Annotated in this window: 61 protein-coding genes and 1 tRNA gene (2 of these 62 cut by a window edge); 32 read left to right on the top strand and 30 right to left on the bottom strand. The window is 65.8% G+C overall.

Going from position 1 to position 54,574, the window contains the following annotated elements; all coding sequences use genetic code 11:
• The 5 genes in view from HNS34_RS12195 to HNS34_RS12175 are tightly spaced (at most 27 nt apart) and all read right to left on the bottom strand, a layout consistent with a single transcriptional unit that may run on beyond the window.
• Positions 1–202, bottom strand: the 5' end (the start) of a protein-coding gene (locus tag HNS34_RS12195) for a hypothetical protein (RefSeq protein WP_172320348.1). The gene continues 1,838 nt to the left of window position 1, outside the view; 202 of the gene's 2,040 nt are visible here — the first part of the coding sequence; its start codon is at positions 200–202; the stop codon falls past the left edge of the window.
• Positions 199–1,068 carry a flagellar motor stator protein MotA gene (gene motA, locus HNS34_RS12190; RefSeq protein ID WP_172320347.1) on the bottom strand — a complete coding sequence of 290 codons (870 nt, stop codon included), beginning with the start codon at positions 1,066–1,068 and terminating at the stop codon, positions 199–201. The genes HNS34_RS12195 and motA overlap by 4 nt, the downstream gene beginning before the upstream one ends.
• A gap of 27 nt (positions 1,069–1,095) precedes the next feature.
• Positions 1,096–1,698 carry a MotE family protein gene (locus HNS34_RS12185; protein ID WP_172320346.1) on the bottom strand — a complete coding sequence of 201 codons (603 nt, stop codon included), beginning with the start codon at positions 1,696–1,698 and terminating at the stop codon, positions 1,096–1,098.
• 3 nt (positions 1,699–1,701) lie between these two features.
• Positions 1,702–2,175 carry a DUF6468 domain-containing protein gene (locus HNS34_RS12180; protein ID WP_172320345.1) on the bottom strand — a complete coding sequence of 158 codons (474 nt, stop codon included), beginning with the start codon at positions 2,173–2,175 and terminating at the stop codon, positions 1,702–1,704.
• A complete protein-coding gene (locus HNS34_RS12175) occupies positions 2,176–2,694 on the bottom strand; it encodes a flagellar basal body-associated FliL family protein (RefSeq protein ID WP_172320344.1) in 519 nt (172 codons plus the stop codon).
• A 124-nt stretch (positions 2,695–2,818) separates the two neighbouring features.
• On the opposite strand from HNS34_RS12175, the gene fliF reads away from it, so the two are divergent.
• The 5 genes from fliF to HNS34_RS12150 are packed head-to-tail and all read left to right on the top strand — an operon-like array spanning position 2,819 to position 6,543.
• A complete protein-coding gene (gene fliF / locus HNS34_RS12170) occupies positions 2,819–4,468 on the top strand; it encodes a flagellar basal-body MS-ring/collar protein FliF (protein WP_172320343.1) in 1,650 nt (549 codons plus the stop codon).
• The gene (locus tag HNS34_RS12165) at positions 4,465–5,064 is read left to right on the top strand and encodes a hypothetical protein (RefSeq protein ID WP_172320342.1); all 600 of its coding nucleotides are present in this window, start codon (positions 4,465–4,467) and stop codon (positions 5,062–5,064) included. Before fliF ends, HNS34_RS12165 begins: the two co-directional genes overlap by 4 nt.
• Complete coding sequence (locus HNS34_RS12160) at positions 5,057–5,338, top strand: FliM/FliN family flagellar motor switch protein (RefSeq protein ID WP_172320341.1); 282 nt, start codon at positions 5,057–5,059, stop codon at positions 5,336–5,338. Before HNS34_RS12165 ends, HNS34_RS12160 begins: the two co-directional genes overlap by 8 nt.
• A gap of 41 nt (positions 5,339–5,379) precedes the next feature.
• The gene (fliP, locus tag HNS34_RS12155) at positions 5,380–6,060 is read left to right on the top strand and encodes a flagellar type III secretion system pore protein FliP (RefSeq protein ID WP_172320389.1); all 681 of its coding nucleotides are present in this window, start codon (positions 5,380–5,382) and stop codon (positions 6,058–6,060) included.
• Positions 6,061–6,072: 12 nt separating this feature from the next.
• A complete protein-coding gene (locus HNS34_RS12150; RefSeq protein ID WP_172320340.1) occupies positions 6,073–6,543 on the top strand; it encodes a hypothetical protein in 471 nt (156 codons plus the stop codon).
• A gap of 74 nt (positions 6,544–6,617) precedes the next feature.
• Here the strand turns inward: HNS34_RS12150 and HNS34_RS12145 are convergent, their stop codons facing one another.
• From HNS34_RS12145 to HNS34_RS12115, 7 genes are all read right to left on the bottom strand, one after another.
• Positions 6,618–7,718 carry a flagellar basal body P-ring protein FlgI gene (locus tag HNS34_RS12145; RefSeq protein WP_172320339.1) on the bottom strand — a complete coding sequence of 367 codons (1,101 nt, stop codon included), beginning with the start codon at positions 7,716–7,718 and terminating at the stop codon, positions 6,618–6,620.
• On the bottom strand, positions 7,715–8,725 hold the full coding sequence (locus tag HNS34_RS12140; RefSeq protein WP_172320338.1) for a flagellin family protein: 1,011 nt from the start codon (positions 8,723–8,725) through the stop codon (positions 7,715–7,717). Before HNS34_RS12140 ends, HNS34_RS12145 begins: the two co-directional genes overlap by 4 nt.
• Positions 8,726–8,728: 3 nt before the next feature.
• Positions 8,729–10,183 carry a flagellar hook-associated protein FlgK gene (gene flgK, locus HNS34_RS12135; RefSeq protein ID WP_172320337.1) on the bottom strand — a complete coding sequence of 485 codons (1,455 nt, stop codon included), beginning with the start codon at positions 10,181–10,183 and terminating at the stop codon, positions 8,729–8,731.
• Between the two features lie 25 nt (positions 10,184–10,208).
• A complete protein-coding gene (locus HNS34_RS12130; protein WP_172320336.1) occupies positions 10,209–11,507 on the bottom strand; it encodes a flagellar hook protein FlgE in 1,299 nt (432 codons plus the stop codon).
• A 99-nt stretch (positions 11,508–11,606) separates the two neighbouring features.
• Entirely contained in the window at positions 11,607–12,437 is an 831-nt protein-coding gene (locus tag HNS34_RS12125) for a flagellar motor protein MotB (protein WP_172320335.1), read from the bottom strand.
• Between the two features lie 60 nt (positions 12,438–12,497).
• Entirely contained in the window at positions 12,498–13,589 is a 1,092-nt protein-coding gene (locus HNS34_RS12120; protein WP_172320334.1) for a Gfo/Idh/MocA family protein, read from the bottom strand.
• Between the two features lie 5 nt (positions 13,590–13,594).
• Complete coding sequence (locus HNS34_RS12115; RefSeq protein WP_172320333.1) at positions 13,595–14,305, bottom strand: GntR family transcriptional regulator; 711 nt, start codon at positions 14,303–14,305, stop codon at positions 13,595–13,597.
• A gap of 97 nt (positions 14,306–14,402) precedes the next feature.
• Between HNS34_RS12115 and HNS34_RS12110 the strand changes: the two genes are divergently transcribed.
• From HNS34_RS12110 to HNS34_RS12095, 4 genes are read left to right on the top strand one after another with little or no spacing between them, the layout of a single operon-like run.
• Positions 14,403–15,557, top strand: a complete 1,155-nt coding sequence (locus HNS34_RS12110; RefSeq protein ID WP_172320332.1) for an LLM class flavin-dependent oxidoreductase — start codon at positions 14,403–14,405, stop codon at positions 15,555–15,557.
• Positions 15,554–16,450, top strand: coding sequence for an aldo/keto reductase (locus HNS34_RS12105; RefSeq protein WP_172320331.1), 897 nt, complete (start codon positions 15,554–15,556; stop codon positions 16,448–16,450). The genes HNS34_RS12110 and HNS34_RS12105 overlap by 4 nt, the downstream gene beginning before the upstream one ends.
• Entirely contained in the window at positions 16,447–16,959 is a 513-nt protein-coding gene (locus tag HNS34_RS12100) for a flavin reductase family protein (protein WP_172320330.1), read from the top strand. The genes HNS34_RS12105 and HNS34_RS12100 overlap by 4 nt, the downstream gene beginning before the upstream one ends.
• Before the next feature lie 3 nt (positions 16,960–16,962).
• Positions 16,963–17,859 carry an alpha/beta hydrolase family protein gene (locus HNS34_RS12095; protein ID WP_172320329.1) on the top strand — a complete coding sequence of 299 codons (897 nt, stop codon included), beginning with the start codon at positions 16,963–16,965 and terminating at the stop codon, positions 17,857–17,859.
• Here HNS34_RS12095 and HNS34_RS12090 read toward each other — a convergent pair.
• Genes HNS34_RS12090 through HNS34_RS12080 form a run of 3 tightly spaced genes read right to left on the bottom strand, consistent with a single transcriptional unit; the run spans position 17,841 to position 21,265 of the window.
• On the bottom strand, positions 17,841–19,148 hold the full coding sequence (locus tag HNS34_RS12090) for a mannitol dehydrogenase family protein (protein ID WP_172320328.1): 1,308 nt from the start codon (positions 19,146–19,148) through the stop codon (positions 17,841–17,843). The genes HNS34_RS12095 and HNS34_RS12090 overlap by 19 nt on opposite strands.
• Position 19,149: 1 nt before the next feature.
• Positions 19,150–20,526 carry a glucuronate isomerase gene (gene uxaC / locus HNS34_RS12085; RefSeq protein ID WP_172320327.1) on the bottom strand — a complete coding sequence of 459 codons (1,377 nt, stop codon included), beginning with the start codon at positions 20,524–20,526 and terminating at the stop codon, positions 19,150–19,152.
• Positions 20,527–20,545: 19 nt separating this feature from the next.
• Complete coding sequence (locus tag HNS34_RS12080) at positions 20,546–21,265, bottom strand: GntR family transcriptional regulator (protein ID WP_214647473.1); 720 nt, start codon at positions 21,263–21,265, stop codon at positions 20,546–20,548.
• 141 nt (positions 21,266–21,406) lie between these two features.
• Between HNS34_RS12080 and HNS34_RS12075 the strand changes: the two genes are divergently transcribed.
• From HNS34_RS12075 to HNS34_RS12030, 10 genes are all read left to right on the top strand, one after another.
• A complete protein-coding gene (locus HNS34_RS12075) occupies positions 21,407–22,414 on the top strand; it encodes a Gfo/Idh/MocA family protein (RefSeq protein ID WP_172320326.1) in 1,008 nt (335 codons plus the stop codon).
• Positions 22,411–23,427, top strand: coding sequence for a Gfo/Idh/MocA family protein (locus tag HNS34_RS12070; protein ID WP_172320325.1), 1,017 nt, complete (start codon positions 22,411–22,413; stop codon positions 23,425–23,427). The genes HNS34_RS12075 and HNS34_RS12070 overlap by 4 nt, the downstream gene beginning before the upstream one ends.
• Positions 23,424–24,491, top strand: a complete 1,068-nt coding sequence (locus HNS34_RS12065; RefSeq protein ID WP_172320324.1) for a Gfo/Idh/MocA family protein — start codon at positions 23,424–23,426, stop codon at positions 24,489–24,491. The genes HNS34_RS12070 and HNS34_RS12065 overlap by 4 nt, the downstream gene beginning before the upstream one ends.
• A gap of 40 nt (positions 24,492–24,531) precedes the next feature.
• Positions 24,532–25,794: an ABC transporter substrate-binding protein gene (locus HNS34_RS12060; protein WP_172320323.1), complete on the top strand. Its 1,263-nt coding sequence runs from the start codon at positions 24,532–24,534 to the stop codon at positions 25,792–25,794.
• 62 nt (positions 25,795–25,856) lie between these two features.
• Positions 25,857–26,825 (top strand): carbohydrate ABC transporter permease, encoded by a 969-nt coding sequence (locus HNS34_RS12055; RefSeq protein WP_172320322.1) that lies wholly within the window; start codon positions 25,857–25,859, stop codon positions 26,823–26,825.
• A gap of 111 nt (positions 26,826–26,936) precedes the next feature.
• Positions 26,937–27,989: a carbohydrate ABC transporter permease gene (locus tag HNS34_RS12050; RefSeq protein ID WP_172320321.1), complete on the top strand. Its 1,053-nt coding sequence runs from the start codon at positions 26,937–26,939 to the stop codon at positions 27,987–27,989.
• A gap of 27 nt (positions 27,990–28,016) precedes the next feature.
• Complete coding sequence (locus HNS34_RS12045; protein ID WP_172320320.1) at positions 28,017–29,096, top strand: ABC transporter ATP-binding protein; 1,080 nt, start codon at positions 28,017–28,019, stop codon at positions 29,094–29,096.
• A 17-nt stretch (positions 29,097–29,113) separates the two neighbouring features.
• Positions 29,114–30,295: a mannonate dehydratase gene (gene uxuA, locus HNS34_RS12040; protein ID WP_172320319.1), complete on the top strand. Its 1,182-nt coding sequence runs from the start codon at positions 29,114–29,116 to the stop codon at positions 30,293–30,295.
• A 300-nt stretch (positions 30,296–30,595) separates the two neighbouring features.
• Entirely contained in the window at positions 30,596–30,937 is a 342-nt protein-coding gene (locus tag HNS34_RS12035) for a DUF2853 family protein (protein ID WP_172320318.1), read from the top strand.
• A gap of 90 nt (positions 30,938–31,027) precedes the next feature.
• A complete protein-coding gene (locus HNS34_RS12030) occupies positions 31,028–32,191 on the top strand; it encodes a M20 aminoacylase family protein (protein ID WP_172320317.1) in 1,164 nt (387 codons plus the stop codon).
• 306 nt (positions 32,192–32,497) lie between these two features.
• On the opposite strand, the gene HNS34_RS12025 is transcribed toward HNS34_RS12030, so the two are convergent.
• From HNS34_RS12025 to tsaD, 4 genes are read right to left on the bottom strand one after another with little or no spacing between them, the layout of a single operon-like run.
• Positions 32,498–32,917 (bottom strand): EVE domain-containing protein, encoded by a 420-nt coding sequence (locus HNS34_RS12025; protein WP_172320316.1) that lies wholly within the window; start codon positions 32,915–32,917, stop codon positions 32,498–32,500.
• A 2-nt stretch (positions 32,918–32,919) separates the two neighbouring features.
• A complete protein-coding gene (locus HNS34_RS12020) occupies positions 32,920–33,186 on the bottom strand; it encodes a YciI family protein (RefSeq protein ID WP_172320315.1) in 267 nt (88 codons plus the stop codon).
• A gap of 6 nt (positions 33,187–33,192) precedes the next feature.
• The gene (locus HNS34_RS12015; protein WP_172320314.1) at positions 33,193–34,131 is read right to left on the bottom strand and encodes an NAD(P)H-dependent glycerol-3-phosphate dehydrogenase; all 939 of its coding nucleotides are present in this window, start codon (positions 34,129–34,131) and stop codon (positions 33,193–33,195) included.
• Positions 34,128–35,201 carry a tRNA (adenosine(37)-N6)-threonylcarbamoyltransferase complex transferase subunit TsaD gene (tsaD, locus tag HNS34_RS12010; RefSeq protein WP_172320313.1) on the bottom strand — a complete coding sequence of 358 codons (1,074 nt, stop codon included), beginning with the start codon at positions 35,199–35,201 and terminating at the stop codon, positions 34,128–34,130. Before tsaD ends, HNS34_RS12015 begins: the two co-directional genes overlap by 4 nt.
• A gap of 48 nt (positions 35,202–35,249) precedes the next feature.
• On the opposite strand from tsaD, the gene HNS34_RS12005 reads away from it, so the two are divergent.
• From HNS34_RS12005 to HNS34_RS11990, 4 genes are all read left to right on the top strand, one after another.
• Positions 35,250–35,960, top strand: coding sequence for a uroporphyrinogen-III synthase (locus HNS34_RS12005; protein ID WP_214647472.1), 711 nt, complete (start codon positions 35,250–35,252; stop codon positions 35,958–35,960).
• Positions 35,961–36,060: 100 nt separating this feature from the next.
• Complete coding sequence (locus HNS34_RS21015) at positions 36,061–37,335, top strand: COG4223 family protein (RefSeq protein WP_172320312.1); 1,275 nt, start codon at positions 36,061–36,063, stop codon at positions 37,333–37,335.
• 15 nt (positions 37,336–37,350) lie between these two features.
• Entirely contained in the window at positions 37,351–38,877 is a 1,527-nt protein-coding gene (locus HNS34_RS11995) for a heme biosynthesis protein HemY (protein ID WP_172320386.1), read from the top strand.
• A 53-nt stretch (positions 38,878–38,930) separates the two neighbouring features.
• A tRNA-Thr gene (locus tag HNS34_RS11990) sits at positions 38,931–39,006 on the top strand.
• A 101-nt stretch (positions 39,007–39,107) separates the two neighbouring features.
• On the opposite strand, the gene HNS34_RS11985 is transcribed toward HNS34_RS11990, so the two are convergent.
• From HNS34_RS11985 to HNS34_RS11960, 6 genes are all read right to left on the bottom strand, one after another.
• On the bottom strand, positions 39,108–40,676 hold the full coding sequence (locus tag HNS34_RS11985; protein WP_172320311.1) for a hypothetical protein: 1,569 nt from the start codon (positions 40,674–40,676) through the stop codon (positions 39,108–39,110).
• Positions 40,673–41,677 carry a glycosyltransferase family 2 protein gene (locus tag HNS34_RS11980; protein ID WP_172320310.1) on the bottom strand — a complete coding sequence of 335 codons (1,005 nt, stop codon included), beginning with the start codon at positions 41,675–41,677 and terminating at the stop codon, positions 40,673–40,675. The genes HNS34_RS11985 and HNS34_RS11980 overlap by 4 nt, the downstream gene beginning before the upstream one ends.
• A gap of 22 nt (positions 41,678–41,699) precedes the next feature.
• The gene (locus HNS34_RS11975) at positions 41,700–42,101 is read right to left on the bottom strand and encodes a GtrA family protein (RefSeq protein ID WP_172320309.1); all 402 of its coding nucleotides are present in this window, start codon (positions 42,099–42,101) and stop codon (positions 41,700–41,702) included.
• 9 nt (positions 42,102–42,110) lie between these two features.
• Entirely contained in the window at positions 42,111–42,776 is a 666-nt protein-coding gene (locus HNS34_RS11970; RefSeq protein WP_172320308.1) for a class I SAM-dependent methyltransferase, read from the bottom strand.
• Between the two features lie 31 nt (positions 42,777–42,807).
• Complete coding sequence (locus HNS34_RS11965; RefSeq protein WP_172320307.1) at positions 42,808–44,355, bottom strand: acetolactate synthase large subunit; 1,548 nt, start codon at positions 44,353–44,355, stop codon at positions 42,808–42,810.
• 99 nt (positions 44,356–44,454) lie between these two features.
• Positions 44,455–45,507, bottom strand: a complete 1,053-nt coding sequence (locus HNS34_RS11960) for a PLP-dependent cysteine synthase family protein (RefSeq protein ID WP_172320306.1) — start codon at positions 45,505–45,507, stop codon at positions 44,455–44,457.
• Between the two features lie 153 nt (positions 45,508–45,660).
• Here HNS34_RS11960 and HNS34_RS11955 point away from each other — a divergent pair, with 153 nt between their 5' ends.
• The 4 genes from HNS34_RS11955 (at position 45,661) to HNS34_RS11940 (ending at position 47,946) form a co-directional block, all read left to right on the top strand.
• Positions 45,661–45,900, top strand: a complete 240-nt coding sequence (locus tag HNS34_RS11955; RefSeq protein WP_172320305.1) for a hypothetical protein — start codon at positions 45,661–45,663, stop codon at positions 45,898–45,900.
• Positions 45,901–46,036: 136 nt separating this feature from the next.
• A complete protein-coding gene (locus HNS34_RS11950) occupies positions 46,037–46,450 on the top strand; it encodes a BrnA antitoxin family protein (protein WP_172320304.1) in 414 nt (137 codons plus the stop codon).
• Between the two features lie 373 nt (positions 46,451–46,823).
• The gene (locus tag HNS34_RS11945) at positions 46,824–47,348 is read left to right on the top strand and encodes a helix-turn-helix domain-containing protein (protein ID WP_172320303.1); all 525 of its coding nucleotides are present in this window, start codon (positions 46,824–46,826) and stop codon (positions 47,346–47,348) included.
• Positions 47,332–47,946: a DUF3800 domain-containing protein gene (locus HNS34_RS11940; protein ID WP_172320302.1), complete on the top strand. Its 615-nt coding sequence runs from the start codon at positions 47,332–47,334 to the stop codon at positions 47,944–47,946. The genes HNS34_RS11945 and HNS34_RS11940 overlap by 17 nt, the downstream gene beginning before the upstream one ends.
• 215 nt (positions 47,947–48,161) lie before the next feature.
• On the opposite strand, the gene ahcY is transcribed toward HNS34_RS11940, so the two are convergent.
• Positions 48,162–49,544: an adenosylhomocysteinase gene (ahcY, locus tag HNS34_RS11935; RefSeq protein ID WP_172320301.1), complete on the bottom strand. Its 1,383-nt coding sequence runs from the start codon at positions 49,542–49,544 to the stop codon at positions 48,162–48,164.
• 126 nt (positions 49,545–49,670) lie between these two features.
• Positions 49,671–49,820: a hypothetical protein gene (locus HNS34_RS11930; RefSeq protein ID WP_172320300.1), complete on the bottom strand. Its 150-nt coding sequence runs from the start codon at positions 49,818–49,820 to the stop codon at positions 49,671–49,673.
• A 149-nt stretch (positions 49,821–49,969) separates the two neighbouring features.
• Here HNS34_RS11930 and HNS34_RS11925 point away from each other — a divergent pair, with 149 nt between their 5' ends.
• The 3 genes from HNS34_RS11925 (at position 49,970) to HNS34_RS11915 (ending at position 51,594) form a co-directional block, all read left to right on the top strand.
• Positions 49,970–50,218, top strand: coding sequence for a hypothetical protein (locus HNS34_RS11925; protein ID WP_172320299.1), 249 nt, complete (start codon positions 49,970–49,972; stop codon positions 50,216–50,218).
• Positions 50,219–50,293: 75 nt separating this feature from the next.
• Positions 50,294–50,899 carry an HD domain-containing protein gene (locus HNS34_RS11920; RefSeq protein ID WP_172320298.1) on the top strand — a complete coding sequence of 202 codons (606 nt, stop codon included), beginning with the start codon at positions 50,294–50,296 and terminating at the stop codon, positions 50,897–50,899.
• Between the two features lie 26 nt (positions 50,900–50,925).
• Positions 50,926–51,594, top strand: coding sequence for a ferredoxin reductase domain-containing protein (locus HNS34_RS11915; RefSeq protein WP_172320297.1), 669 nt, complete (start codon positions 50,926–50,928; stop codon positions 51,592–51,594).
• Between the two features lie 91 nt (positions 51,595–51,685).
• Here HNS34_RS11915 and HNS34_RS11910 read toward each other — a convergent pair whose 3' ends face one another.
• Positions 51,686–51,853, bottom strand: coding sequence for a hypothetical protein (locus HNS34_RS11910; protein ID WP_172320296.1), 168 nt, complete (start codon positions 51,851–51,853; stop codon positions 51,686–51,688).
• Positions 51,854–51,978: 125 nt separating this feature from the next.
• Here HNS34_RS11910 and HNS34_RS11905 point away from each other — a divergent pair, with 125 nt between their 5' ends.
• Both HNS34_RS11905 and HNS34_RS11900 read left to right on the top strand, forming a co-directional pair.
• Positions 51,979–52,851 carry a LysR family transcriptional regulator gene (locus HNS34_RS11905; RefSeq protein WP_172320295.1) on the top strand — a complete coding sequence of 291 codons (873 nt, stop codon included), beginning with the start codon at positions 51,979–51,981 and terminating at the stop codon, positions 52,849–52,851.
• 93 nt (positions 52,852–52,944) lie between these two features.
• Positions 52,945–54,000, top strand: coding sequence for a PAS domain-containing sensor histidine kinase (locus tag HNS34_RS11900; protein WP_172320294.1), 1,056 nt, complete (start codon positions 52,945–52,947; stop codon positions 53,998–54,000).
• 4 nt (positions 54,001–54,004) lie between these two features.
• Here HNS34_RS11900 and HNS34_RS11895 read toward each other — a convergent pair whose 3' ends face one another.
• Both HNS34_RS11895 and HNS34_RS11890 read right to left on the bottom strand, forming a co-directional pair.
• Entirely contained in the window at positions 54,005–54,484 is a 480-nt protein-coding gene (locus HNS34_RS11895; RefSeq protein WP_172320293.1) for a hypothetical protein, read from the bottom strand.
• On the bottom strand, positions 54,481–54,574 hold the final stretch of the coding sequence (locus HNS34_RS11890) for an ActR/PrrA/RegA family redox response regulator transcription factor (RefSeq protein WP_172320292.1). The gene runs 464 nt beyond the window's last position; 94 of the gene's 558 nt are visible here — the last part of the coding sequence; its start codon lies off the right edge, out of view — the gene reads right to left on this strand; its stop codon occupies positions 54,481–54,483. Before HNS34_RS11890 ends, HNS34_RS11895 begins: the two co-directional genes overlap by 4 nt.

Genomic DNA, 54,574 nt, shown 5'->3' with positions numbered 1-54,574 from the left:
ACCCCGGCGCATCGGGTGTGAACCGGATCAGAACGCTGTCGCCCGTTCGCGTCATCTGCCAGTCCCGATCCGCGCCGACCCGCGCCACCAATCGGGTGAAGCCCGCATGATCGCCCGAGCGTATTGAAATGGCCTGCGCCATGGTCTGCTGTCCGGCCAGGAGCAGGCAGAGGGCGCAGAAACAACCGATCAGCGCCCTCATGCCGCGGCCTGCCGCAGACCTTTGAGCGCGTCCTCGAGATCGTTGAAGGAGGGGCGAATATGGCCCGGCGTGTTCTGGCGCCCGACCTCGATACAGATATTGGTCGCGTGATGGTGCAGATTGGCCACCAGAACCTCGCGAATCAACCCGTAGAAATGATGCTCCTCCTCGATCACGGTCTTGACCTTGGCGGCGAAGGGGCCGACCAGGCCATAGGCCAGGAACACGCCCAGAAAAGTGCCGACAAGCGCGCCACCGATGAGTTTGCCAAGAATTTCCGGAGGTTGGTCGATAGATCCCATGGTCTTGATCACCCCCAGAACCGCCGCGACAATGCCAAGCGCGGGCAGCCCGTCGGCGATGGTCTGCAGCGCGTGCGAAGAGTGCATGGCGTGATGCAGATTGGCCTCCATCCGCTTTTCGATCACATCCTCCACCTGATGCGGATCGTCGTAATTCAGCGAGGCCGAGCGCAGCGTGTCGCAGATCAGATCGACGGCCTCACGGTCGGCGAGAATCCGGGGATAGGTGCTGAAGATTGAGGATTCCGCGGGGTTCTCGGTATGTTCTTCCAGCGCCACGGCGTTTTCGCGCCCCAGGCGGATCAGTTCATAGAGAAGGCAAAGCAGGTCGCGGTAATCCTCGTGCTTCCATTTCGGCCCCTTGAAGACCTTGAACACGTCCTTGACCGTATGCTTCACGCCCGAGAAATCGTTCGACAGGAGGAACGCCCCGACCGCCGCACCACCGATCATGGTCATCTCGTAGGGCAGCGAATAGAGGATGATGTCGAGATTCCCGCCCGAGGCGAGGTAGCCGCCGAAGACCATCCCGAAGATGACCAGGATACCGATAATTCCTATCATGCTGAACCTTCTGTTCCTGCTGATCCGTCAGGGTTGCGTTGCGGGCGGCGTGGCGTTGCGGGTCGCCAGCAGGACCGAGATCGAATAGGCGACGGCGGGGTCCAGCTCGGCCAGCACACCGGCCGCGGCATCGGACTGCATCCGGCCCAGGAAACCGGCGGCAAAGCTCGGGTCCATCTGGGTGAAGAGGGCGGCGGCGTCGCCCGCATCCATCGTCTCATACATCTCGGTCAGGCGTTCCAGGTCCGATTCGGCGGCCGTATCGGACAGCGACAAAAGCGCCTCCAGGCGAGCCTCGGTCTCCTCCAGCGCGGCGAGCTGGCCGGTGACCATGGCCTCGGCCTCGGCCACGGCCTGCGCGCGGGCGTCAATCGCGGCTTCGCGCGTGTCCAGCCGTTCGGCCCGGCCCTCGACGCGCGAGAGCGCCAGTTCCAGCGGTTCGATCGCGGCGCATTGGCCTGGATCGGATGAATTGGCGGCGGTCTCGCGCTCGGGGTCGCCCGCCGATGCAAAGGCGATGTCGAGCGTGCCGATGCGCAGCGCACCTGAGGCCATGAAGAGCGCGAAGAATGTCACCAGCCCGATGCGTTGCCAGAGCCTGCGACGCGGTTTTCCTGTCGATTTGCCCATGGCTCAGCCGATCTCCGCAAGACGGGATTTCTTTTGCAGAAAGAGAGGGATGGCGTTGTCCTTCTCATCCTCGGGCGGATGGCGGCGCGAGCCGAATGTCACGACCGGTTCGACCGGCTGCACGGTCTTCTCGATATCCCATGCTTCCAGGTTCGCCTCGGTCGGTCGGGCGTCTTCGGGCGGGGCGAAGTCATGGCAGGCCGACATGGTCAGTTCCAGTTCCTCCAGCAGGCGCTGCGCCTCGGCGTTGAGCTCCTCCAGCCGGGTTGCGGAGCCTTCCGAGCCCGATCTGGTCTCGGCCAGTGCCTTGCTCATGTCATCGACCTGCGCCGACAGCACGGCGATGGCACCGCCGAGCCCGTTGTCGATGCGCGACAGCCGGGTCAGGCGGCGCGACAGGATCAGGCAGAACGTCCCCGCCCCCAGGGTCGCGAGGATCAGGAGGATATCGGCTGCGTTGCTCAGGATCAGGTCCATTCAGTTCACCACGAATTCAGTCACGAGAAGGTCACGCACCAGCACATCGCCGGTGACGATCTGGATGCGGCGCAGAAGCTGCGCGCGCAGGCGCACGAGGGTGCGGGGGTCGTTCAGCTCCTCCATGTCGATAACGCGCAGGTAGCTGTTCAGCACGTCGAGGACGCGCGGCAGGAGATGCGTGACCTCTTCCGCATCGTCGGGTGCGACCTCAAGCTCGGCCGAGAACATCAGGTGACGGCCAGTGGTGCCGGGCCCGAGCGAGATTACCAGCGGTTCGAGCGGGACGAAGGCGACCTCCTCCAGCTCGGGGCGGATATGGGTCACGACCTCGTCTTCCTCTTCGTCGCCCTGCCCGTCATCCGAGGCTGACTCGACCGATCCGGCCAGGGGGCCGCTGGTCACCGCCCAGTAGCCGCCCGCGCCGCCGCCGACCGCCAGCACAAGGCCGACAAGCAGCGGAATCAGAAGACCTTTCTTCTTTTTCGGGCCGTCTTCGGCTGTATCTGTCTCGGCCACGGTCCGCACCTCCTGCGCTTGTCTGGCAATCCGATCATTAGCCGCTCAGCACTAACCAAATCTTAAGCGGCTTGCGTTTTGATCGCCCTCATCAGGCCAGAACGGCTGAGAGGAGATTTCATCGGTGCAGCAGCTCATTGATACCTGGGGGGGCCTGGATCTGCGGCGTCGCGCGACCCTGCTCGGGGGCATAGCGGGTCTTGTCACGGTGCTTGTTTTCCTGTCGCGCATGGCCATGGCCCCCAGTTTCGCACTGCTCTATTCCGGCCTCGATCCCGCCGCCGCAGGTGAAGTCATAACCGCGCTGGAGGCGCGCGGCGCGCGCTACGAGGTGCGGGGTGATTCGATCCATGTCGAGGTGGTGGACCGCGACGCGCTGCGCATGAGCCTGGCGGGCGAGGGGCTGCCCGCGCTTGGTGCGGCTGGCTATGAACTGCTCGATTCGCTGTCGGGGTTCGGCACCACGTCGCAGATGTTCGATGCCGCCTACTGGCGCGCGCGCGAAGGCGAATTGGCCCGCACCATCGCCGCAAGCCCGCGCATCCGCGCCGCCCGCGTGCATCTGGCCACATCCGACAACACGCCCTTCCAGCCCGAAGCCGAGCCGACCGCGTCGGTCAGCATCCGGCCCGTGTCGGGGGGCATCACCTCCAGCCATGCACAGGCGCTGCGCTACCTCGTTGCCTCTGCCGTGCCGGGGTTGCTGCCGGAAAACGTGACCATCATCGATTCCGATTCGGGCCGCGTTCTGGCCGGGACTGACAGCCAGAGCCCGACCTCGGACGCGACCGGGCTCGCCGACGGGCATCGCCGCAATATCGAACGTCTCCTCAATGCGCGCGTCGGCCCCGGCAACGCGGTGGTTGAGGTCAGCGTCGAATTGATCAACGCCTATGAAACGGTCTTCGAGCGCCGGATCGACCCTGACAGCCGCGTCATCATCGGCACCGAGTCCGAGGAAATGACCAACAGCTCCTCGGAAAACGGCAGCGGGGCGGTGACCGTCGCCTCCAACCTGCCCGAGGGCGACGCGGCAGGGGGCGAGGGCGGCCGGTCCACCCTGCAGAACTCCGAAACCCGCGAAAGCGTCACCTATGACGTGTCGGAAATCCAGCGCGAAACCGAAAGCGGCCCGGGCACGATCCGCCGCATCAGCGTGGCGGTGCTGGTCAATGCGGTCTCGGCCCCCAATGCGGATGGCATCCTGGAAACCGCACCGCGCGATGCCGCCGAACTGGCCTCGCTGCAGGCGCTGGTGCGCTCGGCAATCGGCTATGACGAGGCGCGCGGCGATGTCGTGACCATCGAATCGATGGCGTTCGAACCGGTGCCGAACCAACTGCCCGATGATGTGGCCGGTGCGGGAATCTTCGCGCGTTTCGACTTGATGAACGCCCTGCAATTGCTGGTCCTGGCCATTGTCGCGCTGACCGTGGCCTTCGGTGTCATCCGACCCCTCTTCGCGCAACAGCCGCGCGGCGGGGGTGGGCCCGACAGCCCACCCGGTACATTGGCCGGACCCACCCCCGCCCTCGGCATTGCCGCGCCGCCCGACAGCACCACGGCCCCCCGCGCCGCGCTGGCCGCGCCCGCGCAGGAGCAAGCCGCCAACGCGCCGGCGCGCGAGGCCCCTCCGCTGGAAAACGCCCCCGCCCTGGTGACGGAAGAACCCGCCGACCCGGTCGCGCGTCTGCGCCGCCTGATCGAGGAACGAGAGGAGGAAACGGTTGAAATCCTGCGCTCCTGGATGGCCGAGGATGAGGAGGCGACATGAGATACCGTGCCCTGAAACTGGAGGTCTTCGGCGCAACCCCTGTAACCGCCTCGGCCCCGTCCGATGTCGATGTCGAGGAAGTCCGGCTGGCCGGGTACGAGACCGGCTACCAATCGGGATGGGACGATGCGACCACCGAGCGGGAGAAGTCCGACCAGTTGATCGCCGCCGACCTGGAACGCAACCTGCGCGATATTTCCTTTACCTATGCCGAGGCGCGAAACGAGGTCCTGACGGGCCTCGGCGGGCTTTTCTCGTCGATCCTGTCGCAGTTCCTGCCCGCCATTGCCGCCGAAGCCGTCGGTCCGATTGTCGATGCCGAGCTTGCGGCGCTGACCAACGATCTGGGCGAGGCGAGGTGTGAGCTTCTGGCGGCCCCGCGCACGGTTGAGCAACTGGGCTGGCTGGCCGAACGGCATATGGAGATCGACCTGCGCCTGACCCCAGAGCCCGCCTTTGCAGATGGCCGCGTCGCGTTGCGCTTCGCGGGCGAGGCGCGGGAGATCGACCTGTCCGCCATGGTGGACGCCATGGCGACGGCGATCCGCGACTTCACGCAGCAAGAACCCCAAGAAGAGGAGCGGCGGAATGCCTGACCTTCCCGAATCCCGGAGCGCGGGCCAGACCCGCCTGCGCTCCGTCCCCGTCGAGGTCCGCGTCTGCGTCGGCCATGCCCGGCCCACCGTGGCCGAATTGCTGGAGCTGCGCCAGGACGCGGTGCTGCCGCTCGACCGGCGCATCGAGGATCCGGTGGAACTCTATGTCGGCGACCGGCTGGTCGCCTATGGCGAGTTGGTGGAACCCGACAGCTCCGGCACGGGCGCGCTTGGCGTGCGGCTGACCGGCCTGGTCGATGGCGGTGCGGCATAAGCGTGCGCCCGCCACCGCTGTCCCTGATCCTGGTCCTCCTGATGCTGGCCGCCGCGCCGGCGGCAGCACAGGATATTTCCATCGACCTGGGCGAGGGCGGGTCGCTGACCGCGCGCACCTTGCAGATCATCGCGCTGATCACCGTGCTCAGCCTGGCACCGGGGCTGGCGATCATGATCACCTGCTTTCCCTTCGTGGTCACGGTCCTGTCGATCCTGCGCCAGGCCATCGGCTTGCAGCAATCGCCGCCCAACATGCTGATCGTCAGCCTGGCGCTGTTCCTGACCTATTTCGTCATGTCACCCGTGTTCGAGGCCGCCTACCAGGCCGGGATCGGCCCGCTGATGGAGGGCGACATGGACACGATGGAGGCCCTGGCCCAGGCCTATCAGCCCTTTCGCAGCTTCATGATGGCCCGCGTCGATCCCGACACGCTGCAATCCATGGCCAGCCTGCGCGAGGTCGCGGACCTGGGCGCGCCAGAGCCTTCCATCCTGATCCCCTCCTTCATGCTGAGCGAGGTGGAGCGCGCCTTCCAGATCGGGTTCCTGATCTTCCTGCCGTTCCTGATCATCGACCTCGTGGTCGCGGCGATCCTGATGTCGATGGGCATGATGATGGTGCCGCCCGCGATTGTTTCCTTGCCCTTCAAGCTGGCCTTCTTCGTGGTCGCGGATGGGTGGGCGCTTGTCACCGGCGCATTGGTGCGCAGCTATTTCTAAGAGGGAGATCCCATGCAATCGGAAGCGTTGAAACACAGCACCCCGGCCCGAAGCGACCGTTTTGCGCGCAAGGCGCGGGTGCTGCTGGACCTGATCGGCCCCGGCGGGCTGGAACGTCTGCAAGGCGCAGGGCTGGAGCCCGAGATCCTCGCCGCGCTGGAACAGGCCGCCGACGAGCCCGCGAATGCCGGCACGGCCACCTTGCCCGATCCGACCGGCCTGCTGCAGCGCTTTCGCGAGCGTGGCATGCTCGACCGGGAGGTGCCGCCGCCTCGCCCCGCGCCATCGCCGCCGAAGGCCGATATCGCATCGACCCTCGGTCAGCGCATCGCGGCGCATTTGCAGGATGACGCGTTGGAGCAGGAGAACCCCGCCGTCATCGCCTATATCCTGCGCGCGCAGCCCAAATCGGTGCAGGCGCGCGTCTTGCGGGCGCTGCCCGGCGCCTGCGCCCGCGCCACCATCCGCCACATGAAGCGCTGAACCTCGCGCCCCGACGACAAAAAAAGCCCCGGACCGATTGGCCGGGGCTTTCTTCGTGCCGGATACAGGCCCCGTTACCGCACGATCAACTCGGCATGCAGCGCGCCCGAGGCGTTGATCGCGTTGAGGATGTCGATCATGTCGCCGGGTGACACGCCGAGCGCGTTCAGCCCCGCGATCACCTCGGACAGCGACGTGCCGCCCGGAACCTCGGCGAGGCCCGTCCCCGCCTCCTCGTCGATCCCTACCTGGGTGCGCGGCACGATGACGGTCTCGCCTTCAGAAAACGGGTTGGGCTGGACCGCGATTGGGGCCTCCTCGATTCTCAGCGTCAGGTTGCCCTGTGCGACGGCGACACGGGATATGCGGACATTCTCGCCCATCACGATGGTGCCCGAGCGCTGGTCGACCACAACGCGGGCACGGCTTTCGGGCTCGACCAGGATATTCTCGATCCGGAACACGGAATGTGCCGCTGAAAGATCATTGGTGGCGCTGAGGTCCAGCGCCACGGTGCCCGCATCCAGCATCAGCGCGACGCGGCGGTTGTAGAAGGCGTTGATCGCGGCCTCGATCCGGGCGGCGGTGGTGAAATCGGGGGTGCGCAGCGCCAGGCGCATCGTGTCCAGGCTGGCCAGCTCGAACTCCACCTCGCGCTCGATCCTTGCCCCTGACGGTACAATACCGGCAGTCGGCACGCCTTCGACGACACTGGCGGCCTCGCCCTCGACCGAGGCGCCGCCCGCGATGATGCTGCCCTGCGCGACGGCGTAAATCTCACCGTCGGCGGCGGTCAGCGGCGTCATCACCAATGTGCCGCCCATCAGGCTTTCGCTGTCGCCGATGGCCGAGACCGTGATGTCGATCTGGCTGCCGGCGCGGGCGAAGGCGGGCAGGGTGGCGGTCACGATCACGGCAGCGACATTCTGCGGCCGAAACTGTTCGCCCGAGACGTTGACGCCGAGCCGTTCGAGGATGTTGGTCATGATCTCCTCGGTGAAGGGAGAATTGCGGAGGCCGTCGCCGGTGCCGTTCAGCCCGACGACAAGGCCGTAGCCGATGAGGTCGTTGCCACGCACGCCGTCGAACTCGACCAGATCCTTGATCCGGATCGGGGTGGCGGCGGCGGCCCAGGCCAGGCAGGTCAGGATCAGGGCCAGGATCAATCGGGTCATCGCATGAACTCCGTCAGGCTGAGGCGGGTCAGCCGGGTGGTCAGAAGGTAGAGGCTTTCAAGCCGCGTCTCGGCCTCCTGCAACTGGGTGGCGACGCTGTAGGGGTCGATGGATGTCAGCGCGTTGCGTTCAAGCTCCAGCAGGCCGCGGGCGGTGTCGCCGCGAACCTGTGCGGCTTCGATCCGCGCCTCGACATCGCCCAGGTCGGCGCGCATGTCGGTGATGCCCTCATTGCCCTCGATCATCTGCAGGGCGGCATATTCCAGCATCTCGCGCGTGTTCGCATCGCCGGGCGGCCCCTGGCCGTCCGAGACCAGCGTGGCCAGCGCCATCCCCATCAACGCCGTGCGCAGGGGCGGGTCCAGCGCGGTGAGCGGGTTCGACACGGTCTCGCCTTCGGCGATGGAAAACCCCGCCGCCGAACCGGTGCCGCCCTGATAGGCCAGCGTCTCAAAGCCGCCGCCGGGATCCATGAACCAGCTGTCCAGCGTGGCGATCAGGTCGGCGGCATCCGTGGCCCCGGTGGCGAGCGGAGCAAGTTGGGTGAGCAGCGCGTCGCCGGTGATCAGGGGGGCCGTGTCGGTGGCGGTGCCCGAAAACAGGGCCCGGCCCGCGACCTCCTGGTTGAGCATGGCGATGGCGGTGTTCAGCCGGTCGCCCGCGCTATGGGCGACGATCTCCATCTCGTGGCTGACGCCGACGCCGGTGGCGGCCAGAAGGGACGGGCCGATCTGATCAAGCTCGGCCTGCACGGTGGCGAGCGCCGATTGCGCCGATGACGTGACCAGCGCGGCCTCGGCCCCGGCGGATCTGTAGGCCTCGGTCAGGCGCAGGCTGCGCTCGATCCCGGCCAGCGCCGAATAATCGCCGCCAAGTGTCCGGGTCATGTCTGAAGTCTGGCCGCTGGCAAGCTCCTGCGTGAGGCGGGTGAGGTCGGATTTCACCTGCGCGTGCTGCTGGCGCAGATGATAGCTGCGGGCCTGGTCGGCGACAGAGGTGATCGGCATGGCTCAGATCCTCATCAATTGGTCGAGCATCTCCTCGACCGTGCTGACCACGCGCGCGTTCGCGGCATAGGATGTCTCGATCTCCAGGAGGCGCTGCATCTCGCCGTCGGTGTCGACGCCGCCGCGCAGTTCGGCCTCGCGCAGGGTGGCATACTGACCGCTGGCATGGCTCAGATCGGCCTCGGCGAAATGGCGGTCGGTGGCGGTGAGCGACAGGAAATCGGCGGAAAGCTCGCTCATGGAGCGGCTGGTGCCGGAAAAGACGGCAGAGGCGGTGGGACGGTCGGCCTGCAGGATCTGCAGGCGCCCCTGCAAGAGAGCGGGGTTGCCCGCGTCGCCCTCGGCCCCCGCGCCGATGCCGTCGCGCAACCGCCAGACCGCGCCGCCCTGGGCCGGGTCGGTGGCGGCGTTGATGCGCAGGCGCGCGGCCAGGCCGGTCTCGTTCAGGGCCGAGGCGCGGGCGCCCGCATCGGTGAAGAAGCCGGGATCAGTGGGCCCGAGCGTCGGGTCGAGACCGGGGTCATCCATGCGCGCGGCCAGGTCCATCGCAACCCCGTCAAGCTGCGCCTGCGCCTTGGTCGTAATGCTGTCGCGCACCTCGAAGAGCGCCGCCAGCCGCCCGCCCTGAAGCGCGCCGTAGCTGCCATCCAAAGTGACCGGGCGGCCATTGACAGTGAGGCCGGAAAGATCGCCATCGGCATAGGTCATGTCGGGCGTGATCGCGGCGGCCGGGGTGAACCCGAACTGCGCCGGGCGGCCATCCAGCAGCGACACGCCATCGCCGGTATAGAGTGTCACCATACCGGCGTCGTTGCGCCGCTCGCGGATGGGCACGAGATCCGAGATCGTGTCGATCAGCGCCTGCTGCTGATCCTGCAGCCCGAGCGCGTCCTCGCCCCGCGACACGGCGGAGCGGATCGAAATGTTGAGGTCGTGAATGGCCGCCAGCGACCGGTTCAGCGTCTCGACTTGGGTGCCGATCTGGCGGTCGGCCTCTAGCCGAATAGACTGGATCCCGTCCGACAGGCCGTTCAGCCGTCCGGCCAGGCGCTGCGCGCTTTGCAGCACGCCCTCCAGCCGCGACTGGCTGTCGGGACGGCTTGCGGCGGAGACCAGCCGCGCCTCGAAATCGTCGAAATGGCCCGAGAGGCTGCCGGGGGTGTCGGGCGTGCCGATCAGCGTCTCGATCCGCGCGAGGTATCCGGCACGGGTGTCGGCATGGCCCTGCGCGGCACCTGCATCGCGGCGCTGTCCGGTCAGGACCGGGTCGCTGTCGCGGGTGATGCCGACAACGCGGACGCCGCCATAGGTGCCATAGGTCATCGAGGTGACCGCCAGGCGCCGCACGCCGTAGCCGTCGGTATTGGCGTTGGCGACGTTGGACGACACCACCGAGGCCGCGCGGGCGCTGGCCGACAGACCGGAGAGCGCCGATCCCAGGGCGTTGGAAATGCTCATGGGTCAGCCCCGCGCATAGCCTGGTTCAGCGCTTGATATTCGTGGTTTCCTGCAACATCTCATCCACCGTCTGGATGATCTTGGCGTTGGAGGAATAGGCCCGCTGCGTCTGGATCAGCTGTGTCAGCTCGCCCGCGACATCGGTGGTCGATTCCTCACGCGCGAAGCCGATCACGTCGCCTGTCGGCCCGTCGCCGGCATCCCACATGAAGAACGATCCGCTATCGGGCGAGATCTGGTAGGCTTGGTTATTCATGGCGATGAGGCCGTTGGGGTTGGGCACGTCGATCACCGGCACCTGGTAGATGACGCGGGTGAAACCGCTGTCATAGATGGCATGGACCATACCCTCGGGATCGACTTCGACCGAGGTGAGGTTGCCGACCGGAGAGCCATCCTTGACCACCGGCGCGAAGGAGAACGTGTCGGACAGCTGCGTCAGGCCCGAGGGATCGCCGATCGCACCGATCTCCACCTCCAGCGGGCCGCCATCGACGGTCAGGGCAATCGAGCCTGTGGTCGCGTTATAGGCCCCGCCGCTGACGGTCGCGACCGACAGGAGGTTGCCGCCATTGCCCGGCGAATCGTCGAAGGTGACGGTGTATTCGCCGACCACGGCATTGCCGGAGGCGGAATCGCGCATCGTCATGGTCCATTCATTGGACGATCCGGTGGCGGGCACCGTGGGTGTATAGGTAATCTCCAGCACCTGACTGGTGCCGAGATTGTCGAAATATTCCGTGGACATGACGACCGGGTCGCCGGGTTGCCCCGCGGCGGTGGCGGTGGCGGGCAGGTTGACCGTCAGGTCCATCTGCGTCGTGCGGTCGCCCGCGAATTGCCCGGTATTGGCGCGCACGGGTTCCAGCGCCTCGGTTGTGTCGCGCGGGAAGGTCGGGATGGTGCCGTCCGCATTGGCGGGCCAGCCCATCAGGACAAGCCCGGTTTCGGTCGTCAGGTAGCCTTCCGAATTGGGCCGGAAGGAGCCGGTCGTGGCCAGCATGACCGTGCCGCTGGCGCTGCCGTTGATCGAGGTTTCCGTCGTCACCGGCAACATGCCGCGCCCGCCGATGGCGAGGTCGGTGGGGTTGTTCGTCGTGATCAGCGTGCCGCGCTGGTCGACCATGCGGTCGGTGATGACCCGCACGCCCCCGGCGGAATAGCTGCCATGGCCCTGGCTGATCACCATTGACTGGAAATCGGTCACCGCGCGCTTGTAGCCGTAGGTGCCGGAATTGGCGATGTTGTCTGAAATCGAGGCAAGGCGGCTGGCGTTCACGTTGAGGCCGGCAACGCCCGCGTTGAGCGAGGAGGAAATGGTCATGAATGCGCCTTTCTGCTGCATCTCGTCGTGTCGGATGCTACACAAGCACGGGTGGCCTTAATGTCGGCCTAACAGGTAAAATTGTCCCGAGATTTTCGGCTACTGCCCTGTTCTCAATAGAACAATTTCCAGCCGGTCATTGCGCACAGCCATCGGATCCGAGGTGGCGGGGCTGCGGTCGGCATGGCCGGTGACGCGGCGAAAGCGCTGCGCGTCCAACCCGGCCTCCTGCAATTGCTGGCGCAGGATATGGGCCTGCGCGGTGGAGCGGTCCCAGATCGTCTCGCGTGCGATGACGATGGGCTCGGCGCGGACATAGGCGCCGATGGCGACGCTGTTGGTGACGGTGTCGAACAGTTCCGCCATGACCCGACTGAAGGCCACCAACCAAGGCTGCAACGTGTCTTCATCGGTGAAAAGCGGCGCGCCGGGGCGGGCGAAAATCTCGATCACCAGGCCCTGATCGGTCAGGCGGGTCTGCACATGCTCCAACGCCTGGTCGCTGATCCGCGAATCGCCCATGCCTTGCAGGCTGTCCTCGATCTCCTCCAGCACTGCCTGTTCCAGCGCCGCGCTGTTGCCGGTGCCGAGCGCCCCCATTGCCTGGCGTCCCTCGGTCGGGTTTTCCGATGTCGCGCCGGTGCCGCTTTGCGCCAGGTCTTCCTCGGAAAACGGGCTGTCGCCCCCAAAGGAGCCGACGCCGCCGCCCGAGATGCGCGCCACCGGCACGGTCGGGGTGAAGTAGTCGGCCAGGCCCTTGCGCTGTTGCTCCGTGGTTGCGTTCAGAAGCCACATCAGCATGAAGAACGCCATCATCGCGGTGACGAAATCGGCATAAGCGACCTTCCAGGCGCCACCATGATGGCCGCCGCCCGCGATGACCTTCTTCTTCTTGATGATGATCGGACGCAGCGCTTTTGAACCGTCCATTGCGGAGCCTCGGAAACCCGTGATTGGCCCGGACGCTAACAGCGACCTCTGAACAAGCGCTTAAAGCGTCACCGCCTGACCCGTGAGGGCCGATTGCTGTGCCGCCAGCCCCATCCGCACCGCCATCGCGCCATCGTTCAGCGACACGGCGGGTGCGCCTCCTTGCCGGATGGCCTGCGCGAACAGCCGGTGCTGGTAGAAGGTGGAGCCGTTGTGATCGCCCGCCTCCAGCAACGTGGGATCGACCGGAATATCCATCTCGACCGGGCCTTTCGGGTCACGCGGGCTGACGATCAGACGCGGGACCGGGGCCGCGCCAAGATGCTCGGGCCAGAACCGGCCCGGTCCCGGCACCAGCGCCTCGATCTTGCCGCTCGGGCCGGTGGCGCAGACCTCCTCCTGGTAGCGGCTGCCCTCGGCGAACATGCACAGTTCCAGCATCGCCCGTGCGCCGCTGGCGAAATCGACGATGACATAGCCATTGTCCCAGATATCGGGCGCAGCACCGCCATAGCGCTCGTCCAGATGGTTCACCGATTGCCCGGCCGACGCCATGATCCGCACCGGCTCCGATCGCAGAGCCAGCCGCATGAGGTCGAAGAAATGGCAGCATTTCTCGACCAGGGTGCCGCCGGATTTGGCGTTGAACCGGTTCCAGTCACCGACCTTTTGCAGGAAGGGAAACCGATGCTCGCGGATGGTCAGCATGCGGATTCCGCCGGTGGCCGCCTCCGCCTGTTCCAGGAAGGCGGCAATGGGCGGCATGTAGCGGTATTCCATCGCCACCCAGGTCAGGGCCGGGTAGGCCGCGGCGAAGGCCGCAATCCGGTCGGCATCGTCCGGTGCGGTGTAGAGGGGTTTTTCTATAAGAATGGGCAGCGGGCGGGTGCGCGCGATCTGGTCCAGCTGGTCGACATGCAGGTAGTTGGGCGAGGCGATCAGCAGCGTATTCACCGCCTCGACCGCCAGCAGATCGGCAATGGTCTCGACCACCTGCAATCCCGGCACCAAGGCGCGCGCGGCGGCCTGCATCCCCGGATCGGGCTCGCAAATGGCCACCACCTCGGCCCCGTCCACCAGGGCGATATTGCGGATATGTTCCTGCCCCATCATGCCGCAGCCGATGATGCCATAGCGCAGGTCGGTCTTCATGTCTTCTACCTCATTCGGGCGACATAGCGTGCCACGTCGCTGTCAAACCAGTTGCGGGAGACCTCGGCAACGCCGCCATCGCGGGCGTGGCTGTGCCGGGTGACGCAGCCGCAGGGGGTGCCGGGGGCGGGGGCGAATTCGGGCGGGCTCCATTCGGGCGCGGCATCGACGCCGACACTGTCGCGAAACCCGGTGATCCAGAGGCCAAGCGCCTTGCGGTAATAGAGATAGAGCGAGTGCGACAGGTGGTCGGCATCCAGCCGGTCGGCATAGCTGCCATCCAGCCAAATCTCCTCGACCGAGGCGGGTTTGCCGCCGAGGAACCGCAACCGGCGAATCCGGTGGCCCTCGATTGATGCACCGAATTCGGGCAGGTCGGCGGGCTTGGGCAGCCGTTGCACATCCAGGATGCGCGCCGTTGGCAGCCCGCCGCCCTCCAGCAGTTCCAGCCGGTAGAGCGCGTAGATCCCTTCCGGCGCGGAGGATCCCCTGACGTAATTTCCCGACCCATGCCGCCGTTCCAGCAGGCCCTTTTTCTCAAGCTTCGCCAAGGACTTGCGCAATGTCCCCACCGATGTGTCGAGCGACTTCGCCATCTCGCGCTCGGGCGGCAGGCGGGTGCCCCGGGGCAACCGGCCAGACGCGATATCGCGGATCAGCATCTCGCTGATCTGCAGGTAGAGGGGCAGGGCGCCTGAGGGCTGTTGTGCGGGCATCGGGAAAGGCAGTCGTCCTATTGATACAGTATTGATCTACAAGGTTCGCAATGTTACGCAAGGGAAAAATAACGAACATGACAGCGGGGAGGCTTGCATGACCATCGTTCCCATCACATCGCCTGATCTGGACGCCGCCGAGGTCTCGTGGTTCGCCGCGCTCTGCTCTGACGACTACCAGTTCCTGGGTGTGCCGGATGGCGATCTGCGTTCCAGTTGGGCGCATTGTTCCGGCATCGTGCAGGAGGCCGAGCGGCAAGGCTTTCGCAACATCCTCTGCCCGTCCTCCTACCAGGTGGGGCAGGACACGCTGTCCTTCGTCGCCGGTTGCGCGCCGATCACCGACAAGATCAACATGCTGGCCGCCGTGCGCTGCGGCGAGATGCAGCCGATCATGCTGGCGCGCACCATCGCGACGCTGGATCACATGCTTGAGGGGCGGCTGACGGTCAATATCATCTCCTCCGACTTCCCCGGTGAAGTGGCCGAAAGCAGCCTCCGCTACCAGCGCTCACGCGAGGTGGTGGAGATCCTGAAACAGGCCTGGACGCAGGACGAGATCAATTACCAGGGTGAGGTCTACAATTTCGAGGGGCTGACGACGGACCCCGCGAAACCCTACCAGACCGGCGGGCCGCTGCTCTATTTCGGGGGCTACTCGCCGCCCGCGCTGGACCTCTGTGGCCAGCACTGTGACGTCTACCTGATGTGGCCCGAGCCGAAGGAGCAGCTCGCCGAGCGGATGAAGGCCGTCAACGCGGTGGCCGAGCGCTACGACCGCACGCTGGATTACGGCTTGCGCGTCCACATGATCGTGCGCGACACCGAGGCCGAGGCGCGCGAATATGCCGAATACCTGACCTCGAAGCTGGATGACGACTACGGCAAGCTGATCCGCGACCGGGCGCATGATTCCATCTCGCTCGGCGTGTCGCACCAGGCCAAGGCGCGCGAGCTTGCGGACAAGTTCGGCTATGTCGAACCGCATCTGTGGACCGGGATCGGGCGCGCGCGCTCTGGCTGTGGCGCGGCGCTTGTAGGCTCCGCCGATCAGGTGCTGTCAGAGATCGAGGAATACAAGAAGATGGGCATCCGGGCCTTCATCTTCTCGGGCTATCCGCACATGGATGAATGCCGCCATTTCGGCGAGTTGGTCATGCCGCATCTCAAGACCTGCTCGCTGCCGCATGAATATGGCCGCGTTCCGGCGTCCGCGCCCAAGACACCTCTCGGCACGGGAGAGCGTAAATGACCGACCGACTGTCCCTCTCCGGCCAGCTTGAGATTTCGCGCCTCGTCTATGGCATGTGGCGCGTGGCCGATGAAGACGACACCAGCGCGCTCCATGTCCAGGCCAAGATCGAGGCCTGCCTGGATCAGGGCATCACCACGATGGACCAGGCCGACATCTACGGCGACTATGGCGCCGAGGCGGTGCTTGGCGCGGCGCTGAAAGCCGCGCCCGGTCTGCGCGACAAGATCGAGATCGTGACCAAATGCGATATCGTCGCGCCGATCGGCAAATACGCGGATAAGCGCGTGAAATATTATGACACCTCCGCCGCGCATATCACCGCGTCACTGGAGGCGTCGCTCGCCAACATGGCGACGGATCGGGTCGATCTTCTGCTGATCCACCGGCCCGATCCGTTCATGGATCACGAGGAAACGGGCCGCGCGCTGGATGATCTTGTCGCCTCGGGCAAGGTGCAGGCCGTGGGTGTGTCGAATTTCAAGCTCAACGACTGGACCCTCTTGCAATCGGCGATGTCGACGCCGCTCTGCACCAACCAGGTCGAGGTCAGCGTTCTGCACTATGCGCCCTTCGTTGACGGCGACATCGCCTGGATGCAGGAACGCGGCATACGTCCGATGGCGTGGTCGCCGCTTGGCGGCGGGGCGCTTTTCGGGGATGAAGGCGCGGATGTGCGCGCTGCCCTGACGCGGGTAGGCAAGGATCAGGGCGTCGATGCCACCGCCGTGGCCGTGGCCTGGCTGCTGGCCCATCCCGCGAAACTGGCCCCGGTCATGGGCACCAACAACCTGAGCCGGATCGCCGCGATTTCCGATGCGTTGAAGGTCGAGATGGACCGCGAAACATGGTTCGAGATCCTGACCGCCGCCATGGGGGCCGAAGTGCCATGACCCTGCAATGTCAGATGGAGCATTTCAGCCCCGGCCCCGATATGGGGCGCGAGCTGCGCGGCGCGCTGTCGCGGTTCGGAACCGGCGTCACCGTGGTCACCGCGCAATCCGAGGCGGGGCCGGTCGGGATCACCGCCAACAGCTTCTCCTCGGTCTCGCTTGACCCGCCGCTGGTGCTGTGGTCGGCGGCCAAATCCTCCAGCCGCTTTCCGCATTTCACCCGCGCCGAGCATATGGCGATCCATGTGCTGGCCGAGGAACAGATGCCGGTCGCGCGCGCCTTCGCCGCCTCGGCGCATGGCTTCGACCATGCCAATTGGAGCGCGGGCGCGAAAGACCTGCCGTTGCTGGATGGCTGCCTCGCGCGGTTCGAATGCGAGCGCTACGCCGAATATGACGGCGGCGATCACGCGATCATCGTGGCGCGGGTGCTGCGCGCGTCAGTGCGCCAGGGCGAGCCGCTGCTCTTTTTCGGGGGCCGCTTCGGCAATTTCGCGGCGGCGGGCTGAGCAATGACCCTCCGGGACCGGCTGGGGGCGCTTCTGGGGGGCTATCCCGGCGACAGCTTTGCGTTGGTCACGCAAGGGCGCGTGCGAGATTTCGACGGTTGGGTGCTGGAAGACCTGTGCTTTCACCGCGCTGGCGAGGATATTCCCGCCCTCTTTCTGCGCCCGCCAGAGGGGCACCCCCCGGTGCCCGCCGTGATCTATGCCCATGCGCATGGCAACAATTACGCCACCGGGCGCGAGGAACTTGTCGAAGGTCGTCCGGCGCTGATCGGCCCCTATGGCCCTGACCTCAAGGCGCTCGGTTGTGCCGCGCTCTGCCTCGACATGCCTTCCTTTGGCAATCGTCAGGCCTCTGATGAACAGGCCCGTGCCAAGGCGCATCTGTGGCGTGGCGGCACGCTGTTCGGGCAGATGCTGGCCGAGCTTGGGGCCGGGGTCGGTTTTCTTGCGGATCACCACCTGGTTGACGCCACCCGCATCGGCGCGCTCGGGTTTTCGATGGGCAGCACGCATGCCTTCTGGTTGGCGGCGCTGGACGTCCGGATCCGGGCCGCGGCGGCTTTGTGCAGCTTTGCCGATCTCGGGATGCTCGTTGAAAGCGGCGCGCATGAGGGGCACGGGCTTTACATGACCGTGCCGGGCCTGGTGGGGCAGGCGAGCACGGGAGAGATCGCCGGTCTGACCGCCCCGCGTGCGTTGATGATCGCGGCGGGGTTCAGGGATTGGTCCACGCCCGAGCCTGCTTTTCGCAAGGCCGAGGGTGAGCTGCGCGCGGCCTACGCGGCGGAGGGTGCGGTGGAGAAGCTGCGGTTTCATATCGAGCCCGAGATCGGCCACCAGGAAACCGCCGCGATGCGCCGCGCCGTGCTGGACTTCCTGCGTCAGGAATTGGTCGGGTAGTCCGCAACCGCCCGCGCAATGGCGCGGGTCCAGCCCTGCGGCGCATCGCCAAGCCCGATATGTTGGGCAAGCGCCGGGACCGGGGCCGCCAGGTTGTCACGAACGGCCTGCACCAGCGCCTCGGCCTTCGGGTCCGCGATGTCCCGGCCCTCCGCCACGGCCCGCACAATAAACACCACCCAGGCGGCAATCGCGCGGATGGTCTGCGGTGCGTCGCCCTCCAGCCCGGTCAGGATCGGCACCAGTCTCTCGCGCAGTTTCAGGCTGCCATCCATGCCGATCTGGGCCAGCTCGTGCCGCATTTCGGCAACCTCGAAGCGCTGGATCAGCGCGGCGCGATAGGCGGGCAGGGTCGGGGCGAGGGCGTCGGGAAGGGTCCGCGCGGCCTCGTCCCAAAGCGCCTCGACCCCCGCGCGCAACTCCCCATCGGCCATGGCCTCATGCACATATCCGTGCCCCGCCAACTGCCCGGCATAGGCCAGCCAGGAATGCGCCGCGTTCAGCATTCGCAGCTTGCGCTTCTCGAACGGGGCCACGTCGGGGGTGATCTCGACGCCGACGCGGTGCCAGTCCGGGCGGGGGCCTGCGAACCTGTCCTCGATAACCCATTCGCTGAACGCCTCTGTTATGACCGGCGCGGCGTCTGGCTGGCCGGTCACGGCTGCAATCTCGGCACGGATCTCGGGGCTGGTGGCGGGCGTGATGCGGTCGACCATCGTGTCGGGGAAGGTCGTCGCGGGGTCGATCTGGTCGCCTGCCGACCGGGCGAATTCCGTCACCGCCGCCGCCAGCTTGCCGCCATTGCCCGAGATGTTGTCGCAGCTGATCACCGTGACCGGGTCTGCCCCGTCCTGGAACCGCCGCGCCAGCCCGCGCGCCAGCAGGCCGATGGCGGTTTGCGGCACGTCAGAGGTCAGGTCGGCGGCAATCTCCGGCGCGTCGAGGTCGAGGCCGCCATCGCCCAGGTGATAGCCCTTCTCGGTCACGGTCACGGTGATGATCCGCATGTCGGGATCGGCAATCGCGTCCAGCACCGCGCCCGCGTCCTCGGACGCCACCAGCACCTGGTCATGCACCGCGATCTGGTCGACCCGCAGCCCCTCCGGCCCGCGAATGCCAAGCGCATAGCGCCCGCACTGCGCTTCCATCGCATCCCGCAGCGCGGCGTTCCGCATCGCGACGCCGGTGATGTGCCACATCGGCCCGTCGAACGCATTGGCGCGCGCCGTGTACCAGGCCTGATGCGCGCGGTGGAAATTGCCCAGACCCAGGTGCAACAGGCGCGGCATCCTACGCCTCTCCAAGGCGGTAGGTCTCCACCGCCAGATCATGCGCCAGAAACGGGGCCAGCCGGTCCGCATCACCCTTCGTCAGCACCCCGCGCCCGATCTGGTCGGCCAGATGCAGGCACACCCCGCGCCGCCACAGATCATGCCGCGCCGGGATCGACAGGAAGGCGCGGGTGTCGTCGTTGAAGCCCGCCAGGTTGCGATAGCCCGCGGTCTCGACCACCTGGTCGAAATAGCGCCGGATGCCGTTCAGGCTGTCATGGAACCACCAGGGCGGGCCGATGCGCAGGCAGGGCCAGTGACCGGCCATCGGGGCCAGTTCGCGGGCATAGGCGCTTTCGTCCAGCGTGAAGAGGATGATGCGCAGCCCCGGCGCGTTCCCGACCTGGTTGAGCAGCGCCTCCATCCCGCGCACCCAATCGGTTCGCATGGGTATATCCGCGCCCACATCCGGGCCGAACCGGTCCAGGAGGGCGGCGTTTGTGTTGCGGCGGCTGCCTGCGTGGATCTGCATGACAAGCCCGTCCTCGACCGACATCCGCGCCATCTCGACCAGCATGTGACCGTGATATGCACGGGCCTCCTGCGCCGTCAGCCTGCCCGCCATCCGGGCCTCATGCAGGCGGGTGATCCCGGCGCGGTCCAGCCAGCAGGTCGCAAGCTCCGGCACGTCGTGATCGGTGGCCGTGGCGCCAAGCGCGCGGAAGGCGGCACGGCGCTGGCGGATCGCGTCGAGAAAGCCGGGATAGCTGGTGACATCCAACCCGGTCATGTCGCCAAGCTCGCGCAGCGCGGCGCCAGCGGCCTTGCGCGCCGGGTTCAGAAGGTCGTCGGGGCGGAAGGTGGGCAGGATGCGCCCGCGCCAGCCGGAGGCGCGGATGGCCTGATGCGCCGAGAGCGGATCGGTGGCCGGATCGGTGGTCGCCAGGGCAGAGATGTTGAACCAGTTGAAGAGGGCGCGGGGGCGAAACTCCGGCAGAGCCAGCCTGGCGGCGATTTGGTCGTGGACCTCGTCGGCAGTCTCGGTAGTCAAGACGGTCTCCACCCCGAGCGTGCGGTAGAGCGTATGCTCCAGCCAGAGACGGCTTGGCGTGCCGAGGAACGCATCCCAATGGCGCGCGAAAATGCGGAACACCTCCGCCGGATTGCGGTCCGCGCCGATCCCCAGATCCTCCAGCGCAACGCCCTGCGAATAGAGCATCCGGAACACGTAGTGATCGGGCGTGATCAGAAGCGCGGCGGGGTTGGGGAAGGCCGTATCCTCGGCCCACCAGGCCGGGTCGCAATGCCCATGCGGCGAGACGATGGGCAGGTCCGCCACGGCCTCGTACAACGCACGGGCGGGGCCGGGAAGGCTTGGGCTGATCGGGTCCGGCATCGGCCGCTCCTGCAAGGGCTCAGGCTTCGAAATAATCCTGGTTCTCATCCACCAGCGTGGACAGCGTGTCGAGGATGCGCCGCAGATGACGGCGCATCCGGTCCATCGCCTGTCCGGTATAGCCCGCGTGCACCGCGTCGAAGATACCGCGATGCTCGGCCAGCAGCTTGGCCATCTGATCCGCGTCATTCAGGCTGAGCACGCGCAGCCGGTCCAGCACCGCCTTTTCGCGGGTCAGCAGCGTGGCGGCACGGTCATAGCCGGTGGCGTCGGCAAGGATGGTGTGGAACCGGTCATCCTGCACCTGGAAGGCGGCTTTGTCCCCGGCGTGCAGGGCGGCCTCCTGCCGGGCCAGGCACTCGGTGATCTCTGCCGCTGCCGTATCGGGCAACCCTTGGGTGCAGAGCCGCTCGACAACCGCGACCTCCAGCGCCTCGCGCAGGAACTGCGCGCCGCGCACCTGCTGTTCCGAGATGCGCGAGACATAGGTGCCGCGACTCGGGCGGGTCAGGATCAATCCTTCCTCGCGCAAATGAGTGAACGCCTCGCGCACCGGCGTGCGGCTGGCCCCGAAGAGCGCGCCGACCTCGTTTTCCGAGATCATCCGGCCCGGATGCAGCGAGGTGTCCATGATCGCGGATTTGACCGCCGCGAAGATCTGATCGGCGGCGGGGCGGGTCAGGTCCAGCGGTGGCACCGGCATCGCCGATGCGTCGATTGCGGGCGTCTTGCGGTTCACGCCGGCCCCTCCTGGTCTCAATACGGCTCAATTGCCGGTATACCGGTATACGAATGTGTTGACAACCGGTATACCGGTGTGGATCACTGGCGCTTGCGAGATGACAGGGAGACGCGAAGGCCGATGGCCGAACCGCAGCAGATGACAGCAGCCTTGATCGGGGCGGGCATGGTAGCCCGCACCCATGTCGCGGCCTGTGCCGATGCGCGTGGGGTGCGCCTCAAGGGGATCATGTCGCGCACACCGGCCCGGGCGGAGGCGTTGGCGCCGGGGGGGGCGGTCTATGCCGACCTTGATGCCGTCGCCGCCGATCCGGAGGTCGATTTCGCCATCATCGTCACGCCGCCTGACGCGCGCGCCGACATTGTGGCACCCCTGGCCGCCGCCGGGAAACACATCCTGCTGGAAAAGCCGCTTGGCCGGACGGCGGAGGAGGCGCGGGCCGTCTGCAAGCTCTGCGCGGATGCGGGCGTGACGCTTGGCGTCGTGTTCCAGCACCGGATGCGCGCGGCATCCCGCAAGGCGGCGAAGCTGGTCGCGGGCGGCAGCCTCGGCGCGCTCGGGCTGGTGGAAATCGCCGTGCCCTGGTGGCGCGATCAGGGCTATTATGACGAACCCGGTCGCGGCACCTATGCGCGCGACGGCGGCGGCGTCCTGATCAGTCAGGCGATCCACACGATCGACCTGGCGCTCAGCCTCGCCGGTCCCGTCGCCCGCACTCGCGCCATGGCAACGACGACCCGGTTTCACGCCATGGAGGCCGAGGATTTTGTCACCGCCGGGGTGGAGTTTGCAAACGGGGCCGTCGGTTCGCTGGTCGCCAGCACGGCCAGCTATCCGGGCCGGGCCGAAACGATCACTCTGCATTTTGACGCCGCCAGCCTGCGCCTTGCCTCCGGTCAGTTGCATGTCCACTGGCGCGATGGCCGCGAGGAAACCCATGGCGAAGAGGCCGGGACCGGCGGCGGGGCCGATCCGATGGCCTTCACCCATGCCTGGCACCAATCGGTGATCGAGGATTTCGCCGATGCGCTGCGCGAGGGCCGCGCGCCTGCCGCGACCGGGGCCGATGCTGTGGCCGCGCAGGCGCTGATCGACGCGATGATCCGATCCTCCAAATCCGGCGCACCCGAGGAGGTGACCCCATGACCCGCCCGATCCGCTTTGCCGGTATCGGCATCGACCACCGCCATATCTTCGGCATGGCCGCCAACATGATGGAGGCCGGGGCCGAGTTCGTCGGCTGGTGGACCGATGGCGACCCCGAAACGCTGGCGGGGTTCCAGAAGCGTTTTCCCGACGTGCCGCGCGAGGGGCGCGCCGAGGCGCTGCTTGACGACCCGGAGATCGACCTGATCCTGATCTCCTGCATCCCGCGCGACCGCGCCGGATGGGCCATTCGCGCGATGGAGGCGGGCAAGGACGTGATGAGCGACAAGCCCGGCTGCACGACGCTGGACCAGTTGGCGCAGATCCGCGCCTGTGTCGCGCGCACCGGGCGCATCTGGTCGGTCGACTTCTCGGAGCGTTTCGAGGTGCCCGCCGTCACCCGCGCCGAAGAATTGATTGTCGAGGGTGCGATCGGCCGCGTGGTGCAGACGCTCGGGATCGGCCCGCACCGCCTCAACCGCGCGACGCGGCCCGACTGGTTCTTCGACCGCGATGCCTATGGCGGCATCCTGACCGATATCGCCAGCCACCAGATCGACCAGTTCCTGTGGTTCACCGGCGCGCGTGACGCCGAAGTGACCCTGGCCAGTGTCGGCAATTTTGCCAATCCCGACGATCCCGGTTTGCAGGATTTCGGCGAGATCGCGCTGCGCGCCCCCGAGGGCCACGGCTATATCCGGGTCGATTGGTACACGCCCGATGCGCTGCCGACCTGGGGCGACGGGCGACTGACCATCCTCGGGACCGAGGGCTATATCGAGCTGCGCAAATATGTCGATGTGGGCGGGGCGGACGGCACCGATCACCTGATCCTCGTCAATGGCACACGCTGCGAGAAGATCGACGCATCGGATGCGGGCCTGCCCTATTTCGCGCGCCTCGCCGCGGACATCCGCGACCGGACGGAAACGGCGATGCCGCAGGAGCACGCGTTCAAGGTCTGCGAACTGGCGCTACAGGCGCAGGCCATGGCGGAGGACACTCACGGATGATCAAGGTCGCCATCATCGGGGCCGGGATCGGGGCCAAGCACCTGGTGGGCTACCGCGCGCTGCCGGACCGCTTCGCCGTGCGGCAAGTCTGCGACCTGGACCTCACGCGCGCGGCGCAAGCCACCGGCGATGACCCCGACATTACCCTGACCGACGATCTCGACGCCGTGCTGGCCGATCCTGAGATCGACCTTGTCGACATCTGCCTGCCGCCGCATCTGCATGTGCCGGTCGCGGTGCGCGCGCTTGAGGCAGGCAAGCATGTGATCTGCGAGAAGCCGCTGGCGCGCTCGCTGGCGGAAATGGACCTGTTGGAGGACGCGGCGCGGAAGGCGGGCAAGCAGGTCTTCCCGATCTTCCAGTATCGCTATGGCCTGGCAACCGCGCAGCTTCACGCGCTGATCGAGGCGGGGCTGGCGGGCAAACCCTTTGTCGCCAGCGCCGAGACGCATTGGAACCGGCAGCCCGATTACTACGCGATTGCCTGGCGCGGCACCTGGGCCGGTGAGGCCGGAGGGGCCGCCCTTGGCCATGCCATCCACGCGCATGATCTTCTGTGCCATTTCCTCGGCCCCGCGCGCGAGGTCTTCGCGCAGACCGCTACAGCCGTGAACGAGATCGAGACCGAGGATTGCGCCGCCATCGCGCTGCGCATGGAATCAGGTGCATTGGCGACAAGCTCTGTTACGCTCGGCGCGGGAGATGACACCAGCCGGATCAGGATTTGCTTTCAGGGGCTCACAGCACAAAGCGGCAGCGCGCCCTATACCCCGGCGGAAGATGCCTGGACCTTCACCGCGCGCGCGCCGGTGACGCAAGGCCAGGTCGATGCGGTGCTGGCGAAGGTTGCGCGCGAGGTTCCGGGCGGCTTTGCCGGGTATCTGGCGGCGGTGGCCGATGCGCTGGCGGGTCAGCCGGGGCGCGAGGTGACGCTGGCCGATGGCCGCGCCTCGATAGAACTGGTCAGCGCGATCTACAGCGCGGCCCGGCAGGGCGGCATGGTCCACCTGCCGATTGCGCGAGACGATCCCATCTACACGGGCTGGCAGCCTGACGACCGGTAAAACACAAGAAAACCAATCAATTCCAAGGGAGGAACTGGAAATGAAAATGACGACAATGTCCACGACGGCGATTGCCGCACTGGTGGCGGGGGCCGGAATGGCCTCGGCCCAGGAAGTGCGGTTCATGTGCTATTCGGACGGCAATGAATGCGAGGTCTACGAGGATGTCCTGGGCCGGTTCGAGGCCGAGAACCCCGGTATCGACGTGGTGATCGACGTGGTGCCCTACCAGTCGATCCTGGAAAACCTGCCGGTGCAGCTGGCTGCCGGGACCGGGCCCGATATCGCCAAGGTCACCGATCTGGGCGGCTTGAACGAATACTATCTCGACCTCGCCCCTTACGTGGATCGCGAATATTGGGAAGAGAGCTTTGGCGACACGCTGGACTGGTATCGCGCCGGTGGCGACGATGACGGCATCTACGGGATGCACAGCCAGTTGACCATCACCGGGGCCTTCGTCAACGCCACGCTCTTCGAGCAGGCCGGCGTCGAGATGCCGGGCGAGGGCGCGACCTGGGACGATTGGGCCGCAGCCTCGCGCGAAGTGGCCGAGGCGACCGAGGCCAGCTTCCCCATGGCCATCGACCGCTCGGGCCACCGGGTGGCGGGACCGGCGATTTCCTATGGCGCGCTCTATTTCGATGACGAGGGCAACGGCTCCTTCGAGGGCTTCCAGCCCTTCGCCGAAGCCTTCGTCGCCTGGAATGAAGATGGCACAATGGCGCGCGATGTCTGGGCGAGCCAGGGCGGCTCGACGTACCAGGACGCTGCGCAGGAATTCATCAACGGCGATCTGGTGTTCTACTATTCCGGCTCGTGGCAGGTAGGCCGCATGGATGAGCAGGTCGGCGATTTCTTCGACTGGCAGGTCATCGGCTCGCCCTGTGGTCCGGCTGGCCCCTGCTCCGGCATGCCGGGCGGCGCGGGTGTCGTCGGGTTCGAGCAGACCGAGAACCCCGAGGCCGTGGCCGCGGTGATCGACTACCTGGCACAGGAGGATGTCTATGCCGAAGTGACAGCCCGCACCCGCAACCTGCCCGCGCATCTGGGTGTTGCCGCCGCAGGCGTCGAGTTCGAGAACGCCTCACCGGCCGCGCAGGATGCGCTCAATGCCTTCGCTGCGTCGCTGCCCGACGTGTCGCCGATTGCCTTCGCCTATCAGGGCTATGCCAGCAACCGGGCCATGTTCGGCATCACGGTCGAGCGTCTGAGCCAGGCCATCGTCGGCGAACTGACCGTGGCCGAGGCCATGGAGCGCGCCGAGGACGACCTTGAGGCCGCGATGGCCGAAGCCAACTGATCCGACCAACGCCCCCCGCGCCAATGCGTGCGGGGGGCATCCTTTCGGCAAAGGACGCGCCCATGCTCAGCATCATCTCACCGCTCATGCGGCTGATCGAGATCCCCATGCTGGCCCTGCAGCGGCTGCTTGGCATCAACCGTCTGGCCTGGGTCTTCCTGCTGCCCAACCTCGTTCTCTTTGGCCTCTTCGCCTTCCTGCCGGTGATCCTCAATTTCTTCTACGCCACCTCGGGCAGCGACAACGTGATGCTGGCCGACCGGCCTTACGTGGGCGCGCGCAACTTCGTCACGCTGATGGATTGCTCCAGCTATCTCGACCCCAACACCTGTCGCGAGGACAAGTTCTGGCGCGCGGTCTGGAACACCTCGTGGTTCGTGACGCTGCAAGTGGGCTTCATGGTGGGTTTTTCCCTGCTGACCGCGATCATCCTGAACCGCGACATCCGGGCGCGCGGCTTCTTCCGTTCGGTGTTTTTCTTCCCCGTCCTGCTGTCGCCGGTGGTCGTGGCGCTGATCTGGAAGTGGATCCTGCAGCGCGAAGGCGTGATGAACGCCTTTCTCGATTGGACCGGGATCGGCGGCTATAACTGGCTGGTCGATGCGCAATGGGCCTTTACCTGGTCGGTCTTCATCTCGGTCTGGGCGCATATGGGGTTCTACACGCTGATCCTGCTGGCCGGGCTTCAGGCCATCCCGCGCGATGTCTACGAGGCCGCCACGATGGACCGCGCCAGCCCCTGGCGTACGTTCAGACGGATCACCCTGCCGCTGCTGTCGCCCACCATGCTGGTGGTGCTGGTGCTGGCGCTGATCAAGGGGGTGCAGACCTTTGACGAGATCTATGCCTTCACCGGCGGTGGTCCCGGCACCGCGACGACCTTCATCATTCAATATATCTACGAGGAGGGTTTTGCCGGTGCGCCGCGCCTCTTCGGCCTTGCGGCGGCGGCGTCACTGATGGTGGCCATCGTGCTGCTGATCCTGACGCTGATCCAGCTTTGGGTGAACAGGAGGAATGCAGATGGGTGAGCAGGTGAACCGACACAACGTGGCGGCGAAACCTCCGGTGGAGGTTTCGACCTGCGAACGGGCGGAGCCTCGGACGGTCCCCCGAGTCCGACCCGCAATGGAGGATCGTCCATGAGCCGCATCTTCTCTTTCCTCACCGCCACGCGCGGCAAGGGGCGGTTGCACTGGACCGATTGGGTGTCCTATGGCTACCTCCTGTTCGGCGTCCTGCTCATGTTCGGCCCGGTGGTCTGGCTGGTCCTGTCCAGCTTCAAGACCCCGAACGAGCTGGACCGCTTTCCACCCCGCTTCCTGCCCTACGCGCAGGACGTGGCCGAGGTGGAGGGGTTCGAGGAACCGCTGCTTCTGTTCACCGTGACCGAGGGCGACCTGGCGGGCCAGATCGTCGCGCAGACCCGGCGCGCGGCGGGGCGGGCCGAGGTGGTGCTGCCGGACGACCCGGAAAACCGCATCCGGATGCCCGCCGCCAACCTGGAGGCGATCGAGGGCATCGCCTTCGCCACCGAAAACTACACCAGCCTGTTCGAGCGCTTCAATTTCCTGCGCTTCTTCTGGAATTCGACCTTCATCACCGTGATGGCGACCCTGATCATGCTGCTGGTCAACTCGATGGCGGCCTTTGCCCTCTCGAAATACCAGTTTCGGGGTCGCACGGCAGTGCTGTTGATGGTGGTGGGCACCCTGATGATCCCGCAGACGGTGGTGCTGGTGCCGCTCTTCCTGATCACCTTCGAATTGGGGATGCTCAACAGTTTATGGGGCGTCATCATACCGGGGGCGGCAACGCCGACGGGGGTATTCCTGCTCAGGCAGTACATGATCACCATACCCGACGAGATCCTGGATGCCGCGCGGATGGACAAGGCCAGCGAGTGGAAGATCTTCTGGCGCATCATCATCCCGCTATCGGCGCCCGCCATCGCGGTGCTGGCGATCCTTGCGATCATGTGGCGCTGGAACGATTTCCTGTGGCCCCTCATCGTGCTGACCCGCTCCGAGAACTTCACCCTGCAACTGGCGCTCAACTCCTTCCAGGGCGAGCTTCAGACCGATTGGCCGAGCCTTCTGGCGATGACCGTCCTGACGCTCTTGCCGATCGCGGCGGTGTTCATGTTCTTGCAGAAATACATCGCCACCGGCATCGCCTCGACGGGCGGCAAATGACCGGCGGACTAGGAAAGAGGGTCTGACATGGCCAGTATCGAGCTGAGAGACGTGCGCAAATCCTACGGCGCGGCGGATGTGATCAAGGGCATCGACCTCAATGTCGCGCATGGCGAGTTCTGCGTTTTCGTCGGCCCCTCGGGCTGCGGGAAATCCACGCTTCTGCGGATGATCTCGGGGCTGGAGGATATTACCGGCGGCGAGGTCGTGATCGGTGGCGACGTGGTCAATTCGATCCCCGCCGCCGACCGGGGCCTGGCGATGGTGTTCCAGTCCTACGCGCTCTACCCGCATATGACGGTGCGCCAGAACCTCAGTTTCGGCCTGGAGAATATCAACACGCCGAAATCCGAGATCGCGACCAAGATCGACGAAGTCTCGAAGATGTTGCAGATCGACATGCTGCTGGACCGGAGGCCCAAGGACCTGTCGGGCGGGCAGCGTCAGCGCGTCGCCATCGGACGTGCCGTGGTGCGTGAGCCGCGCGTGTTCCTCTTCGATGAGCCGCTGTCGAATCTCGATGCGGAACTGCGCGTCGACATGCGCGGCGAGATCGCGGCCCTGCACCGGCGGCTTGGCAACACGATGATCTATGTCACCCATGATCAGGTCGAGGCGATGACCATGGCCGACAAGATCGCCGTCCTGCGGCTCGGCGAACTGGAGCAGTTCGGCGCGCCGCTGGAGCTTTACAACCGGCCCGAAAACATCTTCGTGGCGGGGTTCATCGGCAGCCCCAAGATCAACTTCGTCGCGGGCCGCGTGGCCGAGGATGACCGCACCGTGCTGGAGGTCGCGACCGGCGAACGCATGGTCCTGCCATCAGGCGGTTTCGCACAGCGCCCCGGTCAGGCGGTGACGCTTGGGGTGCGGCCCGTCGACCTGCAACCGGTGCAAGGGGGCACGCTGACCATGCAGGTGCGCAGCGTCGAACAGCTTGGCGGCGAATCCTATATCTACGGCCACCTGACCGACGCCACCCCCATCACCCTGCACAGCCCCGGCCAAACGCAGGTGAACATGGAGGAGACGATCCAGATCGGGCCGATCAACGACCAGCTTCACCTCTTCGATACCGAGACCGGCCGCACCTTGCGGATGGATTGAGCGGGAAGGGGCGGGGGATGCGGCAGACATGGCGATGGTTCGGTCCGGCGGATGAAATCCGGCTTTCCGAGATCCGGCAGACGGGGGCCGAAGGCATCGTCTCGGCCCTGCATCACATCCCCTCGGGCGCGCTTTGGCAGATCGAGGAAATCCGCGCCCGGCAGGATTTGATCGAGGCGGGCGGCCTGACCTGGGACGTGGTGGAAAGCCTGCCTGTCTCGGAGGCGATCAAGACGCAGAGCGGCCCCTGGCGCGCGCATCTGGACAGCTACCGGCAGAGCCTGCGCACGCTGGCCGCCTGCGGCATCGAAACGGTCTGCTACAACTTCATGCCGGTGCTGGACTGGACCCGCACCGACCTGACCGCACAGCAACCGCCGGGCGGCCACGCGATGCGTTTCGACCTGGTCGATTTCGCGCTGTTCGACTGTTTCCTGCTGGCCCGCGACGGGGCCGGGCAGGATTACTCCGCCGCGCTGGTCGAGGAGGCCGCCGCGCGTCATGCCGATATGGACGATGCGGAACGCATGGCGCTTGCAAGCAATGTCGTGGCCGGTCTGCCCGGTGCGAATGAGCGCTGGACGCTGGAGGATGTGCGCGACCAGCTTGGCGCCTATGCGGATATCGACGCCGACAGGCTGCGCGCAAACCTGATCGACTTCCTGTCCGAGGTCGTGCCGGTCGCCGAGGAGGTCGGCATTCGCCTCTGTTGTCACCCCGACGATCCCCCCTTCCCGCTGCTCGGCCTGCCCCGCGTGATGTCGTCGCTCGACGATTACAGGCAGGTGTTGGGGGCGGTGGACAGCCCCGCCAATGGCGCGACGCTCTGCACCGGGTCGCTTGGCGTGGCACCGGAGTTCGACCCCGTGGCCTTCGTCGAGGCGCTCGGCCCCCGCATCCATTTCGTCCACCTTCGCAACACGAAGCGCGACGGTGCGTCGGATGGCGCGCGGCACAGTTTCCACGAATCCCCGCATCTGGAGGGCGATACCGACATGGTCGCCACCATCCGCGCCCTGATGGCCGAAGAGGCGCGCCGCAAGAGCCAGGGCCGCACCGATGCGCAGATCCCGATGCGGCCCGATCACGGGCAGGCGCTGCTGTCCGATCTGGAACGCCCGATGATGCCGGGCTATCCGCTGGTGGGCCGTTTGCGCGGCTTGGCGGAGCTGCGCGGGGTGATGGCGGCGCTGGCGTGAGCGCGGATCAGGCGGTCAGGGGGGTGACGACACCCTCGCGGATCACTGCCGGGTCATGCCTTCCTGCTCATTGATCCGATTCCCCCTCGCGACCGCTTTTCCTCTGTCGCCGAGGTCAAGCCAATCCTGTCGCTGCGTCATCCACCGATCCGGGCCGTTTCCGGTGCGAAACCTGTCGCCTTCCTGCCCCGAAGCGGAAAAATCCGCGATTGCCCCTTTCCAGATGCGTCTCGCTTGGGTTGTATTGCGCCGGGGACGTGTGGGCCATGACGGCCATTCAGCCAAAAAGGGAGAGAAGAGATGGGCAAACGCGACGATCTGATCGCCATGTATGCAGAGGATTTGCGGACCAAATGCGGGATGACACCCGATATGGACCTGCTGACGAAAGTGACGATCGGTTGCGGACCGGCGATCTACAATGCGGATGCCTCGACCGTGGCAGGCTCGCAGAAGGAAGAGCTTGAGACGGTGAAGAACAACTTCCTGATCAAGAAACTGGGCCTTGCCGACGGCCCGCAGCTGGATGCCGCGATTGCCTCGGTCATCGACACCTATGGCAAGTCCGAGCGCAACAAGTATCGCGCCGTGGTCTATTACATGCTGACCAAGCATTTCGGCAAGGAAGCCGTCTACGGCTGACACCGGCCTGCGGATCGGTATCAAAGAAGGCCCGTCATTGCGCACGGGCCTTTTTGCTGCTTCTGTCTGGCCAACAGAGGAGACGGACCAATGCCGATCAGGAACCGCTACGCCGAGCTGCACCCCGAGATCACCGAATGGCGACGGGATTTCCATACCCATCCCGAATTGCTGTTCGAGGTCCACCGGACGGCGGCCAGGGTGGCCGATCTGCTGCGCGGCTTCGGCTGCGATGACGTGGTCGAGGGCATCGGGCGCACCGGTGTTGTCGGCGTGATCAAGGGCCATCGCACCGAAAGCGGCAAGGTCGTGGGGCTGCGCGCCGACATGGACGCGCTACCGATTCATGAAGCGACGGGCGTGGATTATGCCAGCCAGACGCCGGGTGCCATGCATGCCTGCGGCCATGACGGGCACACCGCGATGCTGCTTGGCGCGGCGAAATACCTGTGCGAGACACGCGCCTTCAACGGCACTGCCGTGGTGATCTTCCAACCGGCGGAAGAAGGCGGCGGCGGCGGGCGCGAGATGTGCAAGGACGGGTTGATGGACCGCTTCGGCATCCAGGAGGTCTACGGGATGCACAACATGCCGGGCACGCCCGTGGGCCATTTCGCGATCCGTCCCGGTCCGCTCCTGGCCTCGGCCGATGAGTTCGAGATCGTCGTGACCGGCAAGGGCGGACACGCCGCAGCCCCGCACCAGGCGGTCGACACCACGCTGGTCGCGGCGCAGATCCTGCTGTCCCTGCAATCCATCGTGTCGCGGACCGTGAATCCGCTGAGATCCGTGGTGGTCACCGTCGGCACCTTCAGGACCGACAGCGATGCCAGCAACGTCATCGCGCACACGGCCCGGATGGAGGGCACGGTGCGCACGCTGGACCCGGAATACCGGACGATCGCGGAACGCCGCATTCGCGAGATCGCGGAAGGCACTGCCACGGCGCATGGCGCGAGCGTCGAGGTGACATGGACCGAAGGCTACCCCGTCACCGTGAACTGGCCCGAAAACACGGGCTACGCCGTGGAAGTGGCACGGTCGATCTCGGCCCATGTCGATGACGAGACCGACCCGATCATGCCCGCCGAGGATTTCAGCTTCATGCTGGAGGAACGCCCCGGCGCCTATATCTTCCTGGGCAATGGCGACACCGCGATGTGCCACCACCCGGCCTACAATTTCGACGACGAGGCGATCCCCTTCGGCTCAAGCTGGTATTCCGGCATGATCGAAGCGCGGATGCCTATGTAACGCGACCTGAAGGCGGGGCGATGCGCTCGGTCGACCGAGCGCATCTGCGGCCCGTCGATGGGCCGCATCGCCCGGTGCGAAGGTTTTGCCTAAAAGGCGAGGCGCAATTCAGTTGCGGAGACCGCCCGCGTCCGGCTAATCTCCTCCTTGTCCGGCCAGTATGGTGGACCCTCATAGAACACGTGCGGAGCGAGGTGATGCGCGTGGGTGAAAGGAGGGTTCCGGGGGGTCGGAACCCTCCTTGTTTTTTGGGGGCGGCCTCGATCCGACATCCATCCGGATCAGCGCCTTGGCGCGCGCACAGCCCTAAGCGGAAAATCCGCCGAGATCGCAGATGATGCGCCATTCCTCCGCGCGCACGGGCTGCACCGACAGGCGGGAGTTCCTGACCAGCACCATCTCGGACAGGCGCGGGTCGGCCTTGATCGTGTCGAGATCGACGGGCGTTGCGAACGGCCCAATGGCCTTGATGTCCACGCATTCCCATCTTTCGTCATCCGTGGTGCTGTCCGGGTGCGCCTCGGCGATCACCTCGACCACGCCGACGACGGCCTTTTCCTTCTGCGAGTGGTAGAAGAAGCCCCGGTCGCCCACCTCCATCTCGCGCATGAAGTTGCGCGCCTGGTAGTTGCGCACCCCGTCCCATTCCTCGCCCGCGTCGCCCTTGGCGACCTGATCGTCCCAGGACCAGGTGGAGGGTTCCGATTTGAACAGCCAGTATTTCATCGTCAGATCACCTTGTTCCACGCCTCGATCCGCACATCGGCGAACAGCCCCGCCTTGGCGTAGGGGTCATTCGCGGCCCAGGTCTCGGCCTCCTGCCGGGTCTCGACATCAATCACGACAAGCGAGCCGCACATCTCGCCGCCTGCGTCCAGGAACGGCCCCGCCATCTCGGCGCCCGTGTCCCTGAGATAGGCGACATGGGCGTCGCGATTGGCCTTGCGGACCTCCAGGTGGCCGGGTTTGTCGGTGCAGATCATGGCGTAGCGCATGGGGGGTCACTCCTGTTTCAGGGGGCGGTTCAGCAATTCGGCCATCACATCCTGCACGCTGGCTTGTCCCCCTGACAAGGCGGCGACGGCGGTGGCGATGGGGGTGTCCAGGTCGGGATGGGCCGAGATCTCCTGCGCCGTGGCGGTGCCTTCGACGGTCATTGCGGCATCAGGGGTTTTCCCCGCGCCAAGCGCCTGACCGAAGCGGTAATTGCGCGACTTTTCCGACGTGCAGGTCAGCACGAGGTCGCCGAAGCCCGAGAGGCCCGCGAGGGTCTCGTCCCGCGCCCCCCGGTCGCGGGCAACGCGACGCATCTCGGCGAAGCCGCGAGCCATCAGGGCAGCCCGCGCGCTTTCGCCAAGCCCCGCGCCCATCACGGCCCCGGCGGCAATGGCGATGACGTTCTTCAATGCCCCGCCCAGTTCCGCGCCGACCACGTCCGTCGTGCGGTAAAGGCGCAGGACGGGGGTGGAGAGACGATCCTGAAGCTGCGCACCAAGCGCATCATCGGCGCAGGCCAGCGTCAGGGCGGTCGGCAATCCGGCGGCGATGTCGGCGGCGAAGCTCGGGCCCGTCAGCGCCCCTGTCGTGACGCCTTCGGCATGGGCAGCGATCAGCGCCGAGGGGCTGAGCCCGGTCGCCTTGTGGATGCCCTTGGCGCAGGAAAGCACGGTGCCGCTTCGCGCGGGCAACCCGTCAAGGAACCCGTCCAGCTTCTGCGTCGGGATCGCCACCAAGAGGATATCCGACGTCAGGTCGGACAGGTCGCCCGTTACCCGCAACGCGTCGGGAAACCGATGTCCGGCCAGGCGCTTGGCATTCTCGCGCGCGTCTTGCATCCCTTCCGCCCCGGCCCGCGCCCAAAGCGTCACCTCTGCCCCGCCGCGCGCCAATGCGATGGCGAGCGCCGTGCCGAACGCGCCTGCGCCTGCGATGTCGATCATGCCTTGGCCCCTTTCCTGCCGGACCCGAGCAGCGGGGCCGAGGCGGTATCCAGCGGCCAGCGCGGACGCGCCATCAGGTCCATGCCGTCGCGATGTCCGGCACGATAGGCCTCCCACCCCGCCCAGGCAATCATCGCCGCGTTATCGGTGCAGAGCGCCATGGGCGGCGCGATGAAGGGCAGGGGGGTGGCCACCTCCTGCAAGGCTGCGCGCAGGGTCTGGTTCGCCGCCACCCCGCCCGCGACGGCAAAGCCCGTCAGGTCCGATTGTCCGGCCAGCGCGCGGCGCGATTTCTCGGCCAGCACGTCGCGCATCGCGGCCTGGAACCCGGCGCAGATATCGGCGACGTCCCCTGCGTGAAGCCCGCCCTGATCGGCCACCAGCCTGTCACGCAGGCGCAGAACGGCCGTCTTGAGGCCGGAAAAGGACATGTCGCAACCGGGTCGATCCAAGAGCGGACGGGGCAGGGCAAACCGCGCAGGATCGCCGTCCTTCGCCGCCCGCTCCACCGATGGCCCGCCCGGTTGCGCCAGACCCAGAAGCCGCGCGACCTTGTCGAAGGCCTCGCCCGGCGCATCGTCGATGGTGCCGCCGAGCCGGGTGAAATCCTCGGCCCCGTCCACGCGCAGGAACTGGCAATGCCCGCCCGAGACCAGAAGCATCAGGTAGGGAAACGCCACCCCATCGGTCAGGCGCGGCGTCAGCGCATGGCCCGCCAGATGGTTCACGCCAAGGAGCGGCAGACCAAGCCCCATCGCCAGTCCCTTGGCGCACATGACACCCGAAAGAACCCCGCCGATCAGCCCTGGCCCCGCCGTCACCGCGATGACGTCCAGGTCGCGCAATCCGATGCCTGCCTCGGCCACCGCCTGCTCTACCATCAGGTCCAGCTTCTCGGCATGGGCGCGGGCCGCGATCTCGGGGACCACGCCGCCGAACGCGGCGTGCAGGTCGGTCTGACTGCTGACGACCGAGGACAGGAGCGCCGGTTCGCCCCCCGCCCGCAGCACAGCCGCCGCCGTATCGTCGCAGCTGCTCTCGATGCCCAGGATGGTGACGGGATCAGACATGCGGCCCCTCGTTGCGGAAAATCTGCTTTGCAGGTAGCACTCGGCCCCATGACTGACAATGCCGCGCCCCTGATCCTGCTGACCCGCCCGCGCCCGGCTGGTGAACGCTTTGCGGCGGCCTGCCGGACGGAGTTGGGGGAGGGGGTGGAGATCTTGCTCGCCCCGTTGCAGGAGATCGCCGAGGTCGGCCCCTTGCCGGTCATTCCAGAGGATGCCGCGCTGATCTTCACCTCGGAAAACGGTGCGTTCTCCTATGCCGCCCAGGGCGGGCGCCGGGGCCTCACCGCCTATTGCGTCGGAGACCGGACCGCCGAGGCGGCAAGCGCGGCGGGGCTGGAGGCGGTCTCGGCGGATGGGGCGGTCGACGATCTGCGCGCCCTGATCCTGCGCGCACCCGAGAAAGGGCCGCTCCTTCACCTGCATGGGCGTCACGTCACCGGTGATCTGTCGGGGCAATTGCGCGCGGCAGGGCTGCGGGCCAGCGGCCATGTCGTCTATGAACAGCGCGACCTGCGGCTGAGTGACGAGGCACGGGACGCTTTGACAGGCCCCCGCCGGGTCGTCGCGCCCGTCTTCTCGCCCCGCAGCGCCCGCTTGCTTGCCCGCGCCGCCCCAGACATGCGCAACACCGTCCTGCCCTGTATCAGCGAAGCCACCCGCGCGGCCCTGCCCGAGGCGCTGCGCCCTCATGGCACGATCAGCGACAGGCCCGACGCCGCCGCCATGCTGATCGCCGTGGCGAGACAACTTTGCCCCTAGCCCTGCCTTGCCTGCCATGTCAGTTTGATTCTTGACTCGGGCCGAGGGGCGGAACTTTCCGCCTGCCCGCGCATTGGATTATCGGGGAAGGGAGCCTGTGGTGGCCAAGAAGACGACAACACCTGCCGAAGACGAAGCCGCAACCGCCGCGACCAGCAACGCGACGGCGGACACGCCCGATGTCGAAGAGGCGGAGAGTGTCGAAAGCCCCCCCGAGCCTGAGCAATCCGAGCCCGAACAAGTCGATGCCCCCGCCCCCGCGGACACGCCCCCCGGCACGCAAGAGCCGCCGCAGCTCGAGACACCGGACCCCGCTCCCCAGGTCATCGAAAGACGCGGCCCCGGCTTCGTGCCGCTGGTCCTGGGCGGGATTGTCGCAGGCGCCATTGGCTATGGCGTGGCCTATTACATGGCCGATCAGGCCCCCAGCGTCGATATCGACACGCCGCTGGCCGAGGTTTCCACCCAGTTGGAGAACCAGAGCAGCAGCATCGCGGCCCTGACCGAGCGCACCGCCGCCGTCGAGGCGCAGATCGGTGAGATGCCCGAGCCCGCCGAGGCCGTCGATCTGACCCCGCTGACCGCCCGCATCGACGAGGTTGCCGCCAGCGTGGCCTCAAATGGCGAGGCGATCCAGGGCCTCACCGACCGGGTTGCCTACCTGGAAACCCTGCCTTTGGGCGAGGAGGGCGCGGACAACACTGCCGCGATCAACGCCGCCGTGGCGCAATTGCGCGCGCAGATGCAGGCGGAGGCCGAGGCACTGGCCGCGCAGCAAGCCGCGAATGCGAGCCTGACCGAGGAGTTGCAAAGCGTCGCCGCCGCCGCCGAGGAACGCATCGCCGCCGCCGAGGCGCGCGCCGAGGCCCGCGTGGGCGGGGCCACCGCGCAGGCCGCATTCGGCCAGTTGCAGATCGCCGTCGCCACCGGCGCGCCCTTTGCCAGGGCGCTGGCCGACGTGGCCGAAGGCGCGGGCGTGGAGCCGCCCGAAGCGCTGACCGCTGCCGCCGAGACCGGCGTGCCGACCTTGCGGGAGTTGCAGACATCCTTCCCGGCGCTGGCCCGCGAGGCGCTGCCCATTGCCATCCGCGAAACCTCGGGCGAGGGTGCGATGAACCGCGTCACCGCCTTCCTGCAAAGCCAGGTCGGGGGCCGCTCGCTTGAGCCGCGCGAGGGCGATGACCCGGACGCGATCCTGTCGCGCGCCGAGGCTGACGTGCAGGCCGGTGACATAAGCTCCGCATTGCGGGAACTGGACAACCTGCCCTCCGCCGCGCAGGCGGTCATGGCGCCTTGGGTCGAGGATGCCAATGCCCGCCTGTCCGCAACCGACGCGATGGCGGAATTTGCCGCCGCGCTCGATGCGTCGAATTAAGGGGGCCGTCCGATGATGCTCTGGTCCGTTCTGAAAATCCTGATCTTCGTGCTGCTTGTCGTGGCGATCACCTTCGGCGTCAGCTTCCTGATGGAGACCGACCAACTGGTGCTGGTCACCATGTTCGGGCGCGAATTTGCGCTGACGCCGCTCTCGGCCGCCATCGCAGCGCTTCTGCTGTTGCTGGCGGTATGGATCGTGCTGCGGGTCGCGGGCCTGCTGGTGGCGACCTTCCGTTTCCTCAACGGCGATGAAACCGCCCTGTCGCGCTATTGGGACCGCCGGTCCGAGCGCAAGGGTTACGAGGCTTTCGCCGACGGGATGCTGGCGCTGGCCTCGGGCGAGGGGCGGCTGGCCATCCGCAAGGCCGAACGGGCCGAGGGCTACCTGAACCGCCCCGAGCTGACCAACCTGCTGGTGGCCCAAGCCGCCGAAATGGCCGGCGACCGCGCCAAGGCGACCGAGACCTACAAGGCGCTGGTGCAACGGGACGCCACGCGCTTTGTCGGTATTCGCGGGCTGATGCGCCAGAAGCTGGAAGTCGGGGATACCGAAACCGCCTTGGCCCTGGCCGAAAAGGCCTTTGTCCTGCGCCCGCAACATGGCGAGGTTCAGGATACGCTCTTGCAGCTGCAAGCCGGGTCCGAGAACTGGACCGGCGCCCGCGCCACGCTGGCCGCCAAGCTGAAATCAGGATCTCTGCCGCGCGACGTGCACAAGCGCCGCGATGCGGTCCTGGCGCTGGCCCATGCCCGCGATGCACTGGCCGCGGGGCAGATCGAGGAGGCGCGTAAGGACGCAACCGAGGCCAACCGCCTCTCGCCCGACCTGGTGCCCGCCGCCGTCATGGCCGCGCGCATGGCGATCGAGGAGGGCAAGCCGCGCGTGGCCACCAAGGTCATTCGCAAGGCCTGGGACAAGGCCCCGCATCCCGACCTTGCCGCCGCCTTCGCCGAGATCGAGCCGACCGAGTCGCCCGAGGAGCGGCTGAAACGCTTCCGCGTCCTCTTCTCCAAGCATCCCGACGACCCGGAGGTGAAGCTGCTCAAGGCCGAGCTGAATATCGCCGCCGAGGATTACGCGGCCGCCCGCGCAGCCCTTGGCGATCTGGCGGAAACCGCGCCGACCGCGCGTTCGCTGACCATCATGGCGGCCATCGAACGCGGCCAGGGGGCCGAGGATCATCACGTCCGGGCGTGGCTGGCCAAGGCCGTCACCGCCTCGCGCGGGCCGCAATGGACCTGCGAGGCCTGCGGCCATGTCCATGCCGATTGGCACCCGGTCTGCGAGCATTGCGACCGCTTCGACACGCTGGCCTGGATCGAGGCCCCGCAAAGCAACGCCGCGCTGGCCGCCACGGCCCCGATGCTGCCGCTGATCGTCGGCGCGCTGGAGCGTCCGCAGTCGGATGCCGAAGAGGCCGAGATCGTGGTGATCGACCCTGAAGAGAAGGATGACGAGGCCGCCACCGAGGCGGATGCACCCGCGCCCGAGGCGGAAACCGAGGAAGACGACCGCCCATCCGCGCCAGCGGCAAATTAGGGCTACCATTGCGCCCGCAGGCTTGCTAAGAGCCCGCGCAGATTAAGAAGCGTGCCGCTGTAGCTCAGCTGGTAGAGCACGTCATTCGTAATGATGGGGTCGGGGGTTCGAGTCCCTTCAGCGGCACCACGCTTCTCATGTCAATCTCGCAAGCCCGGATGTCACGATCACGGCAGGTGACCGCGTGAAATGGCGTTTGGCGTGTCCCCTGTCAGGGCTGACCTGTCCGCTCAGTAGTCATGCAGGCCGGCTGCAATCCTGAACAGCGTGAAGCGTCCGGTTGACGCGATCCGCTCCAGCCTTGGATCGTCCGGTATCTCGACAGGGTCCATCAGCAGGACATGGGTGAACTTCCGCTCCCAATCGCGGGCGAATTCCGGGACAACGCGGGCGGAGCCCTGGTCCAGCACAATCCTGATGTCGATCGCAAACAGCGCGGGATGGGTGGAACTGATCCATTCCGGCCGCACCCGCATGGCATGAACGCCCTGGAACAGGGTCGGCACGAAGACATCGCGCTGGTCCACAAGCAGGCCCTGAAGATGGGCCAGCCGAAGATCGAATTGCAGTCCGGGTCCGCGAACCGGCAGCAGGCGTGCCCCGGCGGGCAGGGTTTCGGTCGCGGTCAGCATATCCTGCACGTCACTTTCATACCGTGCCGCGAAGCGCTCGAAGGCGACACCTCGCGCGCCGATCAGCAAGACCAGTGCTGCGGCCAGGAGAACGGCGTGGCGCGGGGCGAGCGCGTGCCATGTCGTGCCCGCGATCAGCAGCACGGAAAGGAGGACAGGGGCGCGAATATCGACCAGCGCCACCCCGTTCAGCCAGCTTGGGGCGACCAGCATGGCAAGCGCAAGTGCCAAGGTTGCGCCGCGCAGTTGCGGTGCAAGAACAAGCTGCGGCCCGCGCACGGAGAACAGCCGCGAGAACACCAGCGCCAGGAGGGCGAGGCCAAGCATCGCAAGAAACCACAGCGCGGGTGCATCGCCTGTGCTCGGGGAATGCAGCGGCGAGGCGAACATCCAGAGCCGGTTGAGGAGCGTGCCGAATTCGGTGCGGCTGCCTGCAGGCGAGGGCCCCGCCCCGTGCAGCGTGATCGCAAGCCAGAGCACCGGCAGGACGAAGGGCAGCATCAGCCCGAAGAGTCGCAGCACCAGGAACCGCGCGTTCGCGGGTCTCTGCCGGATCACCTGGATTTCGCGCCCCAGGACCAGGATCGCGAGAAAGCCGAAGGCGAAGAAATGCATCAGGTAGAGGATTGCCGCGAGCGGCAGGAAGATCGCGATACGCAACCAGATGGGCCGGTCCTGGATGACAAGCCACAAGGCGAAGCCATAGAGGCAGAACGGCAGTGCCCAAACGAAATTCTGGAAGCCCCAGAAGAACGGTGCATTGAAGACCAGGAGCGCGGATGCGGCCGACCAGACGGTCCAGCGCCCGTGGACCACCCGCGCCAGGACCATCGAGGACAGGATCAGGTTCACCGCATAGGTGACCATCACCAGGTTGGCGAAACGAACGGCGTCCAAGGGGTATCCGAAACCGCGCCAGAGCAGGTCGATGGCCGCGTTCGGAACAAGGGACGCGGTGTAGAGGTAGTAACGCGACAGGGGGCCTTCATTGCCGGTCTCGGCGATATGCAGCCGTGCGATGTGGTTCGGCAGGTCGACCAGTGGCAGATAGGGGTGGAGCAGCAGCGGCAGCGCCGTGAACAGCACCCCGAAGGTGAATGCCAGGAGCGGCATCCACCGGCTCAGGTCACGGCTGCGCCCGTCTTCAAGGCAGTCGACCGTGGTCATCCGGCGCGGACCAGTTCGATGGGTTGCGGTGCGACGATGGTGTCATGTCCCGCGTGCTTGCTGGTGACGGTGTCGACGATGAAGCGTGGCCGCCGCTTGGTTTCCTCGTAGATCTTGCCGACATATTCGCCGATCACGCCAAGCGCGATGAGATGCGCGCCGCCAAGCAGGCTGAGCGGCAACACCACCGAGGTCCAGCCCGGCACCACCCGTCCACCGGCCCAGGCCACGACGGCCATAAGGCTGAACAGGAAGGCGAGGGCGGCCACCGCGAAACCGAACATCACGATCATCCGCAGCGGCTGAACCGAAAAGGAGGTGATGCCTTCCATGCCGAGGGCCAGCATCTTGCGCAGCGTATACTTGCTTTCCCCGGCGACGCGGGCGCTGCGGCTGTAGGTGACGATCTCGCTTTGGAAGCCGAGCTCGCGCACCATGCCGCGCAGGAACAGGTTGGTTTCGCCGAATTGCGACAGCGCCTTGAGCGCGCGGCGGCTCATCAACCGGAAATCGGCGTGATCGGGGATCAGATCGACCCCGAGCCTGCGGAGCGTCGCGTAATAGGCCCGCGCCGAGCGGCGCTTGAACCAGGTATCGGTCTCGCGGCATCCGCGCACGCCATAGACCACCTCGGCCCCGCGCATGTAAGCCTCGATCATCGGGGCGATGGCGTCCGGGTCATCCTGCAAATCGGCATCCATGCTGACCACGACATCGGCCTTGGCCTGCATCAGCCCGGCAAACAGCGCCTTCTGGTGGCCGTGATTGCGCGACAGCTTGACCCCGGTGACGGCGAAACGGGCGCCGACATTCTGGATCGCGGCCCAAGTGCCATCGGCGGAGCCATCATCGACCAGGATCAGCTCGAAGGGCTGCGCGATCAGCTTTGCCGCCAGGAGATCGGTGTTGAGTTGCTCCAGCCGACCAAAAAGCGCGGGCAACGTGGTTTCCTCGTTATAGCAGGGCACCACGATCGACAGCCTGGGTGTGTCGCGCTGCATGCTTTCGGGAGGGTGCGGCAGGTCAAATGCGGTGTATGAAAACGACATGTCTGGCTCCGAGGAAAACGGCGACGCTGTAGAACAGCGTTCCGGCGATCTGTGCGAAAAGGTAGGGGGTGTTCAGCGTCTGAAGGATGGAAATGATCAGGATATTCGCCACGAAGGCGACCAGGACCAGGACCAGGAAGACGGGCAGGGTCCGGTCGATGCGTCCGCGATGGCCAAAGGTCCATGACCGGTTGAGCCCGTAGGCCACCAGCCAGCCAAGCCCGTAGCCCGCCGCGTTGGACAGGACCAGATCGACCCCGGCGCCGAGATGCAGCGCGAGGATGACCGCCAGTCCGAGCCCGGTATTGATCAGCCCGACCACCACGTAGCGCCAGACCTGCACGGACAGGCTCAGGAGGGTGTTTTGCTGCGTCATGGCCATGCGTCAGGCCGTCGCAAAGCAGGCATATTGCGCGCCTGCGGGGCACCAGCGCAGGCGCGCCTCAAGCGGGCGCAACCGGGCCAGCGCGCGGGGGAAGAACACGTGATACTCGGTGCGGGGGGCCGTCCAGCCCGCCTTGCGCAGCCGTCGGCGCATCTCTCCCGCGCGGATCAGAACGGCGTTTTCGTCAAAGGGGCAGTTGCGCACCGCATGCTGCGTCAGGGGGTTCAGCGGGTTGTGCTCGAAGATCACCAGGCGGCCACCGGGGCGGGTGACGCGGCGAAGTTCGCGCAGCCAGTGAAGATGCTCGTCCTCCGGGATGCGGTGGAACACGCAGGCGGTGAAAGTAATGTCGAAACTGTCGCTAGGGGCCGGGATCTCGGTGGCGGAGATCAGCAGTTGCGCCTCCTGCGCGCCGTAACGAACCTGCGCTTCCGCCAGGCTCTTCTCCGACACATCGGAGGAGACGGTCGGCCTGTCGGGGAAATACTTGCGGAACGCGGGCAGCGAATTGCCCATGCCGCTGCCGAAATCCAGGATCGCGGGCGCGGTCATGCCCCAGGTCTGTGCAAGGCGTTTCAGGTCGCGGATCTTGTAATCGGCGAAGTAGCCCGGATCCTCTCCGGACAGCCGGATGCTTGCACTGTGCTGATCTTCGTAATCCGACACGTAGCCGTCAAATTCCGCCTTTCGACACGCGCTACAGCGTGACCTCGATCAGATAGGGGCCTGCCGTGTCGAGGCCGGTCTGCAATGCGGTGGACAGCTCCCCCGGCGTCGTGACCTTCGAGGCGGGGACGCCGTGGCCGCGCGCCATGGAGACCCAATCCAGCAGCGGATCCTCGACATCGAACATCGCGTGGGCATTGCGCCCGACCCGCGTGACCCCGAGGTTTTTCAGCTCGCCATGCAGGATCTGGTAGCCGCGATTGGCGTAGATCACCACGGTCACGTCCAGCCTCTCGCGCGCCATGGTCCAGAGCGATTGCAACGTGTACATGGCCGATCCGTCGCCGCTGAGCGCGATGACCTTGCGGTCAGGGCAGGCGACGGCGGCCCCCACGGCGGCGGGCAGGCCCTGACCGATGGCGCCCCCCATCGTGGGCAGCCAGTCATGCCGGCGCGCGGCATAGGTGGCCCCGGCCAACGGTGCGCCCGCGGTGACGGATTCGTTGACCAGGATGGCGTTCTCGGGGATGTGGCGGGCGATGACGGCTGCGGCGGTCTCGGGCGTGAGGTCTGCGTCCGGCTCCGGCATCTCGGGCAGGTCCAGCGGGACAGGGGCGGGCGGATTATCCGGCGCGTTCAGGCGCTTGGCCAGTTCCGACAATGCGTATTCCACATCCATCGTGCCGTCGCAGAGGTCGAGGATATGGCAGTCCGGCGGGGTCGGGACCGAGCCCTTGCCGGGATAGGCGAAGAAGTTGACCGGCGCGCCGGTGCCGCAGGTGACAAGGTGCTTGAGACCCGCGAGGATCTTCTGATTGGCCTCGATCACATAGACCAGTTGCTCGATCGGCAGGCTGCCCGCGCCGCGATCCAGACGGGCCGCATGAAGCGGGGCCAGCAGGCGACACCCCGCCCCGGCAGCGACGCGCGAGGCAAGATCCCGCCCCGGCCCGAACAGGGCCAGACCCCCGACCAACAAGGCGGAATCGGGCTGGCGCAGGGCCTCGGCCGCGGCATCCAGCAGGTCATCGGACGGACGCAGAAGCGGGGGCGGCGCAGCGGCCTCGACCGGCTCTGCGCCGTCGCCCCAGGCGGTGTTGGCGGGCAGGATCAGGGTGGCGATCTGGCCGTTCTTCATCCGCGCCGCGCGGATCGCGGCGGCCCCGTCACCCGCCACATCCAGGGCGGTCTCGCTGGTCCGGGTCCAATGCGAGATCGCCTGCGAAATCCCGTCCGTATCGCCCTTGAGGGGGCTTTCATATTTCAGGTGATAGGTCGCATGTTCGCCCATGACGTTGACCACGGCACTGCCCGCCTTGCGCGCATTATGCAGGTTCGAGAAGGCGTTGCCGAAGCCCGGTGCCAGGTGCAGCATCGTCGCCGCCGGTTTGCGCGCCATGCGGAAATAGCCATCCGCCGCGCCGGAGGTGCCGCCCTCGAACAGGCACAGCACGCAGCGCATCTCGGGGTGGTCATCCAGCGCCGCGACGAAATGCATCTCGGAGGTGCCGGGATTGGCGAAGCAGGTCTCAACCCCGCTGGCCAGCATGGTCTTCACAAGGCTTTCCGCACCGTTCATCTCGTCCCCCCTTCGCGGTTTCCCGAAGCTGATCACGAATGGACGCAAACCGGAAGGGCGCGCGTGAAAAGCTCACGGGTTTGTCCGGTTTCCGGGCGGTCACGCCGCCCCTCCGAACCGCGCATCCAGTTCGGCCATGACGGGGGCGATATCGCCGAAGCACTCGGCCACCCAGGCCGGGTCGTGATAGGTGTCGAGATAGCGTTCCCCCGCATCGCAAAGCAGCGTCACGATGGAACCGGTCTGACCCCGCGCGCGCATCGCGCCGGCCACCTGCAACGCGCCCCAGAGGTTGGTGCCCGTGGACGGCCCCGCGCGGCGTCCCGTCAGCTTGTGCAGCCAGTGGATCGTCGCGACGCTGGTCAGGTCGGGCACCTGCATCATCTCGGTGATCACGTCGGGCTGGAACGACAGCTCCACTTTGGGCCGCCCGATGCCTTCGATCATGCTGGAACATTCGGCGGTCAGGCTGCGGTCGCCGGTCCGAAAGGCGTCGTAGAAGACCGAGTTTTCCGGGTCCACAACGACCAAGTCTGTCTCATGACCTTTATAGAATATGTAACGCCCGAGCGTGGCCGAGGTGCCGCCGGTCCCTGCACTCATCACGATGGTGTGGGGGACGGGATGGGCCTCGCGCGCCATCTGGGTAAAGATGCTCTCGGCGATATTATTGTTGCCGCGCCAATCGGTTGCGCGTTCTGCAAAGGCGAACTGGTCCATGAAATAGCCGCCCATTTCGGCGGCCAGGCGCACCGCTTCGTCATGCATCCGGGGGGCGCTTTCGACGAAATGGCATTGGCCGCCGTAATGTTCGATCAGCCTTATCTTGCTGCGCGCGGTGCTGCGGGGCATGACGGCGATGAAGGGCAGGCCGATCATGCGCGCGAAATAGGCCTCGGAGACGGCGGTGGAACCTGAGGAGGCTTCTATTATGGGTTTGTTTTCGCTGAGTTTTCCGTTGCAGAGCGCGTAGAGGAACAGGGATCTGCCGAGGCGGTGCTTCAGACTGCCGGTGGGGTGTGTGCTTTCATCCTTGAGGTAAAGGTCGACGCCCGCAAGTGCCGGAATATCCAGCTTTATCAAGTGCGTATCGGCCGAGCGCTGGAAATCGGCCTCGATCTTGCGGATGGCGTCGGTGATCCAGGGGGTCATGGCAGGGCTTTCTCTTTCTACCTGATAACGTTGCATTTTTCGCAGGCGAGGGGAAGGGATTGAACCGGGGCGGGGGGCGGGACGACCCATAGATGCGACCTGACTCGTTTTCCGCCCACATTCTGTGCCCCCCAACCCCCTGCGAGGCCCAACATGACACTCGACAAGATCTTTGGCTGGCTGATGATCCTCCTGGCCGCCTACATGCTGCTCATCGCGCTTTTCACAGGCGATATGAATGGGTTGACCAGTCTTGGCTACAACCCCGACCTGCCCATGACCCTGGGCCGCGCGCCGCTGCGCTTCCTTGGTGGCATCGTGCTGCATGTGGTGATCGGCGTCTATGGCATCCGCCTGATTTCAGGTGCCGCATCGCTGCGCCGCGAGGACTGAAATGGGGGGGGTGCCTTTCGGTACACCCCCCGATGCACCCCCCGTACACCCCCGGATGCGTTTTCACGGGATTTTAGGAAAATGCCGTCAGACTGGCCCCGCAGACATTTCCAGACAGGAGACCGGGGCCATGAACATGGATGGCAAACCGCTGACGAAAGCGCAGCGGGAACATCACCACTATCCGATCGACCACATGTCGCGGGTCGAGTTCGACATGCATCACCGCATCTGGATCAACGAGCGGGTGCCGCGCGACTGGGCGCGGATCGCGGAGGAGGCCTCGCCGAGGAAAAAGCGGGTGACGATCCGGGTGGACGCGGACGTGGTGACGTTCTTCCGCAAGATGGGGACAGGGTACGGGCCGCGCATGAATGACGTGCTGCGGGCGTTCATGCATGCCAAGCTGATGGGGCTGTTTCAGGGGGACGAGACCCTGGACAAGTTCAAGGAGCAGGAGGAGAACGGGCCGCATCGGAGGCCAGAATGGGGGGATACGGACCGGAAGATGGCGAGGTTGGAGGAGATGCGGAGGCGGGATCGGCGGTGAGGGGGGGTGCTACGCTTGCTGCAGGAGGATTTTTGACGAGAATGAAACCAGCTTCGCTGACAAACAGGGAAGGGGTCGGATATTGCCCAAAATTTGGCTGATCACTACCATTGGAAACGTCACGAATGCGGCTATAAAACAAAAATCTTGCCTAGCGCGTTGACTTAAATTCCATCCCACGGGTATGATAGATTTTCTATCCCACCTATAGCGCGATTCCTTACAGCTAAGCATCGTGATCTGAGCATCGCGACTCCCGGATCATCGGAATACCATAATTCAGGTGGGGTGAAAAAGTCACCACCCGAAGGCGCGGCCAAGCCATTGAGACAATGCTCAAGCCTCCGTAAATCATATGGCAAGGAGGCCCGACATGGCTAAATCAACGACCAGCACGCCCAAGACCAGAACAACGCCAAAGCCTTCGCCGCCGAAGTCTTCAACTGAACGCATCTTCGGTGCGAAAGTTTTGTCGCATGGGTATACAGGGATTCCGAATATCTTACTTCGAGGGCAAAAGCGGTTGGGTATCAATGCGACTCAACTCAACATCATCGCTCAGCTTCTGAGTTATTGGATAAATCCGGAACGCCCACCGTTTCCTTCCAAGCGCGAACTTGCTGGACGGATTGGAATTACCGAGCAAACCCTGAGGATAAATATTAAGGCGCTGGAAGAGCGTGGGCTTGTCATGCGTGAACAGCGCGTCACAGCGGCCGGCGATTACGGTTCTAATACGTACCACCTCAACGGGTTAGTTAAAAGACTCAAGGAAATGGAGCTAGATTTTGAAGAGGAACGCAAAGAAAGGCAGGCAGCCCGCAAACTGACGGAGAAACCGAACGCCCGCGCGAATGCCCGAACGAAGAGAGGGCAAGGCGATGGCGGCACAGAATAAGCGTATCCTTTGCTTCATTGACGAATGCGGTACTGCGGGCGAAGATGGATTCGCGCTTGGTTGCGTCATGGCTTGGGCGCGCGATTGCGGGAGAGCGGACAAATCACTGAGTGACCTGCTGGAACCCAATGCAAATGAGTTGCATGCAGCGAACTTGAGCAAAGAGTATCTGCAAAGCCTTCTGACGCGCTTTTCGCAGACTGACAGACCTCAAGGTATCGTCATGATGAACCGTCTCGGCACCGTCACGCAGGGTACGCCGGCGGCAATCTACGCGAACAACGTCATCGAAACTGTCAAGGTCGCAGTTGGCCAGTTTCGTAAATTACACCAAATCGGTGGACGCGGAATCGGAAACGTCGAGCTTGTTTTAGATCGCAACCACCACAACAGCGACCCTGAGTGCCAAAGGATTATCGGTTACGCTGCTGACAATGACGGTCGCTTCAAGGCTGTGGACGCGGTTGTGCAGATTGATTCTGCTGCGTCGCGTCTGCTGCAACTTGCCGATGCCGTAGCTTACTCACGTATGTGGATTCACAGGGGCGAAGAGAATGCGAAGGGACTGCACGAATACTTTGGTATCATGGTGCTATAAATCAGAAAAACCGCCCGATGAGGCGGTTTTTAGGAGCGGCTTGCAACCGAACCTTTTGAGGTTCGGGTCACCGCAACGCTCGTCCTGCACGCGGCATGACGGGTCGCCGACAGTTTCCTGTCTGTAAGTGATGTAACATGGGTGGGGTTAAGATTCAACTACTCCCTCTTAGGATTAGGGTACAAAAGCGTTCCAACCAGGCCCAATCCTCCCCCTCAATACCGGTAATGCTCCGGCTTGAAGGGCCCGTCCACCGGCACGCCGATATAGTCGGCCTGGGCCTGGTCCAGTTGGGTCAGCTTGACGCCGATCTTGGCCAGGTGCAGGCGGGCGACTTTCTCGTCGAGTTTCTTGGGCAGGATGTAGACGCGGTTCTCGTACTGGTCGCCGCGCTGCCAGAGTTCCATCTGCGCCAGCACCTGGTTGGTGAAGCTGGCGGACATGACGAAGCTGGGATGGCCGGTGGCGTTGCCGAGGTTCAGGAGGCGCCCCTCGGAGAGCAGGATCAGGCGGTTGCCCGACGGCATCTCGATCATGTCCACCTGGTCCTTGATATTGGTCCATTTGTGGTTCTTGAGGGCGGCGACCTGGATCTCGTTGTCAAAATGGCCGATATTGCCGACGATGGCCATGTCCTTCATCTGGCGCATATGCTCGATGCGGATCACGTCCTTGTTGCCGGTGGTGGTGATGAAGATGTCCGCTGACGACAGCACGTCTTCCAGCAGCACGACCTCGAAGCCGTCCATCGCCGCTTGCAGCGCGCAGATCGGGTCGGCCTCGGTGACCTTGACGCGGGCGCCGGCACCGCGCAGCGAGGCGGCGGAGCCCTTGCCGACATCGCCATAGCCGCAGACCACGGCGACCTTGCCGGCCATCATCGTGTCGGTGGCGCGGCGGATGCCATCCACCAGCGATTCCTTGCAGCCATATTTGTTGTCGAACTTGGATTTGGTGACGGAGTCATTCACGTTGATCGCGGGGAAAGGGAGCGTGCCTTTCTTTTGCAGATCATAAAGCCGGTGGACGCCGGTGGTGGTCTCCTCGGAGACGCCCTTGATCGCGTCGCGGGTGCGGGTGAACCAGCCGGGGGAGGCCGCCATGCGTTTCCTGATCTGGGCCTGGATGACCTCTTCCTCCTCCGAGGTGGGGACGCCGAATTCCTCGCCCGCCTCGATGCGGGCGCCGAGCAGGACGTAGAGGGTCGCGTCGCCGCCATCGTCCAGGATCATGTTGGCGCCGTCCTCGAACTGGAAGGATTTGTCGAGGTAATCCCAGTGCTCCTCCAGCGTCTGGCCCTTGATGGCGAAGACGGGGATACCGGCCCTGGCGATGGCCGCCGCCGCGTGGTCCTGGGTCGAGAAGATGTTGCACGACGCCCACCGCACATCGGCGCCGAGATCGACCAGCGTTTCGATCAGAACGGCGGTCTGGATCGTCATGTGCAGGGAACCGACGATGCGGGCGCCCTTGAGGGGTTTCTGATCGCCGTATTCCTCGCGCAGGGCCATGAGGCCCGGCATCTCGGTCTCGGCGATGTCCAGTTCCTTGCGGCCATAGTCGGCCAGTGAAATGTCCTTGACGGTGTAATCGGTCATGTGAGCCTCCATTTGCGCGCGACATAGCAGGCGGGTCGGGGGCGGGCAATGGCGGTCGGGCAGACATGGATCGGGGCGCGCGACCATGGCTGGCGCGCGCCCCGATGCGCTGGTGTGTGGTCAGGTCTACTTGCTGCCGGATTTGCCGCCCTGGGCGGGTCCGGTGGGGCTGCCGCCCTTGTCGGCCATGCTGCCCTGCCGCGCGGCGGGGCCCTTGGCGCTCTGGTCCTTGCGGGCGGGGGCGTTTTCGGGGGTATCCCGGTCTTCCTTGCTCATGAATCCAATCCTTCAAAATGTGTTAACGCCCCGAGCCTAGCCGCGCGACCGGCCTGTCACCAAGCAAAATCTCCCCCGCGCCGGCGCGCGACCCGGAACAAATCCCGCCCGCGCGCCGTTTTCCCCCGCAAGAGAAAAGGAGACGCATCATGGCCCCACCCGACACGAACCTGGAAAAACAGAAACGCCGCCACAAATTCCCCCTGGTTGTCATGGGGGTGGTCGTGCTGCTTGTCGGCGTCATGATGCTCTATTGGCTGGCTGGCCTGTTCAATCCAGAGGATGAGGCCGGAAGCGAAGAAGGGTCGGCCCCGATCGAGCTGCCCGATGCCGGCGTGAGCGCGCCGCAGGGGACGCTTGAGCCGGGCGATCCGGGGGTCGAGATCCAGACCGACTAGGTTGGGCGTTGAAACCCGGGGGCCGAATGCTCTTTAACGGTCCTGCGCAGACTGGCGCGGGATCGTGAGGGACGCATGGCGAAACAGATGGCGAGAGCCTGGCAGAGGATGCTGTCGGGGCGCAGGCTGGACCTGCTGGACCCGACACCGGTGGATATCGAGATCGAGGATATTGCCCATGGCCTCGCCTTTGTAGCGCGCTGGAACGGGCAGACGCGGGGCGACTGGCCCTATTCGGTGGCGGAACATTCGCTGCTGGTCGAGGATATTCATGCCCGCATCGCGCCCGGGGGGCCTGTGAAATGGCGGCTGGCGGCCCTGCTGCATGACGCGCCGGAATACGTGATCGGCGACATGATCAGCCCGGTCAAGGCCGCCGTGGGGCCGGGATATGGCGAGTTGGACGCGCGGTTGAGCGCGGCGATTCACCTGCGTTTCGGCCTGCCCGCCGCCCTGCCAAAGGCGGTCAAGGCGCGGATCAAGCGGGCCGACAAGGTCTCGGCCTGGCTGGAGGCGGTGCAACTGGCGGGGTTCTCGGAGGCCGAGGCGACGCGGTTTTTCGGCCGCCCCGACCCGGAGCTGACGCGCGATCTGCGCCTGCACCTGCGCCCGCCCGCAGAAGCGCGCGCCGAGTTCGTGGCGCGGCACGAGGCGTTGCTGGGGCAGATCTGGGGACACTGAACGGAGACAGCAGAAGGAACCTTGCCATGACCCACACCCTGACCCTGGAGACCATCTTTCCCGTCACCCATGACACCTACCGGCTGCGCTTTGACAAGCCCGAGGGGTTCGAGTTCGAGCCCGGCCAGGCGACGCTGATGCGGCTGGACCGGGACGGCTGGCGCGAGGACAAGCATCCCTTCACCATGACCAGCCTGCCGGACGCGCCGCATCTGGAGTTTACCATCAAGACCTATCCCGAGCATGAAGGGATGACCGAGCAGATCGCCAAGCTGATCCCCGGCGACCGCGTGATCATCGGCGACGCCTGGGGCGCGATCACCGATAGCGGTCCGGGTGTCTTCATCGCGGGTGGCGCGGGCGTCACGCCCTTCATCGCCATCCTGCGCGACCGCGCGCGGCGGGGCGAATTGCAGGGCTGCTGCCTGATCTTCTCCAACAAGGAGGAGCGCGACATCATCCTGCGCGACGAATGGGAGGAGATGACGGGGCTGGAGACGCTCTTTACCCTGACGCAGGAGAAGGTCGAGGGGCTGGAATGCGGCATGATCGACGCGGAATTCCTGGAGACGCATCTGGAGGGGTTCGATCAGCGTTTCTATGTCTGCGGGCCGCCGCCAATGGTCGAAGCGATCCAGGGCATTCTGAAGGATCACGATGTGCCCGAGGACCGGATCACCGTGGAAAACGCCTGACATGAAAAGCAATGCGCCCGCCAGGTATTGGCGGGCGCTATTTTCTTGGTATCTCGGGAAGAGTCTTTGCCATTTGCTGAAAGTCTGACTTCTAGCGCAGGCGGCTCTCTTCCAGCGTGGCACGCAGATGGGCGGCACGGTCGCGCGCGGCTTCGCGGCGGTTGATCATGGCCTGCGTCTGGCGGCGCTCTTCCTCGGGGATGTCCCAACCGTTGAGGCGGGACGCGGTGGTGAAGCTGCGGGAGAAGATCGAGAACATGGGGGTGGTCCTTTCCGGTTGGCTGATACATTCCAGATAGGTGACTTGCGCCGCCGGGGCGACTCAGCAATAAATTCCATATGTAAGCTGAGGTAACAGATATGGATTGGCGGGATATTCCTTCATTGTCCGCCCTGCGCGCCTTCGAGGCGGCGGCGCGGTTGGAAAGCTTTTCGGGTGCGGCGCGGGCGCTCAATGTGACCCATGCCGCGATTGCGCAGCATGTGCGCGCGCTGGAGGATGAGTTCGGCGAGACCCTGATGGAGCGGCAGGGGCGCAACATGGTGCCGACGCCCGCGGGCCGCCGGTTCGCGCATGACCTGGAGGCCGGATTCTCGGAGATCGCGGCGGGGGTAAGGGCGCTGAGGCAATCGCGCGGCGAGGGGCCGATCTCGCTGACCACGACGGTGACATTCGCGGAAAACTGGCTGATGCCGCGGATCGCGCGGTTCTGGGTCGAACGGCCCGATATTCCCATCACCATCGCCGCCGACAACCGGGTGCATGATCTGCGCCGCGAGGGGCATGACCTGGCGATCCGCTACGGGCGCGGCGACTGGCCGGGGCTGGAGGTGACGCTGCTGACGCCCGCCGACACCGTGATCGTGGCACACCCGGAGGTGGCCGCGCGCCTGCCCGAGGGCTATGACCCCGCCGACCCGGAGGCCCCCGCGATCCTGGCGCGGATGCCCTGGCTGATCGACCGCTCCTATGGCGAGGTCGACAGCTGGCTGGTCGACAAGGGGCTGGACGCGGACGCGCTGCGCCGGACGGAGCTGGAGGGCAACAACCTGGTGCTGGCGGCCAGCCGCGCGGGCGCGGGCGTGTCGATGCACCCGCGCGCGGTGGTGGAACGCGACCTGAAGGCGGGCAACCTGGTGGTGCTGTGGGACGAGGTCGATGACAACCGGGGCCTGGGCTATTACATCGTCACCCCGCGCGGGGCGGATGCGGCCAAGGTCAAGGTGTTCCTGGACTGGCTGGGCACCCAGGATTGAGACGCGCGCGGATCTGCCAAATGCTTGCCATGGCGCGCGGATTTGGGAATACTGCCCGCGTATTGTAAGGACGGTATTGCAGGGGAAGGTTCGTTGTCAGCGCACGAGACAACGCACAGCCGCACCTGGCGGGTGTCGCCCGATTTGCTGGGCATCGTCGATCAGGCGGGGGTTTTCGTGGAAACCAACCCGGCCTGGCAGACCGTCCTCGGCTGGTCCGAGGCGGAGATTCGCAGCATGGTGTTCTCGGATTTCCTGCATCCCGATGATCTGGACCGGACGCGCGCCATCTTCGACAGCCTGAAGGCCGGCAATCCCGCGCTGCATTTCGAGAACCGGTATCGCTGCAAGCAGGGCGGCTATCGCTGGCTGTCCTGGGTCGCGGTGCCCGAGGGCGACATCTTCGTATGCAGCGCGCGCGACATCACCCGCGACAAGGAGCGGGCGCGGCGGCTGAAATCGAGCGAGGACGAGGCGCGGCTGCGCGAGCAGTTCGTCGCGATCCTGAGCCATGACCTGCGCAACCCGCTGGCCTCGATCGGCTCGGCGGTGCGCATCGCGGCGCGCGAGCCGCAGAGCGACAAGGCCGCGCAGATGCTGGCCTCGATCGGGGCCAGTGCGACCCGCATGGCGCAACTGATCGACGTGACGATGGATTTCGCCCGCGCCAGCCTGGGCGGCGGCATCCCGGTGGATATGACGCCCGTCGATGATCTGAAGGACCGGTTCGAGCGCGTGATAGACGAGATCCGCCTGGCCCATCCGGGCCGCGATATCACGCTGGATTATCGCCATGAGGGCGCGGTGACCTGCGATCCGGATCGTCTGGACCAGCTGTTGTCCAACCTGGTGGCGAACGCGGTCACGCATGGGTCGCGCAACAGGCCGATCGTGGTCGGGGCAGGGGCCGTGGATGGCGATTTTGAACTGACGGTGGCGAATGAGGGCAAGCCGATACCGGAGGAGATCCGCGCCCACCTGTTCGAGCCGTTCAACCGCGCGACGCGCAGCGAGTCGTTGCAGGGGCTTGGGCTGGGCCTCTATATCGCCGCCGAAATCGCGCGGGCGCATGACGGCGAGATCAGTGCCGCATCGGATGCGGCAAGGACGGTCTTTCGGCTGCGGATCCCGGTGACGCCGGAGGGGTAAGCCCTCAGCGGAAGAAACAGGTGGTCCCGGACCACAGCGTGGTGACGCGGCCCGCATCCTCGACCAGGCCGAAGACGCCGGTTTGCGAGAATTCCCGCCCGAGCGAGGTGGATTGCAGCGGCAGGTCCGGCGGCATCTGCCCCACCTGCAAGCCGCCCGCGACGGGTTGGCCGGGGGCATCGACGACCCAGCCACGGAAATCGCCCTCCTGGAAATTCAGCGTGAGGCCACCGGGCCAACTGGCCGCGCGCACCGGGCCCGCGCCACATTCGGGTTGGGTCACGATCCGGGACGGGTCGGACCCCAGAAGCCGCGACACGGTGGCGATGACGCCGGGTTCGGCGCGGCCGAAATCTATCCGCAGGTCGGTGCCCGCCGGTTGCAGGCCACGCGCATCCGGCGTCAGGCCGACTGATTGCGGGATCGGGCCGCCGGGTGCCGTGGTGCAGGCGGCGAGCGCCAGGACCAGTGCCAGCGCCCTCATCGCGGGCTGCGCTTGGCGAGGATGCGTTGCAGGGTGCGCCGGTGCATGTTGAGGCGGCGCGCGGTCTCGCTCACGTTGCGGTCGCAAAGC

It is taken from the genome of Alterinioella nitratireducens (genome assembly GCF_013155465.1).
Classification (GTDB): Bacteria; Pseudomonadota; Alphaproteobacteria; order Rhodobacterales; family Rhodobacteraceae; genus Alterinioella; species Alterinioella nitratireducens.
The sequence above is the reverse complement of the archived record's forward strand: the minus strand, read 5'-3'. Positions and strand labels throughout refer to the sequence as shown.

Bases quoted from the DNA above. Each gene is read 5' to 3' on its own strand.
- HNS34_RS12095 (WP_172320329.1), top strand. From the start codon at position 16,963: ATGACCCTCCGGGACCGGCTGGGGGCGCTTCTGGGGGGCTATCCCGGC.
- HNS34_RS11975 (WP_172320309.1), bottom strand. From the start codon at position 42,101: ATGACGCAGCAAAACACCCTCCTGAGCCTGTCCGTGCAGGTCTGGCGC.
- HNS34_RS12055 (WP_172320322.1), top strand. From the start codon at position 25,857: ATGCTCAGCATCATCTCACCGCTCATGCGGCTGATCGAGATCCCCATG.
- HNS34_RS12140 (WP_172320338.1), bottom strand. From the start codon at position 8,725: ATGCCGATCACCTCTGTCGCCGACCAGGCCCGCAGCTATCATCTGCGC.
- HNS34_RS12030 (WP_172320317.1), top strand. From the start codon at position 31,028: ATGCCGATCAGGAACCGCTACGCCGAGCTGCACCCCGAGATCACCGAA.
- HNS34_RS12090 (WP_172320328.1), bottom strand. From the start codon at position 19,148: ATGCCGCGCCTGTTGCACCTGGGTCTGGGCAATTTCCACCGCGCGCAT.
- HNS34_RS12180 (WP_172320345.1), bottom strand. From the start codon at position 2,175: ATGGACCTGATCCTGAGCAACGCAGCCGATATCCTCCTGATCCTCGCG.
- HNS34_RS12045 (WP_172320320.1), top strand. From the start codon at position 28,017: ATGGCCAGTATCGAGCTGAGAGACGTGCGCAAATCCTACGGCGCGGCG.
- HNS34_RS12185 (WP_172320346.1), bottom strand. From the start codon at position 1,698: ATGGGCAAATCGACAGGAAAACCGCGTCGCAGGCTCTGGCAACGCATC.
- HNS34_RS11910 (WP_172320296.1), bottom strand. From the start codon at position 51,853: ATGTTCTCGATCTTCTCCCGCAGCTTCACCACCGCGTCCCGCCTCAAC.
- HNS34_RS12005 (WP_214647472.1), top strand. From the start codon at position 35,250: ATGACTGACAATGCCGCGCCCCTGATCCTGCTGACCCGCCCGCGCCCG.
- HNS34_RS11950 (WP_172320304.1), top strand. From the start codon at position 46,037: ATGGATGGCAAACCGCTGACGAAAGCGCAGCGGGAACATCACCACTAT.
- HNS34_RS12115 (WP_172320333.1), bottom strand. From the start codon at position 14,305: ATGCCCGCACAACAGCCCTCAGGCGCCCTGCCCCTCTACCTGCAGATC.
- HNS34_RS12050 (WP_172320321.1), top strand. From the start codon at position 26,937: ATGAGCCGCATCTTCTCTTTCCTCACCGCCACGCGCGGCAAGGGGCGG.
- HNS34_RS12065 (WP_172320324.1), top strand. From the start codon at position 23,424: ATGATCAAGGTCGCCATCATCGGGGCCGGGATCGGGGCCAAGCACCTG.
- HNS34_RS12025 (WP_172320316.1), bottom strand. From the start codon at position 32,917: ATGAAATACTGGCTGTTCAAATCGGAACCCTCCACCTGGTCCTGGGAC.
- HNS34_RS12100 (WP_172320330.1), top strand. From the start codon at position 16,447: ATGACCCTGCAATGTCAGATGGAGCATTTCAGCCCCGGCCCCGATATG.
- HNS34_RS11995 (WP_172320386.1), top strand. From the start codon at position 37,351: ATGCTCTGGTCCGTTCTGAAAATCCTGATCTTCGTGCTGCTTGTCGTG.
- HNS34_RS11915 (WP_172320297.1), top strand. From the start codon at position 50,926: ATGACCCACACCCTGACCCTGGAGACCATCTTTCCCGTCACCCATGAC.
- HNS34_RS12165 (WP_172320342.1), top strand. From the start codon at position 4,465: ATGAGATACCGTGCCCTGAAACTGGAGGTCTTCGGCGCAACCCCTGTA.
- HNS34_RS12020 (WP_172320315.1), bottom strand. From the start codon at position 33,186: ATGCGCTACGCCATGATCTGCACCGACAAACCCGGCCACCTGGAGGTC.
- HNS34_RS11940 (WP_172320302.1), top strand. From the start codon at position 47,332: ATGGCGGCACAGAATAAGCGTATCCTTTGCTTCATTGACGAATGCGGT.
- HNS34_RS12035 (WP_172320318.1), top strand. From the start codon at position 30,596: ATGGGCAAACGCGACGATCTGATCGCCATGTATGCAGAGGATTTGCGG.
- HNS34_RS12145 (WP_172320339.1), bottom strand. From the start codon at position 7,718: ATGACCCGATTGATCCTGGCCCTGATCCTGACCTGCCTGGCCTGGGCC.
- tsaD (WP_172320313.1), bottom strand. From the start codon at position 35,201: ATGTCTGATCCCGTCACCATCCTGGGCATCGAGAGCAGCTGCGACGAT.
- HNS34_RS12015 (WP_172320314.1), bottom strand. From the start codon at position 34,131: ATGATCGACATCGCAGGCGCAGGCGCGTTCGGCACGGCGCTCGCCATC.
- uxuA (WP_172320319.1), top strand. From the start codon at position 29,114: ATGCGGCAGACATGGCGATGGTTCGGTCCGGCGGATGAAATCCGGCTT.
- HNS34_RS12130 (WP_172320336.1), bottom strand. From the start codon at position 11,507: ATGACCATTTCCTCCTCGCTCAACGCGGGCGTTGCCGGCCTCAACGTG.
- HNS34_RS11985 (WP_172320311.1), bottom strand. From the start codon at position 40,676: ATGACCACGGTCGACTGCCTTGAAGACGGGCGCAGCCGTGACCTGAGC.
- HNS34_RS12150 (WP_172320340.1), top strand. From the start codon at position 6,073: ATGCAATCGGAAGCGTTGAAACACAGCACCCCGGCCCGAAGCGACCGT.
- flgK (WP_172320337.1), bottom strand. From the start codon at position 10,183: ATGAGCATTTCCAACGCCCTGGGATCGGCGCTCTCCGGTCTGTCGGCC.
- HNS34_RS11925 (WP_172320299.1), top strand. From the start codon at position 49,970: ATGGCCCCACCCGACACGAACCTGGAAAAACAGAAACGCCGCCACAAA.
- HNS34_RS11965 (WP_172320307.1), bottom strand. From the start codon at position 44,355: ATGAACGGTGCGGAAAGCCTTGTGAAGACCATGCTGGCCAGCGGGGTT.
- HNS34_RS12075 (WP_172320326.1), top strand. From the start codon at position 21,407: ATGACAGCAGCCTTGATCGGGGCGGGCATGGTAGCCCGCACCCATGTC.
- HNS34_RS11920 (WP_172320298.1), top strand. From the start codon at position 50,294: ATGGCGAAACAGATGGCGAGAGCCTGGCAGAGGATGCTGTCGGGGCGC.
- HNS34_RS11960 (WP_172320306.1), bottom strand. From the start codon at position 45,507: ATGACCCCCTGGATCACCGACGCCATCCGCAAGATCGAGGCCGATTTC.
- HNS34_RS12070 (WP_172320325.1), top strand. From the start codon at position 22,411: ATGACCCGCCCGATCCGCTTTGCCGGTATCGGCATCGACCACCGCCAT.
- uxaC (WP_172320327.1), bottom strand. From the start codon at position 20,526: ATGCCGGACCCGATCAGCCCAAGCCTTCCCGGCCCCGCCCGTGCGTTG.
- HNS34_RS11895 (WP_172320293.1), bottom strand. From the start codon at position 54,484: ATGAGGGCGCTGGCACTGGTCCTGGCGCTCGCCGCCTGCACCACGGCA.
- HNS34_RS12105 (WP_172320331.1), top strand. From the start codon at position 15,554: ATGACCGACCGACTGTCCCTCTCCGGCCAGCTTGAGATTTCGCGCCTC.
- HNS34_RS12060 (WP_172320323.1), top strand. From the start codon at position 24,532: ATGAAAATGACGACAATGTCCACGACGGCGATTGCCGCACTGGTGGCG.
- HNS34_RS12125 (WP_172320335.1), bottom strand. From the start codon at position 12,437: ATGGACGGTTCAAAAGCGCTGCGTCCGATCATCATCAAGAAGAAGAAG.
- HNS34_RS12120 (WP_172320334.1), bottom strand. From the start codon at position 13,589: ATGAAGACCGACCTGCGCTATGGCATCATCGGCTGCGGCATGATGGGG.
- HNS34_RS12110 (WP_172320332.1), top strand. From the start codon at position 14,403: ATGACCATCGTTCCCATCACATCGCCTGATCTGGACGCCGCCGAGGTC.
- fliP (WP_172320389.1), top strand. From the start codon at position 5,380: ATGCTGGCCGCCGCGCCGGCGGCAGCACAGGATATTTCCATCGACCTG.
- HNS34_RS11980 (WP_172320310.1), bottom strand. From the start codon at position 41,677: ATGCAGCGCGACACACCCAGGCTGTCGATCGTGGTGCCCTGCTATAAC.
- motA (WP_172320347.1), bottom strand. From the start codon at position 1,068: ATGATAGGAATTATCGGTATCCTGGTCATCTTCGGGATGGTCTTCGGC.
- HNS34_RS11930 (WP_172320300.1), bottom strand. From the start codon at position 49,820: ATGAGCAAGGAAGACCGGGATACCCCCGAAAACGCCCCCGCCCGCAAG.
- HNS34_RS11945 (WP_172320303.1), top strand. From the start codon at position 46,824: ATGGCTAAATCAACGACCAGCACGCCCAAGACCAGAACAACGCCAAAG.
- HNS34_RS11955 (WP_172320305.1), top strand. From the start codon at position 45,661: ATGACACTCGACAAGATCTTTGGCTGGCTGATGATCCTCCTGGCCGCC.
- ahcY (WP_172320301.1), bottom strand. From the start codon at position 49,544: ATGACCGATTACACCGTCAAGGACATTTCACTGGCCGACTATGGCCGC.
- HNS34_RS12160 (WP_172320341.1), top strand. From the start codon at position 5,057: ATGCCTGACCTTCCCGAATCCCGGAGCGCGGGCCAGACCCGCCTGCGC.